The 57,373-nt window shown below is 64.1% G+C and carries 53 protein-coding genes, 2 tRNA genes and 1 pseudogene (2 of these 56 running past the window's edge); 29 read left to right on the top strand and 27 right to left on the bottom strand.

All coding sequences use genetic code 11. The features are described from left to right. From AACY13_RS02505 to AACY13_RS02415, 19 genes are all read left to right on the top strand, one after another. On the top strand, positions 1–346 hold the end of the coding sequence (locus AACY13_RS02505) for a DUF3426 domain-containing protein (protein ID WP_339459073.1). Its footprint begins 932 nt before the window's first position; only the last 346 of its 1,278 coding nucleotides appear in the window; its start codon lies beyond the left edge, outside the window; its stop codon occupies positions 344–346. A gap of 193 nt (positions 347–539) precedes the next feature. Then, on the top strand, positions 540–1,538 hold the full coding sequence (gene dusB, locus AACY13_RS02500; RefSeq protein ID WP_325505983.1) for a tRNA dihydrouridine synthase DusB: 999 nt from the start codon (positions 540–542) through the stop codon (positions 1,536–1,538). Then, the gene (fis, locus tag AACY13_RS02495) at positions 1,535–1,855 is read left to right on the top strand and encodes a DNA-binding transcriptional regulator Fis (protein ID WP_339459069.1); all 321 of its coding nucleotides are present in this window, start codon (positions 1,535–1,537) and stop codon (positions 1,853–1,855) included. Before dusB ends, fis begins: the two co-directional genes overlap by 4 nt. A gap of 74 nt (positions 1,856–1,929) precedes the next feature. After that, the gene (purH, locus tag AACY13_RS02490; RefSeq protein WP_339459067.1) at positions 1,930–3,537 is read left to right on the top strand and encodes a bifunctional phosphoribosylaminoimidazolecarboxamide formyltransferase/IMP cyclohydrolase; all 1,608 of its coding nucleotides are present in this window, start codon (positions 1,930–1,932) and stop codon (positions 3,535–3,537) included. A gap of 198 nt (positions 3,538–3,735) precedes the next feature. Beyond that, positions 3,736–5,025 carry a phosphoribosylamine--glycine ligase gene (purD, locus tag AACY13_RS02485; RefSeq protein WP_339459065.1) on the top strand — a complete coding sequence of 430 codons (1,290 nt, stop codon included), beginning with the start codon at positions 3,736–3,738 and terminating at the stop codon, positions 5,023–5,025. A 114-nt stretch (positions 5,026–5,139) separates the two neighbouring features. Continuing rightward, a complete protein-coding gene (locus tag AACY13_RS02480) occupies positions 5,140–7,923 on the top strand; it encodes a response regulator (protein ID WP_445262514.1) in 2,784 nt (927 codons plus the stop codon). Between the two features lie 126 nt (positions 7,924–8,049). Further along, entirely contained in the window at positions 8,050–8,646 is a 597-nt protein-coding gene (locus AACY13_RS02475; protein WP_339459064.1) for a MarC family protein, read from the top strand. 214 nt (positions 8,647–8,860) lie between these two features. Beyond that, positions 8,861–10,129, top strand: a complete 1,269-nt coding sequence (urtA, locus tag AACY13_RS02470) for an urea ABC transporter substrate-binding protein (protein WP_339459062.1) — start codon at positions 8,861–8,863, stop codon at positions 10,127–10,129. A 116-nt stretch (positions 10,130–10,245) separates the two neighbouring features. Beyond that, the gene (gene urtB, locus AACY13_RS02465; protein WP_339459059.1) at positions 10,246–11,817 is read left to right on the top strand and encodes an urea ABC transporter permease subunit UrtB; all 1,572 of its coding nucleotides are present in this window, start codon (positions 10,246–10,248) and stop codon (positions 11,815–11,817) included. Next, on the top strand, positions 11,817–12,908 hold the full coding sequence (gene urtC, locus AACY13_RS02460) for an urea ABC transporter permease subunit UrtC (protein ID WP_339459057.1): 1,092 nt from the start codon (positions 11,817–11,819) through the stop codon (positions 12,906–12,908). Before urtB ends, urtC begins: the two co-directional genes overlap by 1 nt. After that, entirely contained in the window at positions 12,908–13,759 is an 852-nt protein-coding gene (gene urtD / locus AACY13_RS02455) for an urea ABC transporter ATP-binding protein UrtD (protein ID WP_339459054.1), read from the top strand. The genes urtC and urtD overlap by 1 nt, the downstream gene beginning before the upstream one ends. 26 nt (positions 13,760–13,785) lie before the next feature. Then, positions 13,786–14,484 (top strand): urea ABC transporter ATP-binding subunit UrtE, encoded by a 699-nt coding sequence (urtE, locus tag AACY13_RS02450; RefSeq protein ID WP_339459051.1) that lies wholly within the window; start codon positions 13,786–13,788, stop codon positions 14,482–14,484. A 63-nt stretch (positions 14,485–14,547) separates the two neighbouring features. Further along, positions 14,548–14,964, top strand: a complete 417-nt coding sequence (locus tag AACY13_RS02445) for a hypothetical protein (protein ID WP_339459048.1) — start codon at positions 14,548–14,550, stop codon at positions 14,962–14,964. Beyond that, the gene (locus tag AACY13_RS02440) at positions 14,961–15,794 is read left to right on the top strand and encodes an urease accessory protein UreD (protein ID WP_339459046.1); all 834 of its coding nucleotides are present in this window, start codon (positions 14,961–14,963) and stop codon (positions 15,792–15,794) included. The genes AACY13_RS02445 and AACY13_RS02440 overlap by 4 nt, the downstream gene beginning before the upstream one ends. Positions 15,795–15,797: 3 nt before the next feature. Beyond that, positions 15,798–16,100: an urease subunit gamma gene (gene ureA / locus AACY13_RS02435; protein ID WP_339459045.1), complete on the top strand. Its 303-nt coding sequence runs from the start codon at positions 15,798–15,800 to the stop codon at positions 16,098–16,100. 2 nt (positions 16,101–16,102) lie between these two features. Next, a complete protein-coding gene (locus AACY13_RS02430; RefSeq protein WP_339459044.1) occupies positions 16,103–16,603 on the top strand; it encodes a GNAT family N-acetyltransferase in 501 nt (166 codons plus the stop codon). Positions 16,604–16,610: 7 nt separating this feature from the next. Next, positions 16,611–16,916, top strand: coding sequence for an urease subunit beta (locus AACY13_RS02425; RefSeq protein WP_339459041.1), 306 nt, complete (start codon positions 16,611–16,613; stop codon positions 16,914–16,916). 88 nt (positions 16,917–17,004) lie between these two features. Continuing rightward, on the top strand, positions 17,005–18,705 hold the full coding sequence (gene ureC / locus AACY13_RS02420) for an urease subunit alpha (protein ID WP_339459039.1): 1,701 nt from the start codon (positions 17,005–17,007) through the stop codon (positions 18,703–18,705). A 69-nt stretch (positions 18,706–18,774) separates the two neighbouring features. Then, a complete protein-coding gene (locus tag AACY13_RS02415) occupies positions 18,775–19,266 on the top strand; it encodes a hypothetical protein (RefSeq protein WP_339459038.1) in 492 nt (163 codons plus the stop codon). A 1-nt stretch (position 19,267) separates the two neighbouring features. Here the strand turns inward: AACY13_RS02415 and AACY13_RS02410 are convergent, their stop codons facing one another. The 4 genes from AACY13_RS02410 to AACY13_RS02395 all read right to left on the bottom strand — a co-directional run bounded on the left by AACY13_RS02410 (position 19,268) and on the right by AACY13_RS02395 (position 22,547). Continuing rightward, positions 19,268–19,534 (bottom strand): DksA/TraR family C4-type zinc finger protein, encoded by a 267-nt coding sequence (locus tag AACY13_RS02410; protein WP_339459036.1) that lies wholly within the window; start codon positions 19,532–19,534, stop codon positions 19,268–19,270. Positions 19,535–19,609: 75 nt separating this feature from the next. Beyond that, positions 19,610–20,473, bottom strand: a complete 864-nt coding sequence (locus AACY13_RS02405) for an isocitrate lyase/PEP mutase family protein (RefSeq protein WP_339459983.1) — start codon at positions 20,471–20,473, stop codon at positions 19,610–19,612. A 250-nt stretch (positions 20,474–20,723) separates the two neighbouring features. After that, on the bottom strand, positions 20,724–21,494 hold the full coding sequence (locus AACY13_RS02400) for a substrate-binding periplasmic protein (RefSeq protein WP_339459034.1): 771 nt from the start codon (positions 21,492–21,494) through the stop codon (positions 20,724–20,726). A gap of 111 nt (positions 21,495–21,605) precedes the next feature. Continuing rightward, entirely contained in the window at positions 21,606–22,547 is a 942-nt protein-coding gene (locus AACY13_RS02395; RefSeq protein ID WP_339459033.1) for a substrate-binding domain-containing protein, read from the bottom strand. A 286-nt stretch (positions 22,548–22,833) separates the two neighbouring features. Between AACY13_RS02395 and AACY13_RS02390 the strand changes: the two genes are divergently transcribed. The 4 genes from AACY13_RS02390 (at position 22,834) to AACY13_RS02375 (ending at position 26,427) form a co-directional block, all read left to right on the top strand. Beyond that, positions 22,834–23,562, top strand: coding sequence for a VC0807 family protein (locus tag AACY13_RS02390; RefSeq protein WP_339459031.1), 729 nt, complete (start codon positions 22,834–22,836; stop codon positions 23,560–23,562). Between the two features lie 55 nt (positions 23,563–23,617). Continuing rightward, complete coding sequence (locus AACY13_RS02385; protein WP_339459028.1) at positions 23,618–24,055, top strand: YqaA family protein; 438 nt, start codon at positions 23,618–23,620, stop codon at positions 24,053–24,055. A gap of 121 nt (positions 24,056–24,176) precedes the next feature. Beyond that, the gene (locus tag AACY13_RS02380; RefSeq protein WP_339459027.1) at positions 24,177–24,977 is read left to right on the top strand and encodes an undecaprenyl-diphosphate phosphatase; all 801 of its coding nucleotides are present in this window, start codon (positions 24,177–24,179) and stop codon (positions 24,975–24,977) included. A gap of 184 nt (positions 24,978–25,161) precedes the next feature. Continuing rightward, on the top strand, positions 25,162–26,427 hold the full coding sequence (locus tag AACY13_RS02375) for an Hsp70 family protein (RefSeq protein ID WP_339459026.1): 1,266 nt from the start codon (positions 25,162–25,164) through the stop codon (positions 26,425–26,427). Positions 26,428–26,578: 151 nt separating this feature from the next. On the opposite strand, the gene AACY13_RS02370 is transcribed toward AACY13_RS02375, so the two are convergent. Further along, on the bottom strand, positions 26,579–28,906 hold the full coding sequence (locus tag AACY13_RS02370; protein WP_339459024.1) for a YgiQ family radical SAM protein: 2,328 nt from the start codon (positions 28,904–28,906) through the stop codon (positions 26,579–26,581). Positions 28,907–29,091: 185 nt separating this feature from the next. Here AACY13_RS02370 and AACY13_RS02365 point away from each other — a divergent pair, with 185 nt between their 5' ends. Both AACY13_RS02365 and AACY13_RS02360 read left to right on the top strand, forming a co-directional pair. Then, positions 29,092–30,999, top strand: coding sequence for a diguanylate cyclase (locus AACY13_RS02365; protein WP_339459022.1), 1,908 nt, complete (start codon positions 29,092–29,094; stop codon positions 30,997–30,999). Positions 31,000–31,122: 123 nt separating this feature from the next. Next, positions 31,123–33,027, top strand: a complete 1,905-nt coding sequence (locus AACY13_RS02360; protein ID WP_339459021.1) for a diguanylate cyclase — start codon at positions 31,123–31,125, stop codon at positions 33,025–33,027. A 16-nt stretch (positions 33,028–33,043) separates the two neighbouring features. Here AACY13_RS02360 and alr read toward each other — a convergent pair whose 3' ends face one another. Then, a complete protein-coding gene (gene alr / locus AACY13_RS02355; protein ID WP_339459019.1) occupies positions 33,044–34,120 on the bottom strand; it encodes an alanine racemase in 1,077 nt (358 codons plus the stop codon). Positions 34,121–34,370: 250 nt separating this feature from the next. Between alr and AACY13_RS02350 the strand changes: the two genes are divergently transcribed. Both AACY13_RS02350 and AACY13_RS02345 read left to right on the top strand, forming a co-directional pair. Then, a complete protein-coding gene (locus tag AACY13_RS02350) occupies positions 34,371–34,736 on the top strand; it encodes a VOC family protein (protein WP_311089423.1) in 366 nt (121 codons plus the stop codon). 62 nt (positions 34,737–34,798) lie between these two features. Further along, the gene (locus AACY13_RS02345; protein ID WP_339459018.1) at positions 34,799–35,500 is read left to right on the top strand and encodes a helix-turn-helix transcriptional regulator; all 702 of its coding nucleotides are present in this window, start codon (positions 34,799–34,801) and stop codon (positions 35,498–35,500) included. A 33-nt stretch (positions 35,501–35,533) separates the two neighbouring features. On the opposite strand, the gene dnaB is transcribed toward AACY13_RS02345, so the two are convergent. The 7 genes from dnaB to rnr form a co-directional block, all read right to left on the bottom strand. Then, positions 35,534–36,928, bottom strand: coding sequence for a replicative DNA helicase (dnaB, locus tag AACY13_RS02340; RefSeq protein WP_339459017.1), 1,395 nt, complete (start codon positions 36,926–36,928; stop codon positions 35,534–35,536). A gap of 260 nt (positions 36,929–37,188) precedes the next feature. Continuing rightward, the gene (rplI, locus tag AACY13_RS02335) at positions 37,189–37,635 is read right to left on the bottom strand and encodes a 50S ribosomal protein L9 (protein ID WP_339459015.1); all 447 of its coding nucleotides are present in this window, start codon (positions 37,633–37,635) and stop codon (positions 37,189–37,191) included. Between the two features lie 21 nt (positions 37,636–37,656). Beyond that, entirely contained in the window at positions 37,657–38,550 is an 894-nt protein-coding gene (locus AACY13_RS02330) for a hypothetical protein (protein ID WP_339459013.1), read from the bottom strand. A 36-nt stretch (positions 38,551–38,586) separates the two neighbouring features. Beyond that, the gene (gene rpsR / locus AACY13_RS02325; protein ID WP_069519637.1) at positions 38,587–38,817 is read right to left on the bottom strand and encodes a 30S ribosomal protein S18; all 231 of its coding nucleotides are present in this window, start codon (positions 38,815–38,817) and stop codon (positions 38,587–38,589) included. Between the two features lie 28 nt (positions 38,818–38,845). Further along, positions 38,846–39,268: a 30S ribosomal protein S6 gene (gene rpsF, locus AACY13_RS02320; RefSeq protein ID WP_069519638.1), complete on the bottom strand. Its 423-nt coding sequence runs from the start codon at positions 39,266–39,268 to the stop codon at positions 38,846–38,848. A 253-nt stretch (positions 39,269–39,521) separates the two neighbouring features. Then, positions 39,522–40,274 (bottom strand): 23S rRNA (guanosine(2251)-2'-O)-methyltransferase RlmB, encoded by a 753-nt coding sequence (gene rlmB, locus AACY13_RS02315; RefSeq protein WP_339459010.1) that lies wholly within the window; start codon positions 40,272–40,274, stop codon positions 39,522–39,524. Further along, positions 40,271–42,784: a ribonuclease R gene (gene rnr / locus AACY13_RS02310; protein WP_339459009.1), complete on the bottom strand. Its 2,514-nt coding sequence runs from the start codon at positions 42,782–42,784 to the stop codon at positions 40,271–40,273. Before rnr ends, rlmB begins: the two co-directional genes overlap by 4 nt. A gap of 206 nt (positions 42,785–42,990) precedes the next feature. On the opposite strand from rnr, the gene AACY13_RS02305 reads away from it, so the two are divergent. Further along, a tRNA-Leu gene (locus AACY13_RS02305) sits at positions 42,991–43,077 on the top strand. An 84-nt stretch (positions 43,078–43,161) separates the two neighbouring features. Next, positions 43,162–43,248, top strand: a tRNA-Leu gene (locus AACY13_RS02300). A gap of 95 nt (positions 43,249–43,343) precedes the next feature. On the opposite strand, the gene AACY13_RS22585 is transcribed toward AACY13_RS02300, so the two are convergent. The 14 genes and pseudogenes from AACY13_RS22585 to AACY13_RS02235 all read right to left on the bottom strand — a co-directional run. Beyond that, positions 43,344–44,228, bottom strand: a complete 885-nt coding sequence (locus AACY13_RS22585; RefSeq protein WP_445262530.1) for a methyl-accepting chemotaxis protein — start codon at positions 44,226–44,228, stop codon at positions 43,344–43,346. Next, positions 44,202–44,462, bottom strand: a pseudogene (locus AACY13_RS22580) (HAMP domain-containing protein); the annotation flags it as partial. The gene AACY13_RS22585 and the pseudogene AACY13_RS22580, both read right to left, overlap by 27 nt. Positions 44,463–45,393: 931 nt before the next feature. After that, a complete protein-coding gene (locus AACY13_RS02290; protein WP_339459005.1) occupies positions 45,394–46,689 on the bottom strand; it encodes an adenylosuccinate synthase in 1,296 nt (431 codons plus the stop codon). Between the two features lie 79 nt (positions 46,690–46,768). Then, complete coding sequence (locus tag AACY13_RS02285; protein WP_339459003.1) at positions 46,769–47,956, bottom strand: ATP phosphoribosyltransferase regulatory subunit; 1,188 nt, start codon at positions 47,954–47,956, stop codon at positions 46,769–46,771. A gap of 37 nt (positions 47,957–47,993) precedes the next feature. After that, the gene (locus tag AACY13_RS02280) at positions 47,994–48,179 is read right to left on the bottom strand and encodes a DUF2065 domain-containing protein (protein WP_339459002.1); all 186 of its coding nucleotides are present in this window, start codon (positions 48,177–48,179) and stop codon (positions 47,994–47,996) included. Between the two features lie 141 nt (positions 48,180–48,320). Then, on the bottom strand, positions 48,321–49,190 hold the full coding sequence (hflC, locus tag AACY13_RS02275; RefSeq protein WP_339459001.1) for a protease modulator HflC: 870 nt from the start codon (positions 49,188–49,190) through the stop codon (positions 48,321–48,323). Beyond that, positions 49,190–50,344, bottom strand: a complete 1,155-nt coding sequence (gene hflK / locus AACY13_RS02270; protein WP_339459000.1) for an FtsH protease activity modulator HflK — start codon at positions 50,342–50,344, stop codon at positions 49,190–49,192. The genes hflC and hflK overlap by 1 nt, the downstream gene beginning before the upstream one ends. Before the next feature lie 96 nt (positions 50,345–50,440). Then, the gene (hflX, locus tag AACY13_RS02265) at positions 50,441–51,742 is read right to left on the bottom strand and encodes a ribosome rescue GTPase HflX (RefSeq protein ID WP_339458999.1); all 1,302 of its coding nucleotides are present in this window, start codon (positions 51,740–51,742) and stop codon (positions 50,441–50,443) included. 14 nt (positions 51,743–51,756) lie between these two features. Further along, complete coding sequence (gene hfq, locus AACY13_RS02260; protein WP_339458998.1) at positions 51,757–52,017, bottom strand: RNA chaperone Hfq; 261 nt, start codon at positions 52,015–52,017, stop codon at positions 51,757–51,759. 101 nt (positions 52,018–52,118) lie between these two features. Beyond that, positions 52,119–53,060, bottom strand: coding sequence for a tRNA (adenosine(37)-N6)-dimethylallyltransferase MiaA (gene miaA, locus AACY13_RS02255; RefSeq protein ID WP_339459982.1), 942 nt, complete (start codon positions 53,058–53,060; stop codon positions 52,119–52,121). 33 nt (positions 53,061–53,093) lie between these two features. Then, positions 53,094–54,974, bottom strand: a complete 1,881-nt coding sequence (gene mutL / locus AACY13_RS02250; RefSeq protein WP_339458997.1) for a DNA mismatch repair endonuclease MutL — start codon at positions 54,972–54,974, stop codon at positions 53,094–53,096. Continuing rightward, the gene (locus tag AACY13_RS02245) at positions 54,971–56,389 is read right to left on the bottom strand and encodes an N-acetylmuramoyl-L-alanine amidase (RefSeq protein WP_339459980.1); all 1,419 of its coding nucleotides are present in this window, start codon (positions 56,387–56,389) and stop codon (positions 54,971–54,973) included. The genes mutL and AACY13_RS02245 overlap by 4 nt, the downstream gene beginning before the upstream one ends. A 19-nt stretch (positions 56,390–56,408) precedes the next feature. Next, the gene (gene tsaE / locus AACY13_RS02240; protein WP_339458995.1) at positions 56,409–56,882 is read right to left on the bottom strand and encodes a tRNA (adenosine(37)-N6)-threonylcarbamoyltransferase complex ATPase subunit type 1 TsaE; all 474 of its coding nucleotides are present in this window, start codon (positions 56,880–56,882) and stop codon (positions 56,409–56,411) included. Next, positions 56,870–57,373, bottom strand: partial view of an NAD(P)H-hydrate dehydratase gene (locus tag AACY13_RS02235; RefSeq protein WP_339458994.1) — the 3' portion only. 996 nt of this gene lie beyond the right edge of the window; only the last 504 of its 1,500 coding nucleotides appear in the window; its start codon lies beyond the right edge, outside the window — the gene reads right to left on this strand; it ends in the stop codon at positions 56,870–56,872. The genes tsaE and AACY13_RS02235 overlap by 13 nt, the downstream gene beginning before the upstream one ends.

Below are 57,373 nucleotides of genomic sequence, written 5' to 3'. Positions count from 1 at the left end.
GCTGCTCGGCTGCCAGCTGCCGTCCAAGGTCGATATCACCCAGGTCAAGAGCAGCAACCTGGTGGTGCGCAGCCACCCCGAATTCAGCGGCGCGCTGGTGGTGGACGCCATCCTCTACAACCGCGCACCCTTCTCCCAGCCCTTCCCGCTGCTGGAGATGCGCTTCGCCGATATCAACGGCCAGCTCCTCGCCAGTCGCCGCTTCAAGCCCAGCGAATACCTGGCAGGCGAACTCGCCGGCAAGGCCGAGATGCCGCCGCAAACCCCCATCCATATTGCCCTGGACATCCTCGACCCGGGCACCCAGGCCGTGAACTACAGCCTGAGCTTCCACTCGCCGGAATAAGGCGCACCTGGCGAATTGGCTGGAAATCCCCCCGCAACCAAACCCTTCGCGATAAGCCGAGAGCTGTTCAGAATTTGTTCAAAACAGCCTTTCTCCGGTCATCCAGAGCGGGTATCATGCCCACCCTTTTTCGCACTCTCCTATCGGCCTCAACAGCAGATCTCTTCGCAGGTCTATTGAGCAGGGAAGCCCTATGTCGGCGCTACGCATCGGCCCCTATACATTGCCCAACCAGCTGATCCTCGCCCCCATGGCGGGCGTCACCGACCAGCCGTTCCGCCAGCTGTGCCGGCGGCTGGGTGCAGGCATGGTGGTGTCGGAGATGGTCACCAGCGATATGCGCCTGTGGAATACCCGCAAGTCGAGCCTGCGCATGGTCCACGAAGGCGATCCCGAACCACGCTCGGTGCAGATCGCCGGCGGCGACGCGCAGATGCTCGCCGAGGCAGCCAGGCGCAATGTCGAACTGGGCGCGCAGATCATCGACATCAATATGGGCTGCCCGGCCAAGAAGGTCTGCAACAAGGCCGCCGGCTCCGCCCTGCTGAAAGACCAGGCCTTGGTTCGCGAGATCCTCCAGGCGGTGGTCGCCGCCGTGGACGTGCCGGTGACCCTGAAGATCCGCACCGGCTGGGACCGGCAGAACAAGAACGGCGTCGAGGTGGCGAAGATCGCCGAAGACGCCGGCATAGTCGCCCTGGCCGTACACGGCCGGACCCGCGCCGACCTGTATACCGGCGAGGCCGAGTACGACACCATCGCCGCGATCAAGCAGGCGCTGTCGATACCGGTGCTGGCCAATGGCGATATCGACTCGCCACAGAAGGCCAAGGCCGTCTTGGCCGCCACCGGCGTCGACGGCCTGCTGATCGGCCGTGCCGCCCAAGGCCGGCCATGGATATTCCGTGAGATCGAACACTACCTGCGTACCGGTGAACAGCTCCCGGCACCCGGCCTGTTCGAAGTGGAACGTATTCTGCTTGAGCACCTGACGGCACTGCACGCCTTCTACGGCGATGTAATGGGCGTACGTATCGCCCGCAAGCATGTCAGTTGGTATCTCGCAACCCTGCCGGGCGCCAGGGAGTTCCGCGCCCACTTCAATCGTCTGGACAGTACGGACGCGCAATGCGCCAACGTTCGCGAGTTTTTCGGCGAACGGCATAACAATGGAGAAGGGGTGGCCGCATGACGATGTTGAGCGAGACTTTAGAGAGTGGAATGGCTCCTGTGAGTGACAACAGCAGTTTGAAACAGCACCTCAACACGCCGAGCGAAGAAGGGCAAACCCTGCGCGGCAGCGTCGAGAAAGCCCTGCACAATTATTTCGCCCACCTCGAAGGCGCGGACGTCACCGACGTCTACAACCTGGTGCTCACCGAGGTCGAGGCCCCCTTGCTGGAAACCGTGATGAACTACGTCAAGGGCAACCAGACCAAGGCCTCCGAACTACTCGGCCTGAATCGCGGCACCCTGCGCAAGAAGCTCAAGCAGTACGACCTGCTCTGACCCCGAACTCCCGAAAAGGGCGGCCCACAACAGCCGCCTTTTTTGCTGATACTTCCGCCCTGATGGACTCTGAAATGACCGACCAGACCACCCGCCTCCCCGTTCGCCGTGCCTTGATCAGTGTTTCCGACAAGACCGGCATCCTCGAATTCGCTCGCGAGCTGTCCGCCCTTGGCGTGGAAATCCTCTCCACCGGCGGCACCTACAAGCTGCTCAAGGACAACGGCGTAGCCGCAGTGGAAGTCGCCGACTACACCGGCTTCCCGGAAATGATGGACGGCCGGGTCAAAACCCTGCACCCGAAGATCCACGGCGGCATCCTCGGCCGTCGCGCCCTCGACGGCGCGGTAATGGAACAGCACGGCATCAAGCCGATCGACCTGGTCGCGGTCAACCTCTACCCCTTCGCCGCCACCGTGGCCAAGCCCGGCTGTGACCTGGCCGACGCCATCGAGAACATCGATATCGGCGGGCCGACCATGGTGCGCAGCGCCGCGAAGAACCATAAAGACGTGGCCATCGTGGTCAACGCGGACGACTACGCCGGCATCCTCGAGTCGCTGAAAGCCGGCGGCCTGAGCTACGCCCAGCGCTTCGACCTGGCCCTGAAAGCCTTCGAGCACACCGCGGCCTACGACGGCATGATCGCCAACTACCTGGGCACCATCGACCAGAGCCGCGACACCCTGAGTACCGAAGCGCGCGGGGCCTTCCCGCGCACCTTCAACAGCCAGTTCATCAAGGCCCAGGAAATGCGTTACGGCGAAAACCCGCACCAGAGCGCGGCGTTCTACGTCGAAGCAGACAAAGGCGAGGCCAGCGTGGCCAGCGCCATCCAGCTGCAGGGCAAGGAGCTGTCGTTCAACAACGTCGCCGACACCGACGCCGCGCTGGAATGCGTGAAGAGCTTCGTCAAGCCGGCCTGCGTGATCGTCAAACACGCCAACCCCTGCGGCGTGGCCGTGGCCACCGACGCCGAAGGCGGTATCCGTCAGGCCTACGAACTGGCCTACGCCACGGATACAGAATCTGCGTTTGGCGGCATTATCGCCTTCAACCGCGAGCTGGACGGTGCGACCGCCCAGGCCATCGTCGAGCGCCAGTTCGTCGAAGTGATCATCGCCCCGAAAATTTCCCAGGCCGCCCGCGACGTGGTCGCCGCCAAGGCCAACGTGCGCCTGCTCGAGTGCGGCGAATGGCCGGCCGAGCGCAGCGCCGGCTGGGACTTCAAGCGGGTCAACGGTGGCCTGCTGGTGCAGAGCCGCGATATCGGCATGATTGCTGCCTCCGACCTGAAGATCGTCACCCAGCGCGCGCCCAGCGAGCAGGAAATCCATGACCTGATCTTCGCCTGGAAAGTGGCCAAGTTCGTCAAATCCAACGCCATCGTCTATGCCAAGGGCCGCCAGACCATCGGTGTCGGTGCCGGCCAGATGAGCCGAGTGAACTCCGCCCGTATCGCCGCAATCAAGGCCGAGCATGCCGGCCTGCAGGTCGCCGGTTCGGTGATGGCCTCCGACGCCTTCTTCCCCTTCCGCGACGGCCTGGACAACGCCGCCGCCAACGGCATCACCGCGGTGATCCAGCCGGGTGGCTCGATGCGCGATGCGGAAGTCATCGCCGCCGCCGACGAGGCCGGTATTGCCATGGTGTTCACCGGCATGCGTCACTTTAGGCACTAAAACCGGCCGCACTCGGACAGGCATCTGCGGCGTTGTCCGGCCCTCCCCCCATGCTCATTGCCAGAAAGCAACTGCGCTGGGTGAAGCGCCGGACGCCTTGCATCTACCAGCCCGATCGCGACCTCGAAATTTGTCGGGTGGATAACGCTTCGCTTATCCACCAAACGGCCATACGCCGGCCTCCATTGGGAGAGAAACATGAACATACTGATTATCGGCAGCGGCGGTCGTGAACACGCCCTGGCCTGGAAAGTCGCGCAAGACCCGCGCGTGCAGAAGGTATTCGTCGCCCCCGGCAACGCCGGCACCGCCACTGAAGCCAAATGTGAAAACGTCGCCATCGACGTGCTGGCCATCGAGCAGCTGGCCGACTTCGCCGAGCAGAACGTGCAGCTGACCATCGTCGGCCCGGAAGCGCCGCTGGTCAAAGGCGTGGTCGACCTGTTCCGCGCACGCAAGCTGGACATCTTCGGCCCGACCGCCGCCGCCGCGCAGCTGGAAGGCTCCAAGGCCTTTACCAAGGACTTCCTCGCCCGCCACGCGATCCCCACCGCCGACTACCAGAACTTCACCGAAGTCGAGCCGGCCCTGGCCTACCTGCAAAAGGTCGGCGCGCCGATCGTGATCAAGGCCGACGGCCTGGCCGCGGGCAAGGGCGTGATAGTCGCCATGACCCTGGCCGAGGCCGAAGACGCGGTGCGCGACATGCTCGCCGGCAATGCCTTTGGCGAGGCGGGTTCGCGGGTGGTGATCGAGGAATTCCTCGATGGCGAAGAAGCCAGCTTTATCGTGATGGTCGACGGTGCCAACGTGCTGCCGATGGCCACCAGCCAGGATCACAAACGCGTCGGCGACGGCGACAGCGGCCCGAACACCGGCGGCATGGGAGCCTACTCGCCAGCCCCGGTGGTCACCGCCGCGGTGCACCAGCGGGTGATGGACGAGGTGATCTACCCCACCGTGCGCGGCATGGCCAGCGAAGGCAACGTCTACACCGGCTTCCTCTACGCCGGGTTGATGATCGACAAGGCCGGCAAGCCCAAGGTTATCGAATTCAACTGCCGCTTCGGCGACCCGGAAACCCAGCCGATCATGGTGCGCCTGGAGTCGAGCCTGGTGCTGCTGGTCGAAGCCGCCCTGGCCAAGGCGCTGGATAAGGTCGAAGCCAAGTGGGACCCGCGTCCGACCGTCGGCGTGGTCCTGGCTGCCGGCGGCTACCCGGGCGACTACGCCAAGGGCGAGGTGATCGCAGGCCTGGACGCCGCCGCACAGATCGACGGCAAGGTGTTCCATGCCGGTACCGCTCTGCAGGATGGCCAGGTGGTCACCGCCGGTGGTCGCGTACTCTGCGCCACCGCCATCGGTGCCAGTGTCGCCGACGCCCAGCAGCAGGCCTATCGCCTGGCACAGCAGATCAGCTGGAATGGCTGTTTTTATCGGCATGACATAGGTTACCGTGCCATTGCCCGCGAACGCGGCGAAGGCTGAAGACCGAATCAGCGCTAAAGCCCTGCAAAGGTGGCCAAATGGCCACCTTTGTCATATTTCGTCACGGTACAGCTTGGCTATAATCCGACCACTTACTTTCGAAGGGAATTCACCGTGCGCCGGCTGAGGAATGCCACATACCTGTTGCTCGGCAGCTTGCTGCTGATGGCGCTCGCGGTAGCCCCCGCCCAGGCGGAGCCACAGGCTGTCTGGGCGCAACTGGCCGACCCCGGTGCCGAACTGCAACTGGATGACGTGCGCACGCCCCGGCAGATGGCGCGCTTCGCCCGCACCGACCTGGCCGCGCTGTACACCCCCGGCAACAATGCCGCGCTGTGGCTGCACCACCGCCTGCCGGCCAGCGCCGAGGCCCGGATACTCAGGGTCTTCGCCCCCTACCTGGCCTACCTCGACCTCTATGTACTGCACGGCGACCAACTGATCGCCCAGACCCATACCGGCAGCCACCTGCCCTTCTCCAGCCGCCCGCTGGCCAGTCGCGACTTCCTCCTGCCCCTGCCCCAGTTCGATGCTCCCGTGGACATCTACCTGCGCCTGGCTTCCGAGCACGCCCTGCGCCCGACCATCGGCCTGCACAGCGTGCAGAGCATGGCTGCCGACGACAGCCGCGGCATACTCTTCGGCCTGCTGCTCGGCGGCATGGCCATGCTGGTGCTCTACAACCTCGTGCGCTTCGCCTATACCCGGGCCCCCAGCGGCCTGTGGCTGGCCGCGACCCAGGCCTGCGTGCTGCTGAGCGCCGTCAGCCTGCTGGGCATCAGCACGCCCTGGCTCGGCGAGCTGCAGAGCCTGCAGCCGCAGATCGCCAACCTGTCGATGCTCGCGGCCATGCTCTGCGCGCTGTCGTTCACCGCCAGTTTCTTCCGCCAGGTCTGCCCGCGCACGCCGCTGAACTACCTGCTGAGCATCGAGGTGGGGCTGATCAGCCTGCTCTGCGTGGCCCTGCTGGTGGCCACCAGCCTGCAGTTCAACCAACTGGTCTACCTGCTGACCGCGCTCTCCGGGCTGAGCATCCTGCTGGTCTCGCTGTCGCACTGGTACCACGGCTACCGCCCGGCACGCCTGTTCAGCCTGGCCGTGCTGCTGTTCTGCGTGGCCTTTATCGGCGCATTGCCGATCCTGTTCGGCTACTGGGCGGTGCAGACCGACTGGCTGGCCTACGGGCTGCTGGCCATGACCGTAGTCAGCAGCTTTATCCTGAGCATGGCCCTGAGCGAGCGACAGCGACGCATCATGCAGGACCAGTTCAGTACCAGCCGCGCCCTGGCCGCCAGTTCGGCGGAGTTGAAAGCCAAAGCCGAATTCCTCGCCAAGATCAGCCATGAAATCCGCACCCCGATGAACGGCGTACTGGGCATGACCGAGCTGCTGCTCGGCACGCCGCTCTCGGCCAAGCAGCGCGATTACGTGCAGACCATCCACAGCTCGGGCAACGAGCTGCTCACCCTGATCAACGAAATTCTCGATATCTCCAAGCTCGAATCCGGTCAGATCGAGCTGGACGACGTGCAGTTCGACCTCAATGCCCTGATCGAAGACAGCCTGGATATCTTCCGCGCCAAGGCCGAGCAGCAGAAGGTCGAACTGATCAGCTTTATGCAGCCGCAGGTACCGCGGGTGATCAGCGGCGACCCCACGCGCCTGCGCCAGACCCTGCTGAGCCTGCTGGACAACGCCTTCAAGCAGACCGACGAAGGCGAAATCCTTCTGGTCGTGGCCCTCGACACCAGCCACGACAAGCCGCGTCTGCGCATCGCCGTGCAGGACAGCGGCAAGCCACTGGATGCCAGCGAGCGCGATGCCCTGCTCAACGCCGAGCTGCACAGCAAGGACTTCCTCGCCGCGACCAAGCTCGGCGGCCGCCTGGGGCTGATCATCGCCCGCCAGCTGGTACGCCTGATGGGCGGCGAGTTCGGCATCCAGAGCGGTGGCAATCAGGGCTCGACCCTGTGGGTCAGCCTGCCGCTGGACAGCACCCGCCTGGAGCAGCCACCCGCCGACCTCGACGCCTCGCTGCAGGGTGCACGGCTGCTGGTGGTCGACGACAACGACACCTGCCGCAAGGTCCTGGTGCAGCAGTGCAGCGCCTGGGGCCTGCAGGTCAGCGCCGTGCCTTCGGGCAAGGAGGCCATGGCCCTGCTGCGTACCAAGGCGCACCTGCATGAGTATTTCGATGCCGTGCTGCTCGATCAGGACATGCCCGGCATGAGCGGCATGCAGCTGGCCGCGCGGATCAAGGAAGACCCCAACCTCAACCACGACATCCTGGTGATCATGCTCACCGGCATCAGCAATGCGCCGAGCAAGATCATCGCGCGCAACGCCGGGATCAAACGCATCCTGGCCAAACCGGTGGCCGGCTACACCCTGCGCACCACCTTGGCCGACGAACTGGCCCAGCGCGGCAAGGGCGACTCGCCACTGTTCACCCCGACCGCGGTCAGCGCCCCACTGAATGTCCCCAGCGACTTCCGCATCCTGGTGGCCGAGGACAACAGCATCTCCACCAAGGTGATCCGTGGCATGCTCGGCAAGCTCAACCTGCAGCCCGACACCGCCAGCAACGGCGAGGAAGCCCTCAGCGCGATGAAAGCCCAGCAGTACGATCTGGTGCTGATGGACTGCGAAATGCCGGTGCTCGACGGCTTCTCCGCCACCGAGCAATTGCGCGCCTGGGAAGCCGCCGAGCACCGCAACCGCACTCCGGTGGTGGCCCTGACCGCGCACATCCTCAACGAACACAAGGAGCGCGCGCGCCAGGTCGGGATGGACGGCCATATGTCCAAGCCGGTGGAGCTGTCGCAGCTGCGCGAGCTGATCGAACACTGGGTCGCCGAGCGGGAAATTCGCCGCCAGCGCAATGCCCTGCTGTCATAAGCGGCGAACCTCGGCCCGCCCGGCACTGGCGAGGCCGGGGCGAATCCCGGATCATGCGTCAGCCCGGCGACGCTAACGCCGGCCTGCCTCTACACTCCCACCCACTCCACGAGACGAGTCTTTTCCATGGCGTCCGCGCTGTTCAGCCTGTATTTGAAACTGCTGGTGCTCTATAGCCCCTTCTTCGTGCTGTCCTGCTTTATCGGCCTGAGCCGCGGCTATACGGTCAAGGAACGCAAGCGCCTGGCCTGGAAGGTGGCGACCGGGGTGCTGATCGCCAGCGTACTGCTGTACCTGTTCGGCAAACACATCTTCACCCTGTTCGGCATCACCATCGACGCCTTCCGCATCGGTGCCGGCAGCGTGCTGTTTATCTCGGCCCTGGGCATGGCCCAGGGCAAACCGGCGGTGCAGAGCGACAACGTGCAGCAGGACGTGACCATAGTGCCGCTGACCATCCCGCTCACCGTCGGCCCCGGCACCATCGGTGCCCTGCTGCTGATGGGGGCCAGCCAGCCGCACTGGGACGACAAGCTGCTGGCGGTAGTCGGCATCTTCCTGGCCAGCCTCACGGTCGGCGTGGTGCTGTACCTGTCCAACCAGTTCGAACGCCTGCTCGGCGATCAAGGCCTGCAGATCGTCAGCCGCCTGATGGGCCTGTTTGTCTGCGCCCTGGCTGCGCAGATCATCTTTACCGGGGTAAAGAATTACCTGACGCTCTAACTCGGTGCACCACCACCGTAGAGCGCCGTTTCGGCCGGGCGGGCGCACCAAAGGGGCGCATCGGCCAACCCGGCGATTACCTCCTGATCGCGCCGACGCCTTCTAAAACAGGGCTTTGCGGCGCTTGGCACGGATGCTGCCATTGGACTGACGACCACTAGGAACCTGTCGGACGCCTAGGTCTCTCCCAATCGTTGCGCACGGAGCCATAACAATGAAACGTCGTCCCTTTCTGAAATCCACCGTTGCCGCCAGCGCCCTGCTGCTCAGCGGTCTGTTCCCGTTCACCGTGCAGGCCGCCGAGACCATCAAGGTCGGCATCCTCCACTCGCTGTCCGGCACCATGGCTATTTCCGAAACCTCGTTGAAAGACATGGCGCTGATGACCATCGACGAGATCAACGCCAAGGGCGGCGTACTCGGCAAGCAACTCGAACCCGTGGTGGTCGACCCGGCCTCCAACTGGCCGCTGTTCGCCGAACGCGGTCGCCAGCTGCTGACCCAGGACAAGGTCGACGTCACCTTCGGCTGCTGGACCTCGGTGTCGCGCAAATCCGTGTTGCCGGTCTATGAAGAGCTCAACGGCCTGCTGTTCTACCCGGTGCAGTACGAAGGCGAAGAACTGTCGCCGAACGTCTTCTACACCGGTGCCGCGCCCAACCAGCAGGCCATCCCCGCGGTCGAGTACCTGATGAGCGAAGACGGCGGCGCGGCCAAGCGCTACTTCCTGCTCGGCACCGACTACGTCTACCCGCGCACCACCAACAAGATCCTGCGCGCCTTCCTGGTGTCCAAGGGCGTGGCCGAGAAGGACATCGAAGAGGTCTACACCCCCTTCGGCCACAGCGACTATCAAACCATCGTGGCCAACATCAAGAAGTTCTCCGCCGGCGGCAAGACCGCGGTGATCTCCACGGTCAACGGCGACTCCAACGTGCCCTTCTACAAGGAACTGGCCAACCAGGGCCTGGAAGCCACCGACGTGCCGGTGGTGGCCTTCTCGGTGGGCGAGGAAGAACTGCGCGGCATCGACACCAAACCGCTGGTCGGCCACCTCGCCGCGTGGAACTACTTCCAGTCGGTGGAGAACCCGGTCAACAGCGAGTTCGTCGACAAGTGGAAGGCCTACGCCAAGGCCAAGAACCTGCCGGGTGCCGACAAGGCCGTGACCAACGACCCGATGGAGGCCACCTACGTCGGCATCCATATGTGGGCACAAGCCGTCGAGAAGGCCGGCAGCACCGAGGTCGACAAGGTCCGCGACGCCCTGGCCGGGCAGACCTTCGCCGCGCCGAGCGGCTACACCCTGACCATGGACAAGACCAACCACCACCTGCACAAGCCGGTGATGATCGGCGAGATTCAGGAAGACGGTCAGTTCTCGGTGGTCTGGGAAACCAGCAGCCCGATCCGCGCCCAGCCGTGGAGCCCCTATATCGAAGGCAACGACAAGAAGCCGGATTACGCGGTGAAGTCGAACTAAGCACCTGCAAGTAAGCCCGGATCTTATCCGGGAACGCCCTGCCCGGATAAGATCCGGGCCAAGGCTGGCCATCCGCAGCGTCAGCGCTGCGGATGGCATTCCCAAAGGACTGCCCCATGCCCATCGCCCTTACCCGAATTCTGCTCAGCCTGCTGTTGCTGCTGCCCCTGGCCGCGCACGCCGGTGACGCCCAGGACTTTGTCGCCGCCAGCCCGGCCAAGCAGGCCAGCCTGCTGGAACGCTGGTCCGCCGCCCCCGACAGCGCGCGCCTACCGCTGCTCGAAGCCCTGCAACAAGGCCGCGTAGCCGCCGACAGCAGCAAGACCGCCTTTATCGAAGTGAGTGGTGCTTATCAGGCCGCCGAAGGCAACGCACAGCCGGTCGAAGCACCCAAGAAGCTACGCCTGAATAACCGCCTGCGCGGTCTGATCAGCACCGCCATGGCCAGTCATCAGTTGCTCGCTGAAGAGCCTGCGCTGCGCCTGGCCGCCGCCAGGCAACTGCAGAAGAGTGCCAAGCCGGCCCAGCTGCAACTGCTCAACGCCCAGGTCGCCAGCGAAACCGATGATGCGGCGCGCGACGCCCTGACCCTGGCCCTGGCCAACCTGCAGCTGGTCGACAGCGACCCGGCCGTGCGCCTGGCCGCTGTACGCCTGCTCGGCGAAACCGGCGACCCACTGGCCCGTACTCGCCTGGAAACCCTGCTTGATCCGGCCGTGGAAAGTGACCCGACAGTGCGTACCGCCGCGGAAACCAGCCTGGCCCAGGTCAAACGCAAACTGCTGATCGGTGAACTGCTCGGCCAGGCCTTTAGCGGCCTGAGCCTCGGCTCGATCCTGCTGCTGGCAGCGCTGGGCCTGGCCATCACCTTCGGCCTGCTCGGGGTGATCAATATGGCCCACGGCGAGATGCTGATGCTCGGTGCCTATTCCACCTATATGGTGCAGGTGCTGTTCCAGCGGTTCGCTCCAGAAGCCCTGGCGCTCTACCCGCTGGTCGCGCTGCCGGTGGCGTTCTTCGTCACCGCGGCCATCGGCATGGCCCTGGAGCGCACGGTGATCCGTCACCTCTACGGCCGCCCGCTGGAAACCCTGCTGGCCACCTGGGGCATCAGCCTGATCCTGATCCAGCTGGTGCGGGTGCTGTTCGGCGCACAAAACGTCGAGGTGGCCAACCCCTACTGGCTATCCGGCGGCATTCAGGTGCTGCCGAACCTGGTGCTGCCGTACAACCGCATCGTGATCATCGGCTTCGCCCTGTTTGTGGTGGTGCTGACCTGGCTGCTGCTAAACAAGACCCGTCTCGGCCTCAACGTCCGTGCCGTGACGCAGAACCGCAATATGGCCGCCTGCTGCGGCGTGCCGACCGGGCGGGTGGACATGCTCGCCTTCGGCCTCGGCTCTGGCATCGCCGGCCTCGGCGGCGTGGCCCTGAGCCAGATCGGCAACGTCGGCCCCGATCTCGGCCAGAGCTATATCATCGACTCGTTCCTGGTGGTGGTACTCGGCGGCGTCGGCCAACTCGCCGGTAGCGTGATGGCGGCCTTTGGTCTGGGCATCGCCAACAAGATTCTCGAACCGCAGATCGGTGCCGTACTCGGCAAGATCCTTATCCTCGCGCTGATCATTCTGTTTATTCAGAAACGCCCGCAAGGTCTGTTTGCTTTGAAAGGACGGGTGATCGACTGATGACTATGCCACTCAACCAAACGTTGCTGGCCCGCGCCAGCGCCAAGCTCGGTCCGCAAGTCTCAATCGCCATCGGCCTGTTGGTTCTCGCCGTGCTGCTGGCCATGCCGCTGCTGCACCTGCTCCCGGCGGACAACGCCCTGCATATATCGGCGTACAGCCTGACCCTGGTCGGCAAGATCCTCTGCTACTGCATCGTCGCCCTGGCGCTCGATCTGGTCTGGGGTTACGCCGGCCTGCTGTCGCTCGGCCACGGCCTGTTCTTTGCGCTGGGCGGTTACGCCATGGGTATGTACCTGATGCGCGAAGCAGCCGGTGATGGCCTGCCGGCCTTTATGAGCTTCCTCGCCTGGACCGAGCTGCCCTGGTACTGGTACGGCACCAGCAACTTCCTCTGGGCGCTATGTCTGGTGGTGCTGGCCCCCGGTTTACTGGCCCTGGTATTCGGCTTCTTCGCCTTCCGCTCGCGGATCAAGGGCGTGTACTTCTCGATCATGACCCAGGCCCTGACCTTTGCCGGCATGCTGCTGTTCTTTCGCAACGAGACCGGCTTTGGCGGTAATAACGGCTTTACCAATTTCAGGACGATTCTGGGTTTCGACATCACCTCGGCGCACACCCGCGCGGTGCTGTTTCTCGCCACCGTGGCGCTGCTGGTTGCCAGCCTGTACCTGGGCTGGCGGCTTGCGCGCAGCAAGTTCGGCCGCGTACTCACCGCACTACGTGACGCGGAAAACCGCCTGATGTTCTGCGGCTACGACCCGCGCGGCTACAAGCTGTTTATCTGGGTACTCAGCGCCGTTCTCTGTGGCCTGGCCGGCGCGCTCTATGTGCCGCAGGTGGGCATCATCAACCCCAGCGAAATGTCACCGACCAACTCCATCGAAGCCGCCGTCTGGGTCGCCCTCGGTGGTCGTGGCACGCTGATCGGCCCGTTGCTCGGTGCCGGCCTGGTCAACGGGATGAAGAGCTGGTTTACCGTGGCCTTCCCCGAGTACTGGCTGTTCGCCCTGGGCTTGCTGTTTATCGTCGTGACGCTGTTCTTACCCAAAGGCGTAATCGGCCTGCTGCGTAAGAAAGGAGAGCAATGATGCGCGCCACTCCGGTCCCCGAACTTATGCTCGAACCCGCCTTCGATCCCGCCGGCAGCGGACGCGATGCGATTGGCGCCAGCTCCCTGGCGAACAAAGGGCTGAACATCCGCCATGGCACCATCCTGACCCTGGAAGACATCAACGTCAGCTTCGATGGCTTCAAGGCCCTGACCAACCTGACCCTGTATATCGGCGTCGGCGAGCTGCGTTGCATCATCGGTCCCAACGGTGCCGGCAAGACCACCATGATGGACGTGATCACCGGCAAGACCCGCCCGGATAACGGCGTCGCCTACTTCGGCGAAACCCTCGACCTGACCCAGATGAGCGAAGTGGACATCGCCCAGTCCGGCATCGGCCGCAAGTTCCAGAAGCCCACGGTTTTCGAGGCCCTGAGCGTGTTCGAGAACCTCGAGCTGGCGCAGAAAACCAACAAGTCGGTGTGGGCCAGCCTGCGCGCCAAACTGACTGGCGAGCAGAAAGACCGCATCGACGAAGTGCTGCAGACGATCAAACTCGATGCATCGCGCAATCGCCCCGCAGGGTTGCTCTCGCACGGCCAGAAGCAGTTTCTCGAAATCGGCATGCTGCTGGTGCAAGACCCGCAGCTGTTGCTGCTCGATGAGCCGGTGGCCGGCATGACCGACGCCGAAACCGAGTTCACCGCTGAGCTGTTCAAGTCCCTGGCACGCAAGCACTCGCTGATGGTGGTGGAACACGACATGGGCTTCGTCGGTTCCATCGCCGACCACGTCACCGTGCTGCACCAGGGCAGCGTGCTGGCCGAAGGCTCGCTGGAGCAGGTGCAGGCCGATGAGCGGGTGATCGAGGTTTATCTCGGCCGCTGACCCTTCGCAGAAACAAGGACATCGACATGCTGCAAGTCCAACAGCTTCACCAGTATTACGGCGGTAGCCACATCCTCCGCGGCCTGTCCTTCGACGCCAAGGTCGGCGAGGTCACCTGCCTACTTGGCCGTAACGGTGTAGGCAAGACCACATTGCTGAAATGCCTGATGGGCCTGATCCCGGCCAAAGAAGGCGCGGTGCAATGGGAAGGCAAAGCCATTACCGGTTTCAAACCGCACCAGCGCGTGCACGCCGGCATCGCCTATGTGCCACAGGGCCGTGAGATTTTTGGCCGCCTGACCGTGGAAGAGAACCTGCTGATGGGCCTGTCACGCTTTCCCGGCAGCGAAGCCAAGGTGGTGCCGGAGTTTATCTACGAGCTATTTCCGGTGCTGCGCGAGATGAAACAGCGCCGCGGCGGCGACCTCTCCGGAGGCCAGCAGCAACAGCTGGCCATCGGCCGCGCACTGGCGAGCAAACCGCGCCTGCTGATCCTCGACGAGCCCACCGAAGGCATCCAGCCCTCGGTGATCAAGGAGATCGGCGTGGTGATCAAGAAGCTCGCCGAACGCGGCGATATGGCCATCCTGCTGGTCGAGCAGTTCTATGACTTTGCCGCCGAACTGGCCGACCAGTACCTGGTGATGAGCCGTGGCGAGATCGTCCAGCAGGGCCGAGGCGAGACCATGGAAACCGATGGCGTACGTGGCCTGGTGGCTATCTGAATGGCGACGCCGAGTCTGTACTTTGCGCATAATCGGCGCCTCGCTCAGGGATATGAGAACGCGATGAACCACTTGCGCAACCTGCTTCTGCCGCTGACCAGCGCAACGGGCCTGGCCATGGTTATTTGGGGCGGTTTTATGCCTGACTACTGGATGCGCCGTCACTTGCCGCCCGGCACGGAGCCGGATTACCCCATGCAAGCCGTGCTGACCTTCTGCGCGCTTATCCTCGCCGAATGCCTGCTGCTGCTCGCGGTGTTACGCCCTACGTCCTATTGCCGCTCATGGGGCCGTGCCCTGTGCGCCAGCCTGCTCGCATTGGCAATAGCCGGGTTCTGGTTCAGCGGTTTTATGCACGCACCGCCCTACTACGGTATGCACCTGCAATGGTGGCTGCTGGTCAGCCTCGGGCTGGTGCTACTGACCCTCTATTCCGCTGGCCAAAGCTGGTGGCAACGGCGCAACAAGGTGAGCGTGTGAACGCCCCCGCGAGTATCTTTACCCCCAGCTGGCACGCCGAACTGGAGCTGGGCTATGGCCGCGATGGCGACTGCACCCGCCCCACCCTGCGCCGCCACAAAGGCCCGCTGCGGGTGCAGAAGCATCTGTATGGCGAAGGCCCGCAGGTGTGCCAGCACATCATCGTGCACCCGCCTGGCGGCATCGCCGGCGGCGACCGCCTGGATATTTCGGCCACGGTCGGCAGCGGTGCATGGGCGCAGCTGACCAGCCCCGGCGCGGCCAAGTGGTATCGCGCCGCCGGCCCGGCCTACCAGAGCCTCAAACTGCGCGTCGAAGCCGGGGCCACCCTGGAATGGCTGCCGCAGGAAACCATCGTCTACGCCGCCGCCCAGGCCGAACTGAGCACCGAGATCGAGCTGCTGGGCGATGCCCAGCTGCTCTACTGGGACATTGTCGCCCTCGGCCGCCCCGCCAGCGGCGAGCGCTTCGACGCCGGACACTTTCAAGCGCAACTGAATATCCGCCGCGACGGCCAACTGCTCTGGCACGAACGCCAGCGCGTAGTCGGCGGCGATGGCCTGCTCGACTCGCCCATCGGCCTGGGCGGCCAACCGGTATTTGCCACCCTGCTGATCACGGGCGAGATCGACGCCGAGTCGCTTGAGCGCTGCCGTCATCTAACCAGCCCAGTACGCGGCGATTTGAGCCAATTACCCGGCCTGCTGGTGGCCCGTTGCCTGGCCAGCGAAGCCCTGCACGCCCGCGCCTGGCTGATCGAACTCTGGCAGCTGCTGCGCCCGGCCCTGCTCGGCCGCACGGCCGTTCCCCCAAGAATCTGGAGCACCTGAACCATGGACCTGACCCCTCGCGAAAAAGACAAACTGCTGATCTTCACCGCCGGCCTGGTGGCCGAACGCCGCCTGGCCCGCGGGGTAAAACTCAATTACCCGGAAGCCATGGCCTATATCTCCGCCGCCCTGCTCGAAGGTGCCCGCGATGGCCAGAGCGTCGCCGAGCTGATGCACTTCGGCACCACATTGCTGACCCGCGATCAGGTGATGCAAGGCATCCCGGAGATGATCCCGGAAATCCAGGTCGAGGCCACCTTCCCGGATGGCACCAAGCTGGTCACCGTCCATCAGCCGATCGCCTGAGCATGAGTTATTCGATTGTCGACGCCAACGAGGCGCACCTACCCGGCATCCTGGCCATCTACAACGATGCGGTGCTACACAGCACGGCGCTGTGGATCGAAGCCCTGGCCGACCTGGCCAATCGTCGCGCCTGGCTGCTCGAGCGCGAGGCCGCCGGCTTTCCGGTGCTGGTTGCCCAGGGCAGCAACGGCGAGGTGCTGGGCTATGCCAGCTACGGCGGCTGGCGCAGCAACGAAGGCTTTCGCCATACCGTGGAGCATTCGCTTTACGTGCGCGCCGACCAGCGCGGCCGCGGCCTCGGCCTGGCCTTGTTGAAGGCCTTGATCGAGCGGGCGAAGTCGGCAGACCTGCACGTGATGGTCGCCGCCATCGAGAGCGAGAACGCCGCCTCGATCCGTCTGCATGAACGCCTCGGCTTCGTTACCAGCGGACAGATGCCGCAAGTGGGCCGCAAGTTCGGCCGCTGGCTTGACCTGACCTTTATGCAATTGACCCTGGAGTGAAGCAGCGATGATCCCCGGCGAATACCAGATCCAGGACGGCGAAATCGAGCTCAATGCCGGCCGTCGCACCCTCAGCCTGACAGTGGCCAACAGCGGCGACCGGCCGATCCAAGTCGGCTCGCACTACCACTTCTTCGAAACCAACGACGCACTGACCTTCGATCGGCCGAGCACACGAGGCATGCGCCTGAATATCCCGGCCGGCACCGCCGTGCGCTTCGAGCCGGGGCAGAGCCGCGAAGTCGAACTGGTCGATCTGGCCGGCCATCGCCGCGTGTTCGGCTTTGCCGGCCGGGTGATGGGCGAGCTCTAGTTCAGCCGGTGCGTAGGGTGCGCTGCGCGCACCAGAAACCATGCAGATAGCCGCGGTGCGCACGGCGCACCCTACGGGAAGATGACCAATGAAGATCAGCAGACAAGCCTACGCCGATATGTTCGGCCCCACCGTCGGCGACAGGGTGCGTTTGGCCGACACCGAGCTGTGGATCGAAGTGGAGCAGGACTTCACCACCTACGGCGAGGAAGTGAAGTTCGGCGGCGGCAAGGTGATCCGCGACGGCATGGGCCAAAGCCAGCTCTGTGCCTTTGATGTGGTCGACACCCTGATCACCAATGCGCTGATCATCGACCACTGGGGCATCGTCAAGGCCGATGTTGGCCTCAAGGACGGCCGCATCAAAGCCATCGGCAAGGCCGGCAATCCGGATATCCAGCCCGGCGTGACCATCGCCATCGGCGCAGGCACCGAGGTGGTCGCCGGCGAAGGCATGATCCTTACGGCGGGCGGCATCGACAGCCATATCCACTTTATCTGCCCGCAGCAGATCGAGGAGGCGCTGATGAGCGGCGTCACCACCATGATCGGCGGCGGCACGGGGCCTGCCACCGGCACCAACGCCACCACCTGCACGCCCGGCCCCTGGCACATGGCACGCATGCTCCAGGCCGCCGACGCCTTCCCGATGAACCTGGGCTTTACCGGCAAGGGCAACGCCTCGCTACCCGAGCCACTGATCGAGCAGGTCAAGGCCGGGGCCATCGGCCTGAAACTGCACGAGGACTGGGGCACCACTCCCGCGGCCATCGACAACTGCCTCTCGGTGGCCGACCAGTACGATGTGCAGGTGGCGATCCATACCGACACCCTGAACGAATCCGGCTTTGTCGAAACCACCCTGGCCGCCTTCAAGGGCCGCACCATCCACACCTACCACACCGAAGGTGCGGGCGGCGGTCATGCGCCGGACATCATCAAGGCCTGCGGCTTTGCCAACGTGCTGCCCAGCTCGACCAATCCGACCCGGCCGTTCACCAAGAACACCATCGACGAACACCTGGACATGCTGATGGTCTGCCACCACCTCGACCCGAGCATCGCCGAGGACGTGGCTTTCGCCGAGAGCCGTATCCGCCGTGAGACCATCGCCGCCGAGGACATCCTCCACGACCTCGGTGCCTTCTCGATGATCAGCTCCGACAGCCAGGCCATGGGCCGGGTCGGCGAGGTGATCACCCGCACCTGGCAGACCGCCGACAAGATGAAGCAACAGCGCGGCCCACTGCCCGGCGACGGCCCGGGCAACGACAACTTCCGCGCCAAACGCTATATCGCCAAGTACACCATCAACCCGGCGATCACCCACGGCATCAGCCACGAGGTGGGCTCCATCGAAGTGGGCAAATGGGCCGACCTGGTGCTCTGGCGTCCGGCCTTCTTCGGGGTCAAGCCGACACTGATCCTCAAGGGCGGGGCGATTGCCGCCAGCCTGATGGGCGATGCCAACGCCTCGATCCCGACGCCGCAGCCGGTGCATTACCGGCCGATGTTCGCCAGCTACGGCGGCAGCCGGCACGCCACCAGCTTCACCTTTATCAGTCAGGCCGCATTCGCTGCCGGCGTGCCCGAACAGCTTGGCCTGAAGAAAAAGATCGGCGTGGTCAAGGGCTGCCGCGAGGTGCGCAAGACCGACCTGATCCACAACGACTACCTGCCGACTATCGAAGTGGATGCGCAGAACTACCAGGTCAAGGCCGACGGCCAGCTGCTCTGGTGCGAACCGGCCGAGGTGCTGCCGATGGCCCAGCGCTATTTTCTTTTCTGACCTGCGGCACCGGGCAATGCCCGCTCGGAGTTAGACTACACATTCCAGGACTGGCGCGGGAGGTGCCACATGTACCGATTTTCGACACGGCCAAGCTTGCTCGGCTATCTATTGCTGCTCAGCCTGCCGCTCGCCCAGGCGCAAACCCTGACGCCCTTGCAGGGCCAGAGCCAGCAACAGATCCAGAGCGATATCGCCGCCTGCCAGGGCCAGGCCGGCTCCGCTCCGAGCAGCACAACAACCAGCAGCAGCGATAATCGCGGCGGCGAACGCCTGCGCGGAGCCGCCAAAGGAGCCGCACTGGGTGCAACCGCTGCCGAGGTGCGCGGCCGCCGGTACGATGGTGCCTATGACCGGGTGGACGACGATATCAAGCAGGAGTACCGACAGAACCGGGCCCGCGACGCCGCCGCCGTCGGCGTGGTGGCCGGCGGTTCACGTCAACGCCAGAACCGCCGCGAAGATCGGCGCAACGCCGACGCAGCCGCCCAGGCCCAGAGCAGTGCGAGCCAGGCCTACGTCAACTGTATGAGCGGGCGCGGCTACTCCGTCACCCCCTGAATCAACGCAGCTGGCTGTCCTTGCTGCCCCGGCGGTTATAGCCGCTGAATCTGGCCTGTTCCCTGTCGTACTCGGTCTGACAGGCCACGCACAGATGCACGCCGGGGACGGCCTTGCGCCGCGCTTCGGGAATGGCTGCGGCGCACTCTTCGCAGTGACTCAGGCTCTCGCCGCTGGGGAGCTGGCTGCGAGCGCGCTGGATAGCGTCCTCGATGCTGCTGTCGATCTGCTCCTGTACCGCTCCGTCATTTGCCCAGCCACTGGCCATCGCCCGTACTCCCGAGGTTAGTCACCTTAACGATATGCGCGCGCGCGCGACGAATCTCAAGTGCAGCCCGTCCGGCTACTCCTTCACATCCATAAAGGCTTCGGCCCAGAGGATATATTCCTCGGGCAGGGTGTACTTCAGCGCCAGCTCGGAAGCGCTGAGGTCGCTGGCATCGACGCCGCGCTCCTCGCGCAGGCAGTCGTAGGTGGCCTTGATCGCGGCGAAGTAGGCCCCGTGGCCGTTGACCACGATACGCACACCGAGGCTGGCCAGGCGGGCATTGTCGCGCAGCTTGGGGTTGCCATAGGTGACCAGCATCAGCGGCACGCTCAACGCTGCGGCAATCTGCTCCAGATGGGCGAAATCCTCGATGCCGACGATGCAGATGGCATCGGCACCGGCAGCCTGATAGGCCTGGGTGCGGCGAATCACCTCGCCGACATCCAGCACCCCGGCATGGGTGCGGGCGATGATCGCCAGATCCGGGTCGACCCGTGCTGCCAGGGCCGCGCGGATCTTGCCGACCCCCTCATCGATGCCGATCAGGTCGGTGGACTTGCGCCCGAACTGCGCCGGCAGCAGGGTATCCTCGAGGGTCAGCGCGGCAATCCCGGCACGCTCCAGCTCGACCACGGTGCGCATCACGTTGAGCGCATTGCCATAGCCGTGATCGGCGTCGGCGATCACCGGCAGGCGGCTGACCCGGCCGATCCGGGTGGCCTGCTCGACGAATTCGCTGAGCGTGATCAGGGCGAAGTCCGGGGCCGCCAGCACCTGCAGCGAGGCCACCGAGCCGCCGAGGATGCCGACCTCGAAACCCAGATCGGCGGCAATCCGGGCCGACATCGGGTCGAACACCGAGGCGGTGTGGTAGCAGGCATCGGTAGCCAGCAGAGCGCGAAAGGCCCGGCGCAGGTTGTGGTGGGAAGCGCGTTGCAGAGTCGGCATAGAGAGTTCCTGAGCAGCGGTACATCGGGGTTCGAGCGCCGGGGCACGGCGACAGCGCAGCGGATCGCCAGGCTGCCGGAAAATGCAATTTGCCCGCCAACCCATGCCATGCCCGGCGCGACGGGACACAGCGCCCCGCGTCGAACAGATGGCAACGGACGCTGACGCCGACTCTGGCGGAAATGCGCCATAAGGCTGTCATCCTGGCGCATTTCCGCCAAGGCAGAAACGCTAACAGCCCCTAGGGCTCGACGAGAATTTCCGCCAGTTCGGCCTCGCTGGCATGGATGAACCAGCGGCGATGGATACGCTCCAGGCTGCCGTCGCGGCGCATGCTGTCCAGGGCCTGCTGCCAGTCCGCGACCAGCCCGACGTCGGTCTTGCGGGAAAAGGCGATATAGGTCGTGTCGCGCGTCAGGGTGTATTGCCACTCGACCTGCTCACGGCGCATCCCTTGGCCGGCAAGAATTTCGTCCAGTACCAGACTGTTGGCCACCATCAGTTGGGTGCGCCCGTGCTTGAACATCCTCAGCATGTGCTGCGGGGTGGGCACGCCGTAGAGATTCTTCAGGCCCTGCTCCTGCAACACTTCATAGGAATACCAGAGCTTGGGTACCGCCAGGGTGCCAAGCTGTTCGACATCCGCCAGGCTGCGCACCCGCAGCCCTGCGCCCCGATGGCTATAGAAGCTGGTATTGCCGGCGGCGACGGGGCCGACCCAATGAAACTTGTCTTCACGCTGGGCGGTGCGCACGGTGGGGAACACCGCCGTGTCGACTTCGCGCTGGGCCTGCTGATAACCCCGCGTCCAGGGTACCAGCTCGATGCTCGCCGGCTGCCCGGTACGCTGAATAAGCGCTTCGACCACCTCGACCACCATGCCGGTCAGCTTGCCATTGTCCATATAGCTCAACGGCCGATAGTCCTCGGTGTACAGACGCAACTGCGCACTCGCACAGGCGGCCCAGCAGCTCGCCAGTAGCAAGGTCACGACCTTCAACCCCATCACCATCACTCGACACCTGTATAAAGCGGCGGTGTAGCCCGCCAGTGGACCGCCAGCCGCGTCGCCGCTGGCCCGCGCACTGGAGAAATCTGCTGTCGCAGGGCGACTGCCGCGCCCTCAGGGCGGCGCAGGCACATCCTGCAATTGCTCATGTAACTCGCGCATATTGGCGCGGGTAATCAGGCTGGCCTCGAGGCGGGTAGCAACCGGGGCCTGAGGCACGCCAGTGCGGTGCATCTGCCAGACCAGCATGACCGCCCGATAACCGATCAGACGCGGCTGCTGAATCAGCAAGGCGTGGATATCGCCCAGGCGCAGCGCCTCGAGTAGCACCTCATCACCATCGAAACCTATATGCAACAACTGCCCGGCCTTGCCCAGGCGACGCAGGGCCGCCAGCGTCGCACGGGTACTGCTGCTATTGGGCGTGAACAGCCCATCGAGTCGCGCCAGCTGCGGTGTCAGGGTTCGCAGCACCAGCTGACTGTCGTCCCCCACATAGGCGTCGAGCACAACCCGCAAGCCGCCCGCTTCGGCCCCCTCGCGAAAGCCCCGCTCGCGCTCGCCGGTCGACTGCAAACCCGGGCGCAAGCGTAACAGGGCCACCCGCCCCCGGCCCGGCAGCTGTTCGGCCATATACCGGCCGGCACGCAGGCCGGCGGCAAAGTTATCGGTCGCCACCAAGCCCTGCGGCGCTCCGCTCGCCAGGGCGCGGTCAATATAAATAGTGGGGATACCCTGCGCCAGCAGCTCAGCCACCAGCGCACCTACCGCCTCGCCACTGGGTGCCACGACCAGGGCCTTGCAGCCGCGGGCGACGAAGTGCTCGATCAGCTGCAACTGGCTGTCCACGCCGCCTTCACGACTCGGCCCGCGATAGAGAACATCGATGTCGAGTTCCCGGGCCGCCTGCTGCGTGCCCAGTTCCAGCTGCGACCAGAAGGCCGAGGCTCCCGCCGGGACCACACCGATGCAGTCGCGAGCCCAGACCGGTGCATTCAGACAGACAAACAGCGCGAACAGTTGCAACGCTCGCCACCACGGATCACGACTGCACATCAAGGTCGACTCCCAGACAGCGCACGGAATCCGGCACCACGTCCGACTGGCACCGCCAAGAAGATCCTCCCTCGGTGAAACGTCCTGCAGTATCAATTTAGCATCAACCCTTTAGCGGCGCTGGCGGATTGCCCGCCGAGAAGCTGCCAGAAAAGCGCCGCCCCGGCTCGACAGTCGTGGCCGGAGCCGCGCCACTCACACTTTTTCACACTCCAGGCGACCGCCGGACTGGCAGCCGCGGCCCAGGCAGGCGATGATCGGGGTTCTTTCCTGTACGCTGAATGACATGACCGACACCACACAGACCGCCCATGCCACACACAAGCCGCGCCCGCTGATCGATCTGCTGATCAGCATCCTGATCCCCTCGCTGATTCTGATGAAGCTTAGCGGCGATGCCAGGCTCGGAGCCGATGGCGCGCTGGTGCTGGCGCTGGCCTTCCCCCTCGGCTGGGGCAGCTTCGAGCTGATCAAGTACCGCAAATTCAACTTTATCGCCCTGCTCGGCCTGCTCAGCGTGCTGCTCACCGGCGGCATCGGCCTACTCAAGCTGGACAACCAGTGGCTGGCGATCAAGGAGGCGGCCATCCCCGGGCTGATCGGCATCGCCGTGCTGGTCTCGACCCGCACCCGCTACCCGCTGATCCGCACCCTGCTGTTCAACAAGACCGTGCTCAACGTCGACAAGATCCATGCGCGCCTGGAGCAAGGCGGCAATACCGCCCAGTTCGAGGCCCGCCTGCTCAGGGCCACCTACTGGCTGAGCGGCACCTTCTTCTTCTCCTCGGTGATGAACTACGTGCTGGCCAAGTGGATCGTGGTCAGCCCGTCCGGCAGCGAAGCGTTCAACGCCGAGCTGGGGCGGATGAACCTGCTCAGCTACCCGATGATCGCGATTCCCTCGATGATCATGCTGATGGCGATCTTCTACTATCTGTGGCGCACCATCCACGGCCTGACCGGCTTGAAGCTGGAAGAAGTGATGGCGAACGCCGAGCAGGACCAACAGCCCTGAGCCAACACCGTCGGGACCGCAGCAGCACACCGGGCGCGGCCCGTACCCGTCGCGTATGCTGAGCCTGTCGGTTTATCTGGGCCTGTTTCTGTCCGCACTGGGCGCGGCCAGCCTGCTGCCGCTGCAATCGGAAAGCGTGCTGGTCGCCCTGCTGCTCGGCGAGGCCTACCCGTTGTGGGCCTTGCTGGCGGCGGCCACCTGCGGCAACGTACTCGGCTCGCTGCTCAACTGGCTGCTGGGGCGCTACCTCGAGCACTTGCGTCACAGGCGCTGGTTTCCCGTCAGCGACGCCCGCCTGCAACAGGCCCAGCACTGGTATACGCGTTATGGCCGCTGGTCGCTGCTGCTCAGCTGGGTACCGATTATCGGCGACCCGCTGACCCTGGTCGCCGGGGTGATGCGCGAACGCCTGTGGGTGTTCCTGCCGATCGTCAGCCTGGCCAAGGGCGGTCGCTACCTGGTACTGGCGGCGCTGACCCTGGGCCTGATGTAGACACTGCGTCGCGCCAGCGACTGGCCTTGCGACACCAGGGCCAGGCAAAATGGCCGCCGTTTTGCCTGGCCCGCTCCAGGCCTTCCCCATGCCCACCCAGCTGGCCCGTCAAGGAGCCCTTTTGAATCCCCTGGAAACCATTGCCCTGGCCCTGATTCAGGGGCTGACCGAATTCCTGCCGATTTCATCCTCCGCCCACCTGATCCTGCCGTCCCAGGTACTGGGTTGGGCCGATCAGGGCCTGGCCTTCGATGTGGCCGTGCACGTCGGCACCCTGCTGGCGGTGGCCTGCTACTTCCGCCATGAGGTCAAACGCCTGCTGGTTGCCTGGTACGGCTCACTCGGCGGCGTGCACAACCAGGAGTCGCGCCTGGCCTGGCAGATTGCCGTGGCGACCCTGCCGGCAATGGCATTCGGCCTGCTGGCCAGCGAACAGATCGAACACTACGCCCGCTCCGCCTGGGTGATCGCCAGCACCACCATCCTCTTCGGCCTGCTGCTGTGGTGGGCGGACAGCCGCGCCCGGCAAGCCAAGGACGAATACCAGGCGAGCTGGAAAGACGCCGCCATCATAGGTTTCGCCCAGGTGCTGGCACTGATCCCCGGCACCTCGCGCTCGGGCATCACCATGACCGCCGCCCTGATGCTCGGCCTCAGTCGCACCGCCGCGGCGCGCTTCTCCTTTCTGATGTCGATCCCGATCATCGTCATGGCCGGCAGCTATGAAGGCCTCAAACTGGTTGAGGCAGGCGACGCGGTGAACTGGACGCAGATCGGCCTGGGCACCCTGGTGTCCTTCGTCAGTGCCCTGCTGTGCATCCACTGGTTCCTCAAGCTGCTGGAACGCATCAGCATGCTGCCCTTTGTCATCTACCGGCTCTGCCTGGGCCTGGGCCTGTTCGCCTTTCTCAGCCTGGCTTAGAGCCGCGCAGACGGCCGGCGGGGTTATCCGTCGCGCCGGCCCAAAAGGCACAAGCGCAAAGCGCGGCACTCGCATAGAATGCGCGGCCGTTTTTGCGGCCACGCCTGCACGGCGGCCACTCGCCAGGCCGTCACCACAGGCTGCCCAGAAACCTCCCGGTACTTATTCAGGAACAGCGCGTCGCATGACTTTCTCCACTCCCGCCCGCGCCTGCGGCATCGACTTCGGCACCTCCAACTCCACCGTCGGCTGGTTGCGCCCCGACGCCGAGACCCTAATTCCACTGGAAGACGGCAAGATCACCCTGCCCTCGGTGGTGTTCTTCAACCTCGAGGAGCGCCGCCCGGTCTATGGTCGCCTGGCCCTGCAGGAATACCTGGAAGGTTACGAAGGCCGCCTGATGCGCTCGCTGAAAAGCCTGCTGGGCAGCAAGCTGCTGAAAAGCGAAACCACGGTGCTGGGCAGCGCGCTGCCGTTCAAGGACCTGCTCGGGTTCTTTATCGGCGAGCTGAAAACCCGCGCCGAGGCCGTGGCCGGCCGACCATTCGAGGAAGTGGTGCTGGGCCGCCCGGTGTTCTTCGTCGACGATGATCCGGTGGCCGATCTGGAGGCGCAGAACACCCTGGTGGCGGTGGCGCACAAGCTCGGCTTCAAGGACGTGTCGTTCCAGTACGAACCGATTGCCGCGGCCTTCGACTACGAGTCCGGCATCAGCCGCGAAGAGCTGGTGCTGATCGTCGATATCGGCGGCGGCACCTCGGACTTTTCCCTGGTGCGCCTGGCACCCGAACGCCGCGCTGTGGCCGACCGCCATGCCGATATTCTCGCCACCGGCGGTGTGCATATCGGCGGCACGGACTTCGACAAGCAGCTCTCCCTGGCCGGCGTGATGCCATTGTTCGGCTACGGCAGCCGGATGAAAAGCGATGCGCCGATGCCCACCAGCACTCACCTCAACCTCGCCACCTGGCACACCATCAACGCGGTGTATTCGGCGCAGTCGCAGCGCCAGCTGCAGAGCATGCGCTACGACATCGTCGACCCGACCGGCATCGACCGCCTGTTCCAGCTGATCGAGCGCCGCGACGGCCACTGGCTGGCCATGCAAGTGGAAGACAGCAAGATTGCCCTGACCGAGCAGGATGCACGGCCCATCGACCTTAGCCGCCTGGAAGCCGGCCTGGTCGCAGAGCTGACCCGCGAGCTGTTTGAAAATGCCATCGAACCGCTGCTGGAGCGCGTGCGCGGCAGCGTAACCCAGCTGCTCGGCGATGCTGGGGTAACTGTCGAGCAGGTCGATACGGTGTTCTTTACCGGCGGTTCCAGCGGCATCCCGGCACTGCGCCAGAGCGTCGCGGCGATGCTGCCCAACGCGCGGCATGTGGAAGGCAACACCTTCGGCAGCATTGGCAGCGGCCTGGCCATCGAGGCGCAAAAGCGCTACGGCTGAGGCCGTAGGGTGGATGGCGCTTTATCCATCCACCACTAGCGACACCGTGGTGGATGAGAAAGGCGTCATCCACCCTACACCGCTGATCAGCGGTCCTACCTCCACCATAAAAAACGCCAGCACGAAGCTGGCGTTTTTTATTCCCGCAGAATCAGCGCGGGGCGACCGGCTTCTTCGGCGGCTTCTTGCCTTTGCCCTTGGCGGCGTCCGAACGCTCCTTCGCAGCCTGCTGATTGCGCGCCTGGGCGGCGGCCTTGGCTTGTTCGCGCTTGTCCCAGGGATTGCCACCCGCGGCACCGGTGTCGCGCGGCGGCAGGCCGGTGTGCTGGGTCAGCAGCGGCCGGGTCTTGTCGCCCGCGCCACGTGCGGCCGCACCGACCTTCTTGCTACCGGCCGGCGTCGAGTTCTTGCGGCGCGCGCTCTGGTAGCTGTCGGTGGCCGGCTGGTGCAGCGGGATCAGCTGGTTCTTGCCCGGCCCGATCAGGTCGGCGCGGCCCATGCGGGTCAGCGCCTCACGCAGCATCGGCCAGCCTTTCGGGTCGTGATAACGCAGGAAGGCCTTGTGCAAGCGGCGCTGCGCTTCGCTCTTCACAATGGTCACGCCGTCGCTCTTGTAGCTGACCTTGCGCAGCGGGTTCTTGCCCGAGTGGTACATGGCGGTGGCAGTGGCCATTGGCGATGGATAGAAGGCCTGTACCTGGTCGGCGCGGAAGCCGTTGCCCTTGAGCCACAGGGCCAGGTTCATCATGTCTTCGTCGGTGGTGCCCGGGTGCGCGGCGATAAAGTACGGGATCAGGTACTGTTCCTTGCCCGCCTCTTTCGAGTACTTCTCGAACATGCGCTTGAACTTGTCGTAGCTGCCGATGCCCGGCTTCATCATCTGATTCAGCGGGCCTTCCTCGGTGTGCTCCGGGGCGATCTTCAGGTAACCACCGACGTGGTGGGTGACCAGCTCCTTGACATACTCCGGCGACTCGACGGCGAGGTCGTAACGCAGACCCGAGGCGATGAGGATCTTCTTCACCCCCGGCAGCGCGCGGGCGCTGCGGTACAGCTGAATCAGGCTGGAATGGTCGGTATTCAGGTTCGGGCAAATGCCCGGGAACACGCAGGACGGCTTGCGGCACGCGGATTCGATCTCCGGGGTTTTGCAGGCGATGCGGTACATGTTCGCGGTCGGCCCGCCGAGGTCGGAAATCACCCCGGTGAAGCCCGGCACCTTGTCGCGAATCTCTTCGATCTCGCGGATGATCGACTCTTCCGAGCGGTTCTGGATAATCCGCCCCTCATGTTCCGTAATGGAGCAGAAGGTACAGCCGCCAAAGCAGCCGCGCATGATATTCACCGAGAAGCGGATCATGTCGTAGGCCGGGATTTTCTCCTTGCCATAGACCGGATGCGGTATGCGCGCATAGGGCATGCCGAACACGTAATCCATCTCTTCGGTGGACATCGGGATGGGTGGCGGGTTGAACCACACGTCCACCTCACCATGCTTCTGCACCAGCGCGCGAGCGTTGCCTGGGTTGGTTTCCAGGTGCAGCACGCGGTTGGCGTGGGCGTACAGCACCGGGTCGTTACGCACTTTTTCCATGGACGGCAGGCGAATCACCGTCTTGTCGCGGGTCATGCGCGGGCTGGCCAGCAGCTGCACAACCTTGGCTTCGTTCGGGTCTTCGACCGGACCCTTTTCCTGCTCGATGGCGCAGGCCTGGGTGTCCTGAGTGTTCACGTAGGGGTTGATGATCTTGTCGACCTTGCCCGGGCGGTCGATGCGGGTGGAATCCACCTCGTACCAGCCTTGCGGCGTATCGCGGCGGATAAAGGCGGTGCCGCGCACGTCGGTGATGTCTTCGATCTTGTGGCCGTAGGACAGGCGCTGGGCCACTTCGACGATGGCGCGCTCGGCGTTGCCGTACAGCAGGATATCGGCGCTGGCGTCGATCAGGATCGAGTTGCGCACGCGGTCCTGCCAATAGTCGTAATGGGCGATACGGCGCAGCGAGGCCTCGATGCCACCGAGCACGATCGGCACGTTTTTATAGGCTTCTTTGCAACGCTGGCTGTAGACCAGGCTGGCGCGATCCGGACGCTTGCCGGCCATGCCGCCGGGGGTGTAAGCGTCGTCGGAGCGGATCTTCTTGTCGGCGGTGTAGCGGTTGATCATCGAGTCCATGTTGCCGGCGGCGACGCCGAAGAACAGGTTCGGCTCGCCGAGCTTCATAAAGTCGTCTTTCGACTGCCAGTTTGGCTGGGCAATAATGCCGACGCGAAAGCCCTGGGACTCGAGCAACCGGCCGATGATCGCCATGCCGAACGACGGATGGTCGACGTAGGCGTCACCGGTGACGATGATAATGTCGCAGCTGTCCCAGCCAAGCTGATCCATCTCTTCCCGGCTCATCGGCAGGAAAGGGGCCGGCCCGAAGCACTCGGCCCAGTATTTTGGATAATCGAATAACGGCTTGGCTGCTTGCATGAGGATGACCGGCGCTGGCTACAGGAACGAAAAATCGCGGGCGCGAAATATAGCACAAATTTTAACCAAACCCGACTAGAGCGCTAGGTTTAGCGCGCCGATAGCCATCTGCCAGTTTGTTTGTGATCCTCCGCTCGCCTGTGCTTATATTCACCCAGAAGTACCATCGACTTTAGGAGTCAAGGGTGCCGCGACTCGCCTTATCCCTCCTGCTGCTCCTGAGCCTGGCCTGCGCCGCAGGTCAGGCCTGCGCCACCATACTGCTGACACCCGCGAGCAGCGGCATGCTGCTGAGCCAGGATATCGAGCTTCTGGAAGATGCCGGCGGCCAGCTGAGCATTACCGACATGGCCGATCCGGCGGTGCAGAGCCGCTTCCAGCCCGCCGCCGGACGCGCCACCGTCGGCCAGAGCCGCAACCCCTGGTGGGTCAAGGTCAGCCTGCAGCGCGCTGCCGGCGCACCCAGCCAGTGGTGGCTGGAAAACGCCGGCATCACCATCTTCAGCCTGCACCTCTACCTGCCCGATGGCCAGGGCGGCTGGCACGAGCGCGCAACCGGCACCGCGGTGCCCTATGCCGAGGGCCGCGACTATCCCTACCGGCGCATGCTGTTCAAGCTGCCGGAACTGGGCGAAGAGCCCCTTACCCTGTATTTCCGCAGCCTCGACCCCGCCGGCAACTCCTTCCCCCTGAAAATCTGGCAGCTTTCGGACCTCGAACAACTGGCCAGCAACGAAAATATCGGCTTCGGCCTGATCTACGGGGTGATTCTGGCCCTGCTGCTGTACAACCTGTTTATCCTGATCGCCCTGCGCGACAAGGCCTACCTCTGGTACGTGCTGGCCACCGCCTGCGTGCTGGTGTTTATCCTCAGCATGACCGGCCATGGCTTCCAGTACCTGTGGCCCGACAGCGCCGTACCCTTCTGGCTGGACCGCATCACCCTGCCCTCGCTCTGGGGCATCTTCGTCATGCGCTTCACCCAGGAGCTGCTCTACACCAAGCGCGGCCTGATCTGGCCGCATCGCCTGCTGAATGCCGGCTGCGTGCTGTATGTCATCGCCATCCTGATCAACGCCTTCGGCTACCGCGCCGAGGGGGCCCTGATGATCGCCCTGACCCCGGTCGTCACCGTGCCCACCGCGCTGTTCAGCGCCGGCGTGCGCTGTTATCAGGGTTTCTTCCCGGCGCGCTTCTACCTGCTCGGTTACGGCGCAGTGCTGAGCAGCACCATCGTGCTGGTGATGCGCGCAGCCGGCCTGATCGAACCGAGCAACTTCACCGCCTACCTGTTCCCACTCTCGGTGGCCGCCGAAACCATTCTGTTCTCCTTCGCCCTGGCCTACCGCATCCAGATGCTCAAACAGGAGAAGGCCCAGGCCCTGCAACAGGTCGACCGGGAAAAAACCGCACGCCTGGCCCAGGCCCAGGCCAATGCCGCCGAACTGCAGCACTCGGTGGCGTTGCGCACCGCCGAGCTGGCAGCCACCAACGAACGCCTGCGCGAGCGCGAACGCGAGTTGCAACACGCCGCCTTCCACGACCCGCTGACCGAGCTGCCCAACCGCCGCTACCTGGTCGAGCGCTGCGAAGCCGCCCTGGCCGACGCCAAACGCCACAACCAGGCGGTCGCCCTGCTGCTGATCGACCTCGATCACTTCAAGCCGATCAACGACCAGCATGGCCACGACGCCGGCGACCAGATGCTTCAGGCCATCGCCCAGCGCCTGCGCGAGCATGTACGCGCAGGCGATACCGTGGCACGCCTGGGCGGCGACGAATTCGCCGTGCTGATCTGCGGCGCGGATGCCGAGGAGCATGCCCGCGATATCGCCAGCCGGCTGCTCGCCGAACTGGCGCAACCGGTCAGCTACGGGGCCGAACGCCTGACCGTGACCATCAGCATCGGGGTCGCGCTCTATCCGCAACATGCCCACAACTTCACCAGCCTGTACAAGGCCGGCGACGAGATGCTCTACAAGGTCAAGGCCCGCGGCCGTTCCGGCTCGGCGGTGTGCGGCGAAGACGGCGAACTGAGCAGCAGCGCCCGCCTGCAACTGGACGTGCTGAATGTGCCCAGCGGGTTGGGCTGATTGCTCAAAGGCCGGCAGCATCCATTTATCGCCAAACCCACGAGCAGCAGGCAACTTCGGTGAACGATCGCGCCGCTGTGCCTATACTCGCGCCAAACGCCACTCGACATCGGGAAGTCCGCAGTGCAGCGCCGAACCCTAGCAATCCTCCTGCTGCTGAGCCTGTTTAGCGGCCTGGCCTGCGCCAGCCCGGTGCTGCTGAGCGCACCCAGCAGCGGCAGCGGGCTCAATGGCCAGATCGAACTGCTGGAAGATGTCGGCGGCCAGCTGAGTATTGCCGACATGACCGACCCCGCCGTGCAAAGCCGCTTTCAACCGGCCGCCGGGCGGACCAGTGTCGGCCAGAGCAGCAACCCCTGGTGGATCAGGCTCAGCCTGCAACGCGCCAGCGACGCGCCCGCGCAGTGGTGGCTGGAAGTCGGCTCGGTCACCCTGCTCGACCTGCAACTGTTTCTGCCCGACAACCAAGGTCGTTGGCAAACACGCCAGGCCGGCGAGCGCGTCGGCTTTGCCGAAGGCCGCGACCACGATTACCGCCGCGCGGTGTTCCGCCTGCCGCCGCTGAGCGAGCAACCACAAACCATTTACCTGCGCACCTATGACCCGGCCGGCAACTCCTTCCCGCTGCGGATCTGGCAGCTGCACGACCTCGAACAACTGGCCAAGCGCGAACATCTGGTGCTCGGCCTGATCTACGGGGTGATCCTCGCCCTGCTGCTGTACAACCTGTTTATCCTGCTGGCCCTGCGCGACCGTGCCTACCTCTGGTACGTGCTGACCATGGCGGCCTCGCTGGTGTTTATCGCCAGCATGAGCGGCCATGGCTTCCAGTACCTGTGGCCCGACGGGCCGGTACCGGTCTGGCTGGATCGCATCACCCTGCCCATCCTGGTCAGCCTCGGCATCCTGCGTTTTGCCCAGGAACTGCTCTCCACCCGCACCACACTGCGCATCGCCCATCACCTCCTCAATGGCTGCATCGCGCTCTACCTGCTGGCCCTGGCCGTCAACCTGGCCGGCTATCGCAGTGAAACGGGGATGCTGATCGGCCTGATTCCGATCATTACCGTGCCCACCCTGCTGCTCAGCGCCGCCATCCGCTGGAAACAGGGCTTTACCCCGGCGCTGTTCTACCTGCTGGGTTATGGCAGCGTGCTGCTGAGCTTCGTGATTCTGGTGCTGCGCGCCGCCGGCGTGGTGCAGCCGGGCGAGTCCACCGCCTACCTGTTCCCACTTGCCGTGGCGGCCGAAGCGATCCTGTTCTCCTTCGCCCTGGCCTACCGCATCCAGATGCTCAAACAGGAGAAGGCCGAGGCCATCCTCCAGGCCGACCGCGAGAAAACCGCACGCCTGGCCCTGGCCCAGGCCAGTGCCGCCGACCTGCAGCGCTCGGTTGAGCTGCGCACCGCCGAGCTGGCCGCCACCAACGAACGCCTGCGTCAGCGTGAACACGAACTGCAGCATGCCGCCTTCCACGACCCGCTGACCGAGCTGCCCAACCGCCGCTACCTGGTCGAGCGCTGCGAAGCCGCCCTGGCCAACGCCAAGCGCCATAACCAGACGGTCGCCCTGCTGCTGATCGACCTCGACCACTTCAAGCCGATCAACGACAGGTATGGCCACGACGCCGGCGACCAGATGCTCCGGGCCATTGCCCAGCGCCTGCGCGACCATGTGCGCGCAGGCGACGCCGTGGCACGCCTGGGCGGCGACGAATTCGCCGTGCTGATCTGCGGCGCGGATGCCGAGGAACATGCCCGCGATATCGCCCGCCGGCTGCTCGCCGAGCTGGCGCAGCCGGTCAGCTACGGGGCCGAACGCCTGACCGTGACCATCAGCATCGGTGTGGCGCTCTACCCGCAGCATGCCCACACCTTCACCAGCCTGTACAAGGCCGCCGACGAGATGCTCTACAAGGTCAAGGGCCGCGGCCGCTCAGGCTCGGCGGTGTGCGGTGAAGACGGCGAGCTGAGCAGCAGCGCACGCCTGCACCTGGATGTGCTGAATGTCCCCAGCGGACTGAGCTAACCGGCCACGAGGCCGCTCAGTTGCGATAACGCCGGCGCACCCGGGAGGTCACCTTGCTCAGCAGCTCGTAACCGATGGTACCCGCGGCCTGCGCCACCTCATCCACCGGTAGCTGTGCGCCCCACAGCTCGACCGCATCGCCCACAGCGGCATCGGGCAAATCCGTCAGATCGACCGTCAGCATATCCATCGAGACCCGCCCGACCAGTGGCACGCGCCGCCCGCCGACCAGCACCGGCGTGCCGCTCGGCGCATGGCGCGGGTAGCCATCGGCATAACCACAGCTGACCGTGCCGATCCGCGAGGCGCGCTCGGCGCGCCAGGTGCCGCCATAGCCAACCGCCTCACCCGCGGGCACATCGCGACAGGCGAGCAGCTGCGCCGTCAGGCTCATGGCCGGCTGCAGGCCCAGTTCGGCCGAGCCCAGATCGACACAGGGCGTCGCGCCGTAGAGCATGATGCCCGGGCGCAGCCAATCCATATGAGCAGCGGGAATGGTCAGGATCGCCGCCGAGTTGGCCAGGGAACGCTGGGCGAAATCCAGGTCCAGCAGATCGAGAAACTGCTCGAGCTGCAGCTCGGTCGTTTCGCTGCCGCGCTCGTCGGCACAGGCGAAGTGACTGAGCAGATTGAGCTCGGCCACCTGCGCCATGCCCTGCAAACGCCCGTGCCACTCACGCACCGCCGCGGCGCTGAAACCCAGGCGGTGCATGCCGCTGTCCAGCTTCAGCCACAGATTCAGCGGCCGCGTCAGGCTGGCGGCGAGCAGCTGCTGCGCCTGCTGCTCGCTGTGCAGCAGCACATCCAGGCCCAGTTGCGCGGCGAACTGGTACTCGTCCGCCTCGAAGCAGCCCTCGAGCAACAGAATCCGCGCCTCACCGTGCAGCGCGCGCACCTCCGCAGCTTCCTCCAGGCTGGCCACGGCAAAGCCGTCGGCGACATCGTGCAGGGCCGTCACCACCTCGCGCACGCCGTGCCCATAGGCATTCGCCTTGACCACCGCGAATGCCTGCCGCCCCGGCGCACAGCGCTTGGCCACCGCATAATTATGGACGATGGCTGACAGGTCGATAGTGGCAACAAGAGGACGCATGACAGGGCTCCACGGCAGGCTAAAGCCGAGCATCTTAACCCTCAGCTCTTGGGCTGCAAGCGCCAGGTCGCTCAGCACATGCCACATACCTGCGGCACCGCGGTTAGCGACTGACATTTAATTGCACCGAAGCAAAGGCTACTGACAATAAGCTGTCAGTAGCACTCCTCTAGAGTGGGCTCCACAGGCTAGAACGCGCCGTCAGATACTGCCGCTGCCTGTCGCCCACAATCATCAAGGATGAGAGAACATGAATGCGATCAACTGGTTCGAACTATTTGTCAGCAACTTCGAGCGTGCCCGCGGCTTCTATGAGCGCGCCCTGGCAACGCCGCTGGAGGTAATGGAAGGCATGGGCGGACGCATGGCCCTGTTCCCCCATGCCCAGGAAAGTGGTGTCGGTGGCTGCCTGAGCGAGTCGGCCGAGCAACAGAGTGGCATTGGCGGTACCCGCATCTACCTGAACGTCGAGGGCCAATTGGACGCCGTGGTCAACCGGGTACCCTCTGCCGGCGGCGTCATCATCCAGAGCAAGATGTCCATCGCACCGCATGGCTTTATCGCTGTGATAAAAGACAGCGAAGGTAATGAAGTGGGCCTGCACAGCATGTCCTGAACCCAGCATTCCGGGCGTGCGTCAGCGCGCCCGGTAATCCCGAGCAAGAGCACCGAGGCAACATGAGGCGCGCCGACCGTCTGTTTCAAATCGTGCAGTTTCTGCGCAGCCGTCGCCTGACCACCGCCCAGTGGCTGGCCGAGCGCCTGCAGGTATCGGTGCGCACTATTTATCGCGATATCCAGGACCTCTCCCTGTCCGGAGTCCCCCTGGAAGGTGAAGCCGGCGTCGGTTACGTGCTGCGCCAACCGATGGATTTGCCGCCCCTGATGTTCGAGCGCGAGGAGATAGAGGCCTTGCTGGTGGGCGCGCGCATGGTCAAGGCCTGGGCCGACCCACAACTACAGCGGGCCGCCGAATCGGCACTGGCGAAGATCCACGGCGTGTTGCCCAACGAGCTGCGCGACGAGCTCAATCGCAACCAGCTGTTTGCTCCCGAAACCAATCCGTATCCCGTGCACTGGCTCGGCCAGCTGCGCCAGGCCATACGCCAGCGCCACAAACTGCGAATCAGCTACCGCGATGAACGCGGCGAAACCAGCCAGCGCTGCGTCTGGCCGCTGGGGCTGTTTTTCTGGGGGCAAACCTGGACGCTGTGCAGCTGGTGCGAGCTGCGCAACGACTTTCGCAACTTCCGCATCGACCGCGTCGAGCAACTGCAGGACCGCGCGGAGACCTTTGAAGCGGTGGTGGGCCAGCGCCTGGAGGATTACCTCAAACCCTATCTAGGCGAGCACGCCATCGCACCGCTGTACAAGAGCTAAACGCCTGAAGGGCATGATCTAGAGCAGGATCGATCACTCATCGTCGAACTGGTAACTACCCGGTGCCAGGTTCTCGAAGCGCGAGAACTTGCCGAGAAACGCCAGCCGCGCGGTACCCAGCGGGCCGTTACGCTGCTTACCGATGATGATTTCGGCCACGCCCTTGTACTCGGTCTCGGGGTGATACACCTCGTCACGGTAGACGAACATGATGATGTCGGCGTCCTGCTCGATCGCACCGGATTCACGCAAGTCGGAGTTGATCGGGCGCTTGTTCGGCCGCTGTTCCAGGCCGCGATTGAGCTGCGACAGGGCGATCACCGGGCAGTTGAATTCCTTGGCCAGGGCCTTGAGCGAGCGGGAGATTTCGGAAATCTCGTTGACTCGGCTGTCGCCGCTGGAGCCGGGAATCTGCATCAGCTGCAGGTAGTCGACCATGATCAGGCCGATCTCGCCGTGTTCGCGGGCCAGGCGGCGAGTCCGTGCGCGCATCTCCGAGGGCGAGATACCGGCGGTATCGTCGATAAACAGCTTGCGGTCGTTGAGCAGGTTGACCGCGCTGGTCAGGCGCGGCCAATCGTCGTCGTCCAGGCGACCGGCGCGCACCTTGGTCTGGTCGATACGCCCGAGCGAGGCCAGCATACGCATGACGATGGAATCCGACGGCATCTCCAGGGAGTACACCATCACCACCTTGTCGCTGCGCATCAGGGCGTTTTCCACCAGGTTCATGGCGAAGGTGGTCTTACCCATGGACGGTCGGCCGGCGACGATGATCAGATCCGCTGGCTGCAGACCGCTGGTCAATCCGTCCAGATCGGTAAAGCCGGTGGACAGACCGGTGATCGCATCACCGGCATTGAACAGGGTGTCGATGCGGTCAATGGCCTTGACCAGAATATCGTTGATCCCCACCGGGCCGCCGGTCTTCGGCCGCGCCTCGGCGATCTGGAAGATCAGCCGCTCGGCCTCGTCGAGAATCTCGGCTCCGGTTCGGCCTTGCGGCATATAGGCGCTGTCGGCGATCTCGCCGCTGATGCCGATCAACTGGCGCAACGTGGCGCGCTCGCGAATGATCTGCGCATAGGCCTTGATGTTGGCCACCGAGGGAATGTTCTTCGCCAGCTCGCCGAGGTAGGCCAGGCCGCCGACCTGCGACAGCTGCCCTTCCTGATCCAGCTGCTCGGACACGGTGACCACGTCGAAGGGGTGGTTACGCTCGGCCAGCTTGAAGATCGCGCGGAAGATCAGGCGGTGGTCATGCCGATAGAAGTCGCCATCGGACACCGCATCGAGCACCCGCTCCCAGGCATTGTTGTCGAGCATCAAACCGCCCAGTACGGCTTGCTCGGCCTCGATCGAGTGCGGCGGCACCTTCAGGGCGGAGGTTTGCAGGTCGTACTGTTCGGGCAGGCTGATGTCGTTCATAAGGCTCTGGGCAGAATTCTGTGTTCATAAAACAAAAGGCACGACATCGCTTGCGCAATGTCGTGCCTGATTGTTAGCGGGCTTGCACCTAAGTGCAAGCCCGCTTGGCAGACTGAGTGACATCTGCTGCGCTCGGTTATACCGCGTTGAAATCAGGCTCAAAATGCTCATTTACAACACGTAAACTGCGCTTTTTCGCCCGATTTCGCCTTGTCTAACCTTCGCTCGCTACGTTGTCACCCAGCCTGCCGGCTGGCCGATTAGGCTGCTACTACGACAACCCGTACGGTTGCTTCAACGTCGCTGTGCAGGTGCACGGCCACGTCGTATTCGCCGATTTGACGAATGGTGCCGTTCGGCAGACGCACTTCAGCCTTGGCCACTTCAACGCCGGAGGCGGTCAGGGCTTCAGCGATGTCGTGAGTACCGATAGAACCGAACAGTTTGCCCTCATCGCCCGCGGTAGCGGTGATGGTGACTTCCAGTTCAGCCAGCTGGGCAGCGCGGGATTCGGCGTAAGCCTTCTTCTCGGCAGCCAGCTTCTCCAGCTCGGCGCGGCGGGCTTCGAAAGCCGCAACGTTGGCCGGGGTAGCGGCAGTGGCTTTGCCTTGCGGCAGCAGGAAGTTACGGCCGTAACCGGCCTTAACGTTCACTTTATCGCCCAGGTTGCCCAGGTTGGCGATTTTTTCCAGCAGGATCAGTTCCATTTGGTAATAACCTCTTAACTTTTAACCTTCACCGTCCGTGGGGCCCGAGCCTTGCTTGCGCTCGAAGCGACCACGAAAATCAAACAGACTGTCGACAATGGCCAAAACCACCAGTAACGGATAAGTCAGCTGCATAAACAGCAGCAGCGTGATGTACAACCCGACCAGCCAGAACTTGCCTAGCCGACCTTGCGCCACCAGCCCATGCAACAGGGCGATGCCGGCGAACACCAGCGGCACGCTGCTCAGCGGGGTCAGCATGGCCATCTGCGGCCCCAGATTGGGCCCCAACAGCATGCACCCCAGCAGCAACATCGCCAGCGGTATCGGCAGTCGCAACGCGCGAAACTCGCGCCCGAAACCACCCGGGTTATACAACTGCGCCTGCCAGAAACGCCCAAGCATCAGGCTCAGCAGGCTGACTATCTGCAACAACGCCGCTATCAAACCGGTCAGCACCGGTGCAATCAGGCTATCCAGGCGCGCTCGCTCGTCCACCGACATCTGCTGGTGAACCCCATCGAGCATTTGCGGCATCAGCTTCTGCAGCTCAAGCGCCATTGCCTCGATGGGTTCGCGGAACACCGCACCCAAGACCAACCCGTACACCAGGCCCAATGCCACACTGCATAGCAGTACGCGATTCCAGGACGGGTTGGCGCGCAACACCAACGCCAACCCCAGCGCACCGAGCAACACCAACAGGGTGCGCGGCTCACCAAAGTACCACCAGCCTATGGCCGGCAGCAGGGCCCAGACGAGGATGCCCAGGGCATCACTCAAACCGCGCCGCAGGAGCACCAGGCATCCGGCGGCAGCACTTAACCAGAACAACAGCGGCAATGCCGCAGAAACGACCACCACCAGGGTGGCCTGCATACGGCCGCGCATAATGAATTCAGCCAAGGCGCGCATGCGATCTATCCCTTACTTCTTGTCGAACATCTGGTCTCAGCGGCCGTGGCTGTCGGTGTAAGGCAGCAGGGCCAGGAAGCGGGCGCGCTTGATAGCGGTAGCCAGCTGACGCTGATAACGAGCCTTGGTACCGGTAATACGGCTAGGAACGATTTTGCCGGTTTCCGAGATGTAGGCCTTCAGCGTGTTGAGATCCTTGAAATCGATCTCTTTCACTTCTTCTGCGGTGAAACGGCAGAATTTACGACGACGGAAGAAACGTGCCATGAGATTGGCTCCTCAATAGATCCGTGGATTACTCGTCAGCGTTATCGCTGTCGCTGTTGTCGCTGTCATCGCCATCGGCGGAGTCGGCGCTTTCAGGACGATCACGACGCTCGCGGCGCTCGCTACGATTTTCCTCAGCCTTAAGCATCTCGGACTGATCGGTAACGGCTTCGTCGCGACGGATGACCAGGTTACGGATCACGGCATCGTTGTAACGGAAGTTGTCTTCCAGCTCGGCCAGGGCCTTGCCGGTGCACTCAACGTTCAGCATCACGTAGTGAGCCTTGTGAACATTGTTGATTGCATAGGCCAGCTGACGACGGCCCCAGTCTTCCAGGCGGTGAATCTTGCCGCCGTCTTCTTCGATCAGCTTGGTGTAACGCTCAACCATGCCGCCGACTTGCTCGCTCTGGTCCGGGTGAACCAGAAAGATGATTTCGTAATGACGCATAAATGCTCCTTACGGGTTGTAGCCTGCCGCCAAATGCGGTCAGGCAAGGAGTGAATGACACTGTTTGTCTTGCTCGATCAGAAGGGCGCAAAAGCGCCTGCCGGAGCGGCAAGGGGCGACATTCTAGTGAAGCCCCCAGGCACAAGCAAGACGAACTGGTGATTATTTGAGCAATCCGCAGCAAAGGCCCGGAAAGGAAAGACGCTACTCAGGGAACAACAGCGGCGGGCACCCTTGGGCACCCGCCACACAGCTACTTCTTGCCGCCAGCCTTGCGCTGACGCAATGCCTCGAACAGACAGACCCCAGTGGCCACCGAGACGTTGAGGCTGCTGACGCTGCCGGCCATCGGCAGCTTGACCAGATAATCGCAGTGCTCGCGGGTCAACCGGCGCATGCCCTTGCCTTCGGCACCCATGATCAGCACGGTCGGCCCGGTCAGGTCGTGATCGTACAGCTCCATTTCCGCCTCGCCGGCGGTACCGACCACCCACAGGCCGCGCTGCTGGAGCTTCTCCAGGCTGCGCGCCAGGTTGGTCACGGCCACCAGCGGGATCACTTCGGCGGCACCGCAGGCCACCTTGCGCACCGTGGCGTTAAGGGTGGCCGACTTGTCCTTCGGCACGATCACCGCCAGGGCACCGGCGGCATCGGCGGTGCGCAGACAGGCACCGAGGTTGTGCGGATCGGTGACGCCATCGAGCACCAGCAACAGCGGCGGGCCTTCGGCGCGATCGAGTAACTCCTCGAGCATGGCCTCGCCCCACACCTGACTGGGACTGACATCCGCCACCACACCCTGGTGTACACCCTCGACCCAGGCGTCCATCTCGCGCCGCTCGCACTGGCCGACGCTTACCCGGGCCTCTGCCGCCAGACCCAGCAGAACCTGTACCCGCGGATCGTTACGCCCCTCGGCCAGCCAGACCTGCTTGACCCGCTTCGGGTGGTGACGCAACAGGGCTTCCACAGCATGCACGCCGTAGATCTTCTCCAGCTGACTCATGATTTCGCCTTAGGCTTGCGCGCGGCACCCGCGCCACCCTTGCGATGACTGCCGGCCTTGGCAGCGGGCTTGGCCGCATCGGCCTTACCGGTGCGTGCCTTGCTGCCCTTGCCCTTGGATTCGGACAGCAGAGCCTTTTTCACTTCACGACTCTTGGCCACATCGGTATTACCGGCTGCACGCTCACTGCGTCGCCCCGTCTTGCCCGCCGACTCGAAGCCGCCACGCCGCGGGCCTGCCGGCGCGAGCGCCTTGCCTTCGGCCAGCTCGAAGTCGATCTTGCGCTCGTCCAGATCGACGCGCATGACCTTGACCTCGACACTGTCGCCCAGACGGAAGCTGCGCCCGCTGCGCTCACCGGCCAGGCGATGGTGCACCGGGTCGAAGTGGTAGTAGTCGCCCGGCAGCGCGGTGACATGCACCAGGCCTTCGACGTAGATGTCCTTCAACTCGACGAACAGACCAAAACCGGTCACCGCGGTAATCACCCCAGGGAAGGTTTCGCCGACGCGGTCCTTCATAAACTCGCACTTGAGCCAGTTCACCACATCGCGGGTGGCCTCATCGGCGCGCCGCTCGGACATCGAGCACTGCTCGCCGAGCTGCTCGAGGGCCGGCTCGTCGTAGGGGTAGATGCGTGCCTTGGGCATGCTCTGCGCACCGGCGCGCTTGACGTGCGGGGTGTCCTGCTTGGAGCGGATCACGCTGCGAATCGCCCTGTGGATCAACAGATCCGGGTAGCGACGAATCGGCGAGGTGAAGTGGGCGTACGCTTCGTAATTCAGGCCGAAGTGGCCCTGATTGTCGGCGCTGTACACCGCCTGGCTCAACGAGCGCAGCATCACGGTCTGGATCAGATGATAGTCCGGACGTTCGCGGATGCTTTCCAGCAGCAGCTGATAATCCTTAGGGCTAGGGCCGTCCTTGGACTTGCCGCGATGCAGGGACAGGCCCAGCTCGGTGAGGAAGGCCTTGAGCTTCTCCACCCGCTCGGGCGGCGGACCGTCATGCACGCGGTACAGCGCCGGGATCTCATGCTTCTGCATAAAGGCCGCGGTGGCCACGTTGGCGGCCAGCATGCACTCCTCGATCAGCTTGTGCGCATCGTTGCGCTGGGTCGGACGGATCTCCGCGATCTTGCGCCCGGTGCCGAAGATGATGCGGGTTTCCTGAGTCTCGAAGTCGATGGCACCGCGTTCGTGACGCGCCGCCAGCAGCACCTGATACAGCGAGTAGAGCTGCTTGAGGTGCGGCAGCACCTGCTTGTACTCACTGCGCAGGGCCTTGCCCTCGCCGCCCTTGGGATCTTCGAGCATGGCACTGACCTTGTTGTAGGTCAGGCGCGCATGGGAGTGAATCACCGCTTCATAGAACTGGTAGTCGGTCATCTTGCCGGTCTTGGAGATGCTGATCTCGCAGACCATGGCCAGACGATCGACCTGGGGATTGAGCGAACACAGGCCGTTGGACAACTCCTCCGGCAGCATCGGGATCACCCGCTCGGGGAAATACACCGAGTTGCCGCGCACCTGGGCCTCGGCATCCAGCGCCGAGTCGACCTTGACGTAGTGGGAGACGTCGGCGATGGCCACATAGAGTTTCCAGCCGCCGGAGAACAGCCGCCAGTTGCTGCCGTTCTTCTCGCAGTACACCGCATCGTCGAAGTCGCGGGCGTCTTCGCCATCGATGGTGACGAACGGCAGGTGGCGCAGATCGACGCGTTTCTCCTTGTCCTTCTCTTCGACTTCCGGCTTGAGCTTGCGCGCCTCCTTGATCACCGCCTCGGGCCAGACATGGGGAATGTCGTAGCTGCGCAGGGCAACATCGATTTCCATGCCGGGGGCCATGTAGTTGCCGACCACCTCGACCACATCGCCCTGGGGCTGGAAACGCGGCGTCGGCCAATGGGTGATTTTCACCTCGACGAACTGACCCTGCTTGGCCCCGGCATTACGCCCGGGCGTGACCAGCACCTCCTGCTGGATCTTCGGGTTGTCGGCGACCACGAAGCCGATGCCGCTTTCTTCGTAGTAGCGGCCGACGATGGATTCATGGGCGCGGGAAATCACCTCGACCACACCACCCTCGCGCCGACCGCGACGGTCGAGCCCGGTGACACGGGCCAGGGCGCGGTCGCCATCGAACACCAGGCGCATCTGTGCCGGGCTGAGGAACAGGTCGTCAGTGCCGTCATCGGGAATCAGGAAGCCGAAGCCATCGCGATGGCCGCTGACCCGCCCGAGGATCAGATCGAGCTTGTCCACCGGGGCATAGGTGCCGCGCCGGGTATAGATCAGCTGACCGTCACGCTCCATGGCCCGCAGGCGGCGGCGCAAAGCCTCCAGCTGCTCATCCGTGCTGAGACCGAACTCCTGAGCCAGTTCTTCGCGGGCGGCAGGGGAGCCACGTTCGTCCAGGTGCTGCAGGATCAGCTCACGACTTGGAATAGGGTTTTCGTATTTTTCCGCTTCACGTGCGGCCTCGGGATCGAGGGATTGCCAATCGGCCATTGAGTAGGGGCTACCTTTGCTTATGTATATATAGGTGAGTCATATGCCTATTGAAGCGCGAAAAAGGCTTCTCGGTCAGCTTTTCCAGCGACAATATTTTTTTCGACCGCAGGGCTTTACAAGGTAAAAGGTCGCCCGTATAGTTCGCGCCCACAGCGTCGAACAGACGTTGTAACACGGAACTGATGAGTAATCATCGTTTCAGTGCCCAGGTGGCGGAATTGGTAGACGCGCTGGTTTCAGGTATCAGTGATCGCAAGATCGTGGAAGTTCGAGTCTTCTCCTGGGCACCAAATTCAAGAATCGAGTCAATGACTGGGTTCCTGCAATAAACGGACGCAACGCTCCGTGTCGGCAACGACGAAGCTTGCTGCAATGCCCAGGTGGTGAAATTGGTAGACACGCCAGCTTCAGGTGCTGGTGACCTTACGGTCGTGGAAGTTCGAGTCTTCTCCTGGGCACCAATTCAAAAAACCGAGCCAAGCGCTCGGTTTTTTATTGCCCTGGATTTACCCCGGCAACCCGCCGGACCCAGCCCGGCTGCCGCCGACCCCACGGGCTAAACGCGGAACTGCCCCAGACTGGCCTTCAACTGCCGGGCCAGGCCATCCAGCACCCGCCCACTGTCAGCCGTGGCCGCCACCGCCTCGGCTGCACGCTGGGCTTCGGCATGAATCACCTCGACCCGCCCGCGCACCGCATCGGCCCCCTCGGCCTGATGGGCCGCCGCCGCGGTCGCCGCATTGATTGCCCCATGCACCTCTTCCACCGCCGCCTGCACGGACTGCTGCACCTTGGCACTCTCGCGCAATGCCGCCAAGCCCAGGTCCGCCTGCTGACCCGCCTGGGCAATGGCCCCGACTGCCTCACGCGCCCCCTTCTGCAGGGCCCCAATATGCGCCTGAATATCGCCGGTGGACTGCTGGGTCTTGCTCGCCAGGGCCCGTACTTCATCGGCCACCACGGCAAAGCCGCGACCGCTCTCGCCTGCACGCGCCGCCTCGATGGCCGCATTCAAGGCCAGCAGATTGGTCTGCTCGGCGATGCCATGGATGACCGTCAGCACCACCTCGATCTGCTCGCTCTGCTTGGCCAGCCGCTCGATCACCGCCGCACCGGTGCCAACCCTAAGCACCAACTCCTCGATCGCCCCGCCGACTCGCGTCGCGATGGCCGCATTGTCCTGGGTCGCCTGACGAATCGCCGCAACCCGACGCAAGGCCTCCTGCATCGCCTGGCTTTCCGCCTGCGCCTCGCCCGCCATCTGCGCCAGAGCCTGCAAGCTGCCCGCCACCTCGTCGCGCTGCCGCCCGGCGGCCGCCTCGGCCGCCGCACTGCGCGAGGCCAGGCTGGCGATTTCCTGCCCGGTGCGCACCGCCACCTCGCCCGCCTCGCGCACGATGGGCTGCAACTTGGCCAGGAACCGATTGACCGCCGCCGCCATGTCGCCGACTTCATCGCCGCTCACCAGCTCGACCCGCCGGGTCAGGTCGCCCTCGCCCGCCGCCAGGTCATGCAGCGCCGCCACCAGCAACTGCAAACGACTGAGCACCCGCCAGCCGAGTACCAGCGCCACCGCCAGCAAGGTCAGCACGCCCACCACCAGCAGGCCCAGAGCGATTCGCCAGCGCAGGTTGTCCGCCGCCACCTGCACCGAACCCAGACTACTCTGCGCCATGCCCTCGGCGGCCTGCTGCGCCTCGAGCAGCCGCCGCTGCAGTGCCTGAGCACTGTCGCGCGAGGCCCCGGCCAGGCTGCTGTCGACCAACTCGCCGGCATCGCCGACCAGGCCGGCAAAACGCTGATCCAGCGCCTGCAGCTCCTGCTCGATCGCCGCCCGGGACAAACCCAGCTGGACCTTGCCGATCTGCGCCCCCATGGGATTGATGTCCATCTCTAGCATATGCACCTGCGGATCGCGCGACGCCGCATCGACCAGCCTGTCCAATGGCGTATCACCCTGACCCGCCGCAACCAGCGCCCTGATCCGCGCGTCGCTGCGATTGAAATTCCGGGTCAGGCGCTGCCCCGCCGCGTCGTAGTAAATCGCAAAGAGCACCGCCGGATCGCGCTGGGCAATCCGCGCAAAGGCGGTCAGGGCCGGCACATCGTCATCCCAGATGGCCTTGGGCGCGACACCGGCCAGTAGCTGCGCCATGGCGGTGCCGGACTGTTTGAGATTGTTCTCCAGCACGCCACGCAACTGCTCGCGCTCGGCCTGCAAACGCTCGGACAAGGCCGCCCCGAGACTCTCGCGGGTATTCGTCGAGAGCGCCCCCAGGCCCTGCACCACCTCGCGCTCGGCCGCGGCCAGTTCAGCGCCCAGACGCTGGCTGTCGTCCTGCATCCGCGCCGCCAAATCACTCACCAGGTCGTCCACCGTCGTACGGGTCAGCCAGACCGCCAGCAGCACCTGCAACAACATGGCGACGCCCAGGGCGATAAACACCGGACGCAACAAGCGACTATGCAGTAGAGAGAACAAGGCACCACCCCTTCAGAATCAGAACGACCGATACCCCATGGATCGACCGCAACCGGCGAAACTGTAATAGCCAGAACGACAAAGGGCCGCCCATGGCGACCCTTTGTTGCACAACCTGCGGCGATCAGGCAAACGGATGACGCAGCACGATGGTCTCGTTACGGTCAGGACCGGTGGAAATGATGTCGACTGGCGCACCGACCAGCTCCTGCACCCGCAGGATATAGGCACGGGCATTGGCCGGCAGCTCTTCCAGGGTCTTGGCCCCCAGGGTCGACTCGCTCCAGCCCGGCAGCTCCTCGTAGACCGGCTGCAGGCCCAGGTAGCTGTCGGCATCGGTCGGCGCGTCGACCAGCACCTCGCCATTCTGATCCTTGTAGCCGACGCAGATGCGGATGGTTTCCAGGCCGTCGAGCACGTCGAGCTTGGTCAGGCACAGACCGGAGATGCTGTTGATCTCGATGGCGCGACGCAGGATCACCGCATCGAACCAGCCGCAGCGACGCGCACGACCCGTGGTGGAGCCGAACTCATGGCCACGCTTGGCGAGGAAGGCACCGGTTTCATCGAACAGCTCGGTAGGGAACGGCCCGGAGCCGACGCGGGTGGTGTAGGCCTTGGTGATACCGAGGATGTAATCCAGGTACATCGGGCCGAAACCGGAACCGGTGGCGATACCGCCCGCCGTGGTGTTGGAACTGGTGACGTAGGGGTAGGTGCCATGGTCGATATCCAGCAACGAACCTTGGGCACCTTCAAACATGATGTCCTTGGACTCGCGGCGCATCTCGTGCAGTACCGCGGTGACGTCGGCCATCATCGGCTTGAGCAGCTCGGCGTATTCCATGCACTCATCCAGAGTCTTCTGGAAGTCGATGGCCGGCTCCTTGTAGTAATTGACCAGCACGAAGTTGTGGTAGTCGAGCAGCTCGCCGAGCTTGGCGGCAAAACGCTCGCGGTGGAACAGATCGCCAATGCGCAGACCACGGCGAGCTACCTTGTCTTCGTAGGCCGGGCCGATGCCGCGGCCGGTGGTGCCGATCTTGGCATCACCACGGGCCTTCTCACGGGCCTGATCCAGGGCCACGTGATAGGTCAGGATCAGCGGGCAGGACGGGCTGATACGCAGGCGCTCGCGCACCGGCACACCCTTTTCTTCCAGCTTGATGATTTCACGCATCAGGGCGTCGGGGGCGACCACAACGCCGTTGCCGATCAGGCACTGCACGTTCTCGCGCAGGATGCCCGAGGGGATCAGGTGCAGAACGGTTTTTTCGCCGTCGATCACCAGGGTATGGCCGGCGTTATGGCCGCCCTGGTAACGCACTACGGCTGCAGCCTGTTCGGTCAGCAGGTCGACGATCTTGCCCTTGCCCTCATCGCCCCACTGGGTGCCCAGAACTACGACATTCTTACCCATAACACTAACCCTCTTCGCGCAAACTTGATGCCGGCCACAGCCGACGGAAACATTTCAGGACGAGCGGCCCGGCGATCCCTCAGGACGCCAGCGCCGCCAACTGCCAACGGCCGTCACGCAACAGCAGCTGGCGATCACAACCCGCCGCGCCGGCATCGGCAACCGTCTGCCCAGGCAACGCCTGGACCACACGCTGACCGTCCAGACGCAAGCGCTGAATCGCCTGCCACAAGAACACATCATGGTTATCCGGAGCCCAGACACTGGCCGGCATCTCGCCCAGCTGCATCTGCCCCAGGCCAACCAGGGTTTTCAGATCGGTGGAAAAGCCGGTAGCCGGGCGGGCGCGACCGAAGTCGGCACCGATATCGTCATAGCGGCCACCCTGGGCGATGGCATAGCCAACCCCGGGCACGAAGGCGGCGAACACCACGCCGGTGTGATAGTGATAACCGCGCAGCTCGCCCAGATCGAAGTACAACGGCAGCTCCGGGTAACGCAGGCTCAGGGAATCGGCAATCGCCATCAGATCGTCCAGCGCCGCGTGCACATCGTCCGGGGCCTCGACCAGACAGGCCTGGGCCAGATCCAGCACTTCACGGCCACCGCACAGTTCGCTGAGGGCGCGCAGCATCTTGCGCAATTCATCCGGCAGCGTCGCGGTCAGCTCGGCCACTTCATCCACGGCCTTGCGTTGCAACGCATCGAACAGCTGCTGCTCGGCTTCGCCGGACAACTCGGCGGCACGCGCCAGGCCGCGGTAGATACCGACATGACCAAGATCCATGTGCACATCCGGCACCGCCGCCAGCTCCAGGGTATTGACCAGCAGGCTGATCACCTCGACATCGCTGGCCGGACTGGCGTCGCCATACAGCTCGGCACCCAACTGAATCGGGCTGCGCGAGGTAGTCAGCGCGCGCGGCTGAGCGTGCACCACGCTGCCGGCGTAGCACAGACGGCTCGGTCCTTCGCGGCGCAGGGTGTGCGCATCGATGCGAGCCACCTGCGGCGTGATGTCGGCGCGAAAGCCCATCTGCCGGCCCGACAGCGGATCGGTCACCTTGAAGGTACGCAGGTCGAGATCCTGGCCCGCGCCGGTCAACAGCGACTCCAGGTATTCGATATGCGGCGTTACCACGAATTCATAGCCCCAGCGCTGGAACAGATCCAGCACCTGGCGACGCGCCACTTCGATACGCGCCGCGTGCGGCGGCAGTACTTCTTCGATGCCATCTGGCAGGAGCCAGCGGTCTACCGTTGCCATTTCGCCATTCCCCTCTTGAACCGGGCGGCACAAGCCTTCAGTGAAGCCAATAAAGGAAAGTTGTGCCCAGCAGCATGCTGGCCAACCCCATCAGACGCAGCTGTCGATCAGACAGCTGCGTCAACTGTATGAGCGCCCCGCGCCAAACACGCGGACCAAGGAAGGGCAGGATGCCTTCCAGCACCAGCAATAGACACAATGCGATGCCAAGTTCCTGCCACATGGTTCCCACAGACGCAAAAAAGCCGGGATTTTCCCGGCTGCCGCATGATACCACGCTAAAAGCTTCAGGCCACAAGCTCCAAGCAACAAGTGAGCGCCAGACGCTGACCTGCGGCTTGTAGCGTGCGGCCTGCAGCGGCCTTTACGGCTTGGATTTCTCCAGATAACGGAAGAAATCGCTACTCGGATCCAGCACCAGCACATCGCGCTTATCGGCGAAACTCTCGCGATAGGCTCTCAGGCTGCGATAGAAGGAGTAGAACTCCTGGTCCATGCCATAGGCCTTGGAGTAGATCGCCGCGGCCTGGGCGTCGCCATCACCGCGCAGCTCTTCAGCCTGGCGGTAGGCATCGGCCAGCAGCACGCGGCGCTGACGATCGGCGTCGGCACGAATACCTTCGGCCAACTCCTTACCCTTGGCGCGATGCTCGCGAGCCTCACGCTCACGCTCCGAGCCCATCCGGTCGAACACGCTGCGGTTCACTTCCTTCGGCAGGTCGATGGCCTTGACCCGCACATCCACCACCTCGATGCCCAGCTCACGCTGTGCGGCACGGTTGAGCGATGCAGTCACGTCCGCCATCAGCGCATCGCGCTCACCCGACACCGACTCGTGCAGGGTGCGCTTACCGAACTGGTCACGCAGCGAAGCTTCGAGACGACGGGCCAGACGCTCGTCGGCAATCTGCTTCATGCCGGACGTCGCGGTGTAGTACCGCTCGGCATCCAGCACTCGCCACTTGGCGAACGCATCGACCATCAGGGCCTTCTTTTCCAGGGTGAGGAAACGCGAACTGGTGGAGTCCAGGGTCAGCAGGCGCGCATCGAACTTGCGCACCTGGTTGACGTAAGGAACCTTCACATGCAGGCCCGGCTGCACATCCGGCTGGACGATCCGACCGAACTGCAACAGCACCGCCCGCTCGGTTTGCGCCACGATATAGAAGCTGTTCCAGGCCACCAGTGCCACGACCACGCCAACAATCAGGGCGATCAGCGATTTATTGCTCATCAGCGGCTCTCCCTTGTGCGCAGCTCAACCTGACGCGGATCGATACTCACACGCGACCCCGCCTCACTGGCACCCGCACCCGAGATGGAACTGGGTGCAGCCGAGCTGCGGCCATCGATCATCTTGTCCAGCGGCAGATACAACAGGTTGTTCTGCCCCTTGTCACCGGTCACCAGCACCTTGCTGGTGTTGCTCATCAGCTCCTGCATGGTGTCCAGATACAGACGCTCGCGGGTGACTTCCGGTGCCTTGCGGTACTCGGTCACCAGGGCAGTGAAGCGATCCGCCTCACCCTGGGCACGGGAGACCACTTCCTCGCGGTAACCGCTGGCATCCTCGATCAGGCGCTGGGCCTGACCACGAGCCTCCGGCACCACGCCATTGGCGTAGGTTTCCGCCTGGTTCTTCTCGCGCTGCTCGTCCTCACGGGCACGGATCACGTCATCGAAGGCTTCCTGCACTTCGCGCGGCGCGGCCGCACTCTGCAGATTGACCTGGGTGACATTGATACCGGTGCGGTAGTTGTCGAGGAAGCGCTGCAAGCGATCCTTGACCTCACTGGCCATCAGCTCACGGCCTTCGGTCAGCACCTGATCCATCTCGGTGGAACCCACGACATGGCGCACGGCGCTGTCGGTGGCGTGCTGCAGGCTGACTTCCGGCTGATCGACGTTGAGCACGAAATCCTGCAGGTTGCTGATCTTGTACTGCACGGTCAGCGGCACTTCGATGATGTTCTCGTCCTCGGTCAGCATCTGCCCCTGCTTGCTGTAAGCACGCTCGCGGGTGACGTTTTCCTGGAACTTGCGATCGATCGGCGGGAAATAGATATTCAGGCCCGGCCCTACGGTTTCGTAGTACTTGCCGAAACGCAGCACCACGGCCTGTTCCTGCTCATCGACCACATAAATGGCGCTGTACAGCCAGACCGCGGCCAGCACCGCCAGCCCCACCAACAGCAGGCCGAAACCGCCGCCACTGCCGGAGCCGGTATCGCTGCCACGTTTCTTACCGCCACCGAACAGCCCGTTGAGGCTCTCCTGTAGCTTGCGGAAGGCCTCATCGAGATCCGGTGGCCCCTTGCGGTCACCGCCTTTACGGCCACCCCATGGATCCTGATTATTCGAGTTGCCACCCGGCTCATTCCAAGCCATAGCGCTCTCCATCTGATAAAGCAAAGACGCGCCCACGGCGCGCCCGCCAATGCTACCGAATGCATGCAGCCAGCGGCAAAACCACTGACGCAGGCTTTATTGCAAAGTGTGTTGCTCGATAAATTCCAACGGCTTCAACCCCGCCCGAGTGACCAGCCGATTCAACTCGATGCGCGGCAGCCGAACCGCCAACAGACTGCTGCCATCCTCGGCATGGGCCTCGCTCTGCACCGCCCCCAGGGCGAAAAACTGCGCGCGCAAACGCGCCAGGCCCTGCGGCAACTGCAAGGTCGCGATAAACAGCTCATCGCCCAGCAACTCGGCGATGGCCTGTTTCAACAACGGCAGGCCGCGCCCGTCACGGGCCGACAACCAGACCCGCAGCGGCTTGCCGTCGGCATCGCGCTGAATCTGCGGTTCGACACCTTCCAGCAAATCCAGCTTGTTGTATACCTCGAGCATCGGCAGCTCATGGGCACCGATCTCACCCAGCACCGCCATGACCTGCTCGATCTGCTGATCGCGCTCGGGCTCGTGGGCGTCGATGACGTGCAGCAACAGGTCGGAGTTGCTCGACTCCTCGAGGGTGGCGCGAAAAGCTTCGACCAGTTTGTGCGGCAGATGACGGATAAAGCCCACCGTGTCGGCCAGCACTACCGGCCCCAGATCGTCCAGCTCCAGACGGCGCAGGGTCGGATCCAGGGTGGCGAACAGCTGATCGGCGGCGTACACATCCGATTCGGTCAGAGCATTGAACAAGGTCGATTTGCCGGCGTTGGTATAGCCGACCAGAGACACCGAGGGAATATCGGCACGCTGCCGCCCGCGCCGCGCCTGCTCGCGCTGACTGCGCACCTTCTCGAGCTTCTGCTTGATCTGGCGGATACGCACACGCAACAAGCGGCGGTCGGTCTCCAGCTGGGTTTCCCCTGGGCCGCGCAGACCGATACCGCCTTTCTGTCGCTCGAGGTGAGTCCAACCGCGCACCAGGCGCGTACTCAGATGATCCAGCTGGGCAAGCTCGACCTGCAACTTGCCCTCATGGGTACGCGCGCGCTGGGCGAAAATATCGAGGATCAGACCGGTACGGTCCAATACCCGACACTCGAACACTCGCTCGAGGTTGCGCTCCTGGCTGGGCGTCAGCACGTGATTGAAGATCACCAGGTCGGCCTCGGTGGCCTTGACCTGATCACGCAACTCTTCAACCTTGCCGCTACCAATCAGGTATTTGGCGGTCAGCCGACTGCTCGGCACAGTGAAGAAGGCCACCGTATCGGCACCCGCCGAAATGGCCAACTCCTGGAATTCTTGCGGATCTTCACGCGCCGCGGAATCCTGACCATCCAGATGAACCAGGAGAGCCCGTTCCCCACCTTCATGGCGCTCGAAGAACAATACAACCTCCTAGATCAGGCGTTACCAGGTTCTGCTTCTGCCTGCTCGGTCTCGGCTGCACTCGGCAGACGCACCGGACGGCTCGGCACCACGGTGGAAATGGCGTGCTTGTAGACCATCTGGCTGACAGTATTCTTCAGCAAAATCACGAACTGGTCGAAAGACTCGATCTGGCCCTGCAGCTTGATGCCGTTGACCAGATAGATGGAAACCGGGACGCGTTCCTTACGCAGGGTATTCAGGTAAGGGTCTTGTAGCGAATGCCCTTTTGACATGTGCCGCACTCCTTTAAGGATCAATTTTCAATAATTTTTAGTAAAACCAGTAAACGGTTCAAACCGCCCATTTCACAGAGTAGACGGCTAACGGCAAGGTCTCAGGTCAATATGGAGACCGCTGCCAGGTATTTCAAGGCACGCGGCAGATTGTCACAGTCCAGACTGTCCAGCCAATGCGCATCACCCCAACCGCGCAACCAGGTGAACTGCCGTTTGGCCAGTTGGCGCGTGGCAATAATGCCCTGCTCCTCCATCTGCGCCCTGCTCAGGTTGCCGTCGAGGTAATCCCACACCTGGCGATAACCTACAGCTCGTATAGACGGCAAGCCGGGGTGCAAGTCACTTCTGCGGCGCAGGCCTTCGACCTCTTCGAGCAAACCCTGTTCCAGCATCAGGCGAAATCGCTGGGCGATGCGCTCATGCAGGATCGAACGCTGGGCCGGCGCGATGACCAATTGCGCGACAGTATAGGGGAATTGCCCCCCTGCCGACGCGCCGGCCGCAGTATTTTCTGCGGCCTGGCGCTGGCGGTGCGCGCTCATGCTCAGGCCGCTGAGGCGATAGACCTCCAGCGCACGGATCAGGCGCTGCGGATCGTTGGGGTGGATCCGCGCCGCAGACTCGGGGTCGACCCCACGCAACTCGTCATGCAGCGCCTGCCAGCCTTCGCGCTCGGCACGCGCTTCCAACTCCGCGCGCAGCAGCGGATCGGCCCCGGGCATATCCGCCAGACCTTCCAGCAACGCCTTGTAATACAACATGGTGCCGCCCACCAGCAGTGGAATGCGCCCGCGTGCGGTGGCCTCGGCCATGGCCGCCAGGGCGTCGGCGCGAAACTCGGCCGCCGAATAGCTCTCGGCCGGATCGCGGATATCCACCAGGCGGTGAGGGAACTCGGCCAGGGTCGCCTTATCCGGCTTGGCCGTGCCGATATCCATGCCGCGGTAGACCAGCGCCGAGTCGACACTGATCAACTCGCAGGGCAGCACCCGCGCCAGGGCCAGGGCCAGATCGGTCTTGCCGGCGGCCGTCGGCCCCATCAGAAAGATGGCGGGCGGCAATGGACTGGTCACTTAACGCCCCCGCAAGAACAGCTTATCGAGATCATCCATGCCCAGCTGGGTCCAGGTCGGGCGGCCATGATTGCACTGGCCACTGCGCTCGGTGTGTTCCATGTCGCGCAGCAGCGCGTTCATTTCCGGCAGGGTCAGGCGGCGATTGGCGCGCACCGCGCCGTGGCAGGCCATGGTGCCGAGCAACTCGTTGAGGTGCGCCTGGATGCGGTCAGTGGTGCCGTACTCCAGCAGATCGGCCAGCACATCGTGGACCAGACGGGTCGCCTCTGCCTGCTTGAGCAAGGCGGGAATCTGCCGGATGGCCAGGCTTTCCGGACCCAGGCGCTGCAACTCAAAGCCCAGGCGCTGAAACCACTCGGCATGCTCCTCGGCGCAATCGGCCTCGCGCTGACTGACCGCAATCGACTCCGGCACCAGCAGCGGCTGGCCACGCAGGCCCTCGCTGGCCATGGCCACCTTCAGCCGCTCATAGGTAATCCGCTCATGGGCGGCGTGCATATCCACCACCACCAGGCCCTGGACATTCTCGGCGAGGATATAGATGCCTTTAAGCTGGGCGATGGCATAGCCCAGCGGCGGGATATCGCCCTGCGCCTCGGGCAGCGCAGCCGCGGCAGCGCCAACCGCCGGCAGCGGGGCGAAATATTCGCGGTAGGCACCCTGGGCCTCCGCCGCGGGCAAGGCCGGCTCGGCGCGCGCGCCCTGATAGCCGGCCCCCGGGGAACGCCACACCGAGGCAGCGGGTGCAGGCTCGAGCAGACTGGCGGCCAGGCCGATTTCGCCCTGGGGGCCGAACTCGCCGGCCGCCTGCCCGCTGGGCCGCACCATCTCGGCAATGCCGGCCGGCGCTGCCAGCTGATCTTCCGGGCGCACCTCGCCGAGGGCGCGATGCAGGGTGCCGTAGAGGAAGTCATGGACCATGCGCCCGTCACGGAAGCGCACCTCATGCTTGGTCGGGTGCACGTTGACATCGACCACCGCGGGGTCGATCTCGAGAAACAGCACAAAGGTTGGATGGCGGCCGTTGAACAGCACGTCGCGGTAGGCCTGGCGCACCGCGTGGGCCACCAGCTTGTCGCGCACCGTGCGCCCGTTGACATAGAAATACTGCAGATCGGCCTGACTGCGGGAGAAGGTCGGCAAACCGACCCAGCCCCACAGGTGCAGGCCATTGCGCTCGATATCGATGGGCAGGGCCTGCTCGAGGAAAGCCGAGCCACAGACCGCAGCCACCCGCCGCGCACGGCTGAGCTCATCGGGGGCCTCGTGCAGGCCGAGCACGGTCTTGCCATTGTGGCGCAGGTGGAAAGCCACATCGAAACGGGCCAGGGCCAGGCGCTTGATCACTTCCTGCAGGTGGTCGAACTCGGTCTTCTCGGTCTTGAGGAACTTGCGCCGCGCCGGCGTATTAAAGAACAGATCGCGCACCTCCACCGAGGTGCCGACCGGGTGCGCCGCCGGCTGCACTCGCGGTTGCATGTCGCGGCCTTCGGTTTCCACCTGCCAGGCCTGTTCGGCACCATCGGTGCGCGAGGTCAGGGTCAGGCGCGCCACCGAGCTGATCGAGGCCAGGGCCTCGCCACGAAAACCCAGGCTCATCACCTGCTCGAGATCCTCCAGTTCGCGGATCTTGCTGGTGGCATGCCGGGCCAGGGCCAGGGGCAGATCATCCGGGGCGATGCCACTGCCGTTGTCGCGCACCTTGAGCAGTTTGACCCCGCCCTGCTCGACATCCACTTCGATGCGCCGGGCTCCGGAGTCCAGACTGTTTTCCAGCAACTCCTTGATCACCGAGGCGGGCCGCTCGACCACTTCCCCGGCGGCAATCTGGTTGGCCAGCCGCGGACTCAGCAGCTGGATACGACTGGCCTGGCTCATGGTTGCGCCGCCAGAGCCGTCGCCGGCACCTGCAGTTTCTGACCGACCTTGATCACGTCGCCCTTCAACCCATTGGCACCGCGCAAGGCCGCCAGACTGATCTGGTAGCGCTGGGCGATCAGTGCCAGGCTTTCGCCGGAGCTGACCACATGCTCGCGCGGACCGAGGGCGATCTTGCCGTTATCGCGCAACCAGGCCACATAGCTGCCCGGCGGCGGGTTTTCATGGAAGAACTGCCGCACGCCACTGACAATCGAGCGCGCCAATGCCTGCTGGTGACCGGCGCTGGCCAACTTGCGCGCCTCATTGGGGTTGGAAATAAACCCGGTCTCTACCAGGATCGACGGGATATCCGGCGATTTCAGCACCATAAAGCCGGCCTGCTCGACCCGACGCTTATGCAGCGGGGTGACCCGGCCCATATTGCCCAGCACCTTGTTGCCGACATTCAGGCTGGAGGACAGCGAGGCGGTCATCGACAGGTCGAGCAGCACCCCGGCCAGCATGCGGTCCTTGTCGTCCAGGCTGACATTGCCGGCACCGCCGATCAGGTCAGACTGGTTTTCCGAGTCGGCCAGCCAGCGTGCGGTTTCCGAGGTGGCCCCGCGGTCCGACAGGGCGTACACCGAAGCGCCAAAGGCCGCAGCCCGCGGCGCGGCGTCGGCATGGATGGAAACGAACAGATCCGCGCCCTTCTTGCGGGCGATCTCGGTGCGCCGACGCAGCGGGATAAAGTAGTCGCCGGTACGCACCAGCTCGGCGCGAAAGCCCTTCTCCGCATTGACCTGCCGCTGCAGTTCCTTGGCTATCGCCAGGGTCACGTGCTTCTCGTACTGGCCCTTGACCGGAGACAGGGCACCCGGGTCTTCGCCGCCATGGCCGGCGTCGATGGCGATGACGATATCGCGCTTGCCGTTCGGCACCGGGGTCAGCTTGACGGGTGCCTGGGTCGGCGTGACCGGCACCGGCGGCGCAGTCGCGACCGCGGCGCTCGGCAGCTCCGGCACCGCCCCCGATGCCTGGTCAAACAGGTCGACCACCAGGCGATGGCCGTACTGCTGATTGGGGGCCAGGGTAAAGCTCTTCGGCGTCACCGGAGCCGACAGATCGATCACCACCCGCAGGTCTTCGGCAGTACGCTGGGCCGAGCGCACCCCGGTGATCGGGGTGTTGCTCAGGGCCAGTTGGTCGAAGCCGGTGGCCAGTTTGGCCCCGCCGACATCGATAACGATACGATCGGGGGCCGACAGCAGAAACACGCTGTGCTGCACCGGGCCGGACAGGTCAAATACCAGGCGGGTGTTGTCCGGTGCCCGCCACAGCCTGACGCTGCGCACATCCGAAGCGGCCAGTACATCGGCGACCAAACCGGCCAATGCCACTCCAAGTACGATGAAACGCGCGCCTATGCGCATAGCCAACCCCATATTCTGATCATGCCCCGGAGGCCAAAATGGCACACCAGGTTTCACCGCGCACGCTGTGTGCCTGCAAACGCAGCGCACGGCCGGCCGCTTGCGGGCTAATGGTAATGTCCATGTCCGCCTTTGGCAAAACGCCGGCACCGCGCTCGGGCCACTCGACCAGGCACAGGGCGTCGCCATCGAAGTAGTCGCGAATGCCGAGAAACTCCAGCTCCTCGGCATCCACCAGGCGATAGAGGTCGAAGTGGAAGGCCCGCACGCTGTCAATCTCGTAGGGCTCGACCAGGGTAAAGGTCGGGCTTTTCACCGCCCCGACATGTCCCAGGCCACGGATGATGCCGCGCGACAGGGTGGTTTTGCCGACCCCCAGGTCGCCATGCAGATAAATCACCCCGACCCCGACCCCGGCCGTCGCCTTGGCCAGCGCCGCACCCAGCGCCAACATCGCCTCTTCATCGGCGACAAACAGTTCTAACTCAGACACTCGGACTGCTCCTGCAATAACTGACGAATAACCGCACACAAGTCACTGGCCGCCAGGCCACGGCCCCGCTCGGCCAGCACCTCGCCCGCACGGGCATGCAGGTAGACCGCCAGACGGGCTGCGGCGAAGGCGGGCAGGCCCTGGGCCAGCAGCGCCCCGATCAGCCCCGCCAGCACATCCCCCAGCCCGGCACCGGCCATCACCGGATGACCGTACTCGCAGAGCAGCAAACTCCCGTCGGGATCGGCAACCAGGGTACCCGCGCCCTTGAGCACGCACACCGCCTGATAACGCCGAGCCAGAGTTCGGGCCGCGGCGGGACGATCCGCCTGCACCGCGGCGCTGTCGAGCCCCAGCAAACGTGCGGCCTCCCCCGGGTGCGGGGTAATCACCGCAGCACACGGCATACTGATGCCGCCTAGGGCCAACAGGTTCAACGCATCGGCATCCCACACCTGCAGCGCCTCGCTGCAGGCTGCCGCCGACAGCAG

The sequence above is a fragment of the Pseudomonas sp. EA_105y_Pfl2_R69 genome (genome assembly GCF_963970915.1).
GTDB lineage: Bacteria > Pseudomonadota > Gammaproteobacteria > Pseudomonadales > Pseudomonadaceae > Aquipseudomonas.
The sequence above is the reverse complement of the archived record's forward strand: the minus strand, read 5'-3'. Positions and strand labels throughout refer to the sequence as shown.

Coding starts and splice junctions, on each gene's coding strand:
- urtA (WP_339459062.1), top strand. CDS start 8,861: ATGAAACGTCGTCCCTTTCTGAAATCCACCGTTGCCGCCAGCGCCCTG.
- AACY13_RS02375 (WP_339459026.1), top strand. CDS start 25,162: ATGACTTTCTCCACTCCCGCCCGCGCCTGCGGCATCGACTTCGGCACC.
- rlmB (WP_339459010.1), bottom strand. CDS start 40,274: ATGAGTCAGCTGGAGAAGATCTACGGCGTGCATGCTGTGGAAGCCCTG.
- hflC (WP_339459001.1), bottom strand. CDS start 49,190: ATGAGCAATAAATCGCTGATCGCCCTGATTGTTGGCGTGGTCGTGGCA.
- alr (WP_339459019.1), bottom strand. CDS start 34,120: ATGCGTCCTCTTGTTGCCACTATCGACCTGTCAGCCATCGTCCATAAT.
- dnaB (WP_339459017.1), bottom strand. CDS start 36,928: ATGAACGACATCAGCCTGCCCGAACAGTACGACCTGCAAACCTCCGCC.
- rplI (WP_339459015.1), bottom strand. CDS start 37,635: ATGGAACTGATCCTGCTGGAAAAAATCGCCAACCTGGGCAACCTGGGC.
- AACY13_RS02425 (WP_339459041.1), top strand. CDS start 16,611: ATGATCCCCGGCGAATACCAGATCCAGGACGGCGAAATCGAGCTCAAT.
- AACY13_RS02385 (WP_339459028.1), top strand. CDS start 23,618: ATGCTGAGCCTGTCGGTTTATCTGGGCCTGTTTCTGTCCGCACTGGGC.
- ureC (WP_339459039.1), top strand. CDS start 17,005: ATGAAGATCAGCAGACAAGCCTACGCCGATATGTTCGGCCCCACCGTC.
- rnr (WP_339459009.1), bottom strand. CDS start 42,784: ATGGCCGATTGGCAATCCCTCGATCCCGAGGCCGCACGTGAAGCGGAA.
- AACY13_RS02400 (WP_339459034.1), bottom strand. CDS start 21,494: ATGGTGATGGGGTTGAAGGTCGTGACCTTGCTACTGGCGAGCTGCTGG.
- ureA (WP_339459045.1), top strand. CDS start 15,798: ATGGACCTGACCCCTCGCGAAAAAGACAAACTGCTGATCTTCACCGCC.
- rpsF (WP_069519638.1), bottom strand. CDS start 39,268: ATGCGTCATTACGAAATCATCTTTCTGGTTCACCCGGACCAGAGCGAG.
- mutL (WP_339458997.1), bottom strand. CDS start 54,974: ATGAGCCAGGCCAGTCGTATCCAGCTGCTGAGTCCGCGGCTGGCCAAC.
- dusB (WP_325505983.1), top strand. CDS start 540: ATGTCGGCGCTACGCATCGGCCCCTATACATTGCCCAACCAGCTGATC.
- fis (WP_339459069.1), top strand. CDS start 1,535: ATGACGATGTTGAGCGAGACTTTAGAGAGTGGAATGGCTCCTGTGAGT.
- AACY13_RS22585 (WP_445262530.1), bottom strand. CDS start 44,228: ATGGCGGCGGCGGTCAATCGGTTCCTGGCCAAGTTGCAGCCCATCGTG.
- AACY13_RS02345 (WP_339459018.1), top strand. CDS start 34,799: ATGAGGCGCGCCGACCGTCTGTTTCAAATCGTGCAGTTTCTGCGCAGC.
- AACY13_RS02445 (WP_339459048.1), top strand. CDS start 14,548: ATGAACCACTTGCGCAACCTGCTTCTGCCGCTGACCAGCGCAACGGGC.
- miaA (WP_339459982.1), bottom strand. CDS start 53,060: ATGGGGCCGACGGCCGCCGGCAAGACCGATCTGGCCCTGGCCCTGGCG.
- AACY13_RS02475 (WP_339459064.1), top strand. CDS start 8,050: ATGGCGTCCGCGCTGTTCAGCCTGTATTTGAAACTGCTGGTGCTCTAT.
- AACY13_RS02350 (WP_311089423.1), top strand. CDS start 34,371: ATGAATGCGATCAACTGGTTCGAACTATTTGTCAGCAACTTCGAGCGT.
- AACY13_RS02415 (WP_339459038.1), top strand. CDS start 18,775: ATGTACCGATTTTCGACACGGCCAAGCTTGCTCGGCTATCTATTGCTG.
- AACY13_RS02290 (WP_339459005.1), bottom strand. CDS start 46,689: ATGGGTAAGAATGTCGTAGTTCTGGGCACCCAGTGGGGCGATGAGGGC.
- urtE (WP_339459051.1), top strand. CDS start 13,786: ATGCTGCAAGTCCAACAGCTTCACCAGTATTACGGCGGTAGCCACATC.
- AACY13_RS02390 (WP_339459031.1), top strand. CDS start 22,834: ATGACCGACACCACACAGACCGCCCATGCCACACACAAGCCGCGCCCG.
- rpsR (WP_069519637.1), bottom strand. CDS start 38,817: ATGGCACGTTTCTTCCGTCGTCGTAAATTCTGCCGTTTCACCGCAGAA.
- AACY13_RS02370 (WP_339459024.1), bottom strand. CDS start 28,906: ATGCAAGCAGCCAAGCCGTTATTCGATTATCCAAAATACTGGGCCGAG.
- urtB (WP_339459059.1), top strand. CDS start 10,246: ATGCCCATCGCCCTTACCCGAATTCTGCTCAGCCTGCTGTTGCTGCTG.
- AACY13_RS02395 (WP_339459033.1), bottom strand. CDS start 22,547: ATGTGCAGTCGTGATCCGTGGTGGCGAGCGTTGCAACTGTTCGCGCTG.
- AACY13_RS02245 (WP_339459980.1), bottom strand. CDS start 56,389: ATGCGCATAGGCGCGCGTTTCATCGTACTTGGAGTGGCATTGGCCGGT.
- hfq (WP_339458998.1), bottom strand. CDS start 52,017: ATGTCAAAAGGGCATTCGCTACAAGACCCTTACCTGAATACCCTGCGT.
- AACY13_RS02280 (WP_339459002.1), bottom strand. CDS start 48,179: ATGTGGCAGGAACTTGGCATCGCATTGTGTCTATTGCTGGTGCTGGAA.
- purD (WP_339459065.1), top strand. CDS start 3,736: ATGAACATACTGATTATCGGCAGCGGCGGTCGTGAACACGCCCTGGCC.
- AACY13_RS02285 (WP_339459003.1), bottom strand. CDS start 47,956: ATGGCAACGGTAGACCGCTGGCTCCTGCCAGATGGCATCGAAGAAGTA.
- AACY13_RS02430 (WP_339459044.1), top strand. CDS start 16,103: ATGAGTTATTCGATTGTCGACGCCAACGAGGCGCACCTACCCGGCATC.
- AACY13_RS02330 (WP_339459013.1), bottom strand. CDS start 38,550: ATGCGCGCCTTGGCTGAATTCATTATGCGCGGCCGTATGCAGGCCACC.
- urtD (WP_339459054.1), top strand. CDS start 12,908: ATGCGCGCCACTCCGGTCCCCGAACTTATGCTCGAACCCGCCTTCGAT.
- hflK (WP_339459000.1), bottom strand. CDS start 50,344: ATGGCTTGGAATGAGCCGGGTGGCAACTCGAATAATCAGGATCCATGG.
- AACY13_RS02410 (WP_339459036.1), bottom strand. CDS start 19,534: ATGGCCAGTGGCTGGGCAAATGACGGAGCGGTACAGGAGCAGATCGAC.
- urtC (WP_339459057.1), top strand. CDS start 11,817: ATGACTATGCCACTCAACCAAACGTTGCTGGCCCGCGCCAGCGCCAAG.
- purH (WP_339459067.1), top strand. CDS start 1,930: ATGACCGACCAGACCACCCGCCTCCCCGTTCGCCGTGCCTTGATCAGT.